We start from the raw sequence: 53,554 nt of genomic DNA on the forward strand, positions 1-53,554 counted from the left end.
GACCGGCCCGGCAAGCATCGGCGGTGCTGCCCGCGACAACAGCCTTGGCGGCGAGACCAGAGCCGCGGGCTCGATGGGTGGATCGACATTGTCCGGCAATTCGGGCGCCGGAAACGCCACCGTCTCTTCTTCCGCCAGGCCGAAGGGCCGATCAGTGTCTCGCGCCGGCGCCGCCTCGGCCAGCTTGCGCGCTTTGCCGGCCTTGGTCGCGGGAACGGATGCGATCGGCGCGCTTGGCCGCACCACCGAACTGGTGGTTTCATTCGACGGCTTCTGCATGTCGAGCGCGTCCATGCCCGATGTCGACGAACAGCCGGCAAGGCACAGCGATGCGATCACGAAACTGATGACGCCTGGTAACCGCATCTGGACCTGTACTCAAAACACAACAGACCGAGGGCGACGGCCCACGGACAACCAGCGCTAGTTATGAACGAGAAATTACCAATAAAGTTTGAATCAAGTTTTTACCATGACTGTGACCCGTTTCAGACACTCGCCAGCGACGGCCGGCCAAGCCTTGACAGCGCCATGATGTGGCTGTTGAGACGGGAGGCGGCTCTCGCGCCGGCATTTTCCGCTATTTGAAAAAGGCACCCGATGATTGTGTTGCAGCGGCTTCTCCCGATCCTCCTGCTCGCGGCGCTTTCCTGCGGAGGCGTGCCCTTGGCCGGGTCAGCGCATGCCGGCGGGCTGGTCGTCGTCCCCGCCGGCAATCGCTCCGAGACGCAACCGCCGATCCCGGATGCATCGGCGACGCGGACCCGCGCCTTCAAGACCACCTACGCGGAAAAATACGAGAAGATCGTCGCGCTCCTGAAGCGCGAGAAGAAATTGGTGGCGCGTATCAAGCAGGCGGCCGCGGCTTACGATATCGACCCCATCCATATCGTCGGCGCGCTGGTCGGCGAACACACCTACAACGTGACCGCCGTCGGCTCGGTCCAGACCTACTATGTGAAAGCGCTGTCCTATTCCGGCCTCGATTTCTCCTTCCGCTACAAGGGCGTGCCGGTGCAGAGCTTTGTCCAGCGGCCGGAGTTCGCGGCCTGCGCCGGGGCCCGGGACAGTGCCGCCCTGTGGAGCTGCCGCGACAGGGTCTGGGTCGACCATTTCCGCGGCAAGACGGTCGACGGCGTCACCTATGACGCGATGACCTTCCAGCAGGCATTTTTCCAGCCCTTCTTCGCCGGCCAGACATTCGGCCTCGGCCAGATCAGCCCGCTGACCGCGCTAGAGGTCACCGACCTGGTCAACAAGGTCAGCGGCTACGACAAGCTCACACCGGATCATCCGCAGGCCATCTATCGCGATGTCATGGATCCCGACCGCAGCATCGTTTACATCGCCGCGATCGTGCGTGACGCCATCGACGCCTACAAGGAACAGGGCTTCGACATATCGAGCAATCCAGGCATCACGGCCACGCTCTACAATGTCGGCCAGCCCCGGCAGCGGGCGGCGGATCTGCGCGCGGCGCTCACCAGCGGCAAGGGCCGCAAGCTGCCGGTCGAGAATTATTACGGCTGGCTCGTCAACGACAAGCTCGGCGAACTCAGGAGCCTGCTCGACAGCGGCAGCTGAAACATTTTTAACAGGAGCTTGCGTGCAGTCGTTCATCGACCAGAGCGTTTTTTTCATCGAGAACCATCAGGCGTGGGCCGGCCTCGTGGTCGGGCTGCTGGCTTTTGGCGAGTCGCTGGTGCTGGTCGGCATCCTGTTGCCGGGCACCACGGTGCTTATCATCGTCGGCGGCCTGGTCGGGGCCGGCATCGTCCAGCCTTTGCCCGTTCTCCTGGCGGCGATGATCGGGGCGGCGCTCGGCGACACCATCTCCTATCTCCTCGGCAGATGGCTGGGGCGCGGCGTCGTCCATAAATGGCCGCTCAACCGCTATCGCCGCGAGGTCGCCAGGGCGCGGCTGTTCTTCCATCGTTATGGTTTCGCGGCGGTTTTCATCGGCCGCTTCTTCGGCCCGGTCCGCGCAACGGTGCCGCTGGTCGCGGGCATGATGGGCATGCACCGGCGCCGCTTCCAGATCGCCAACATCCTGTCGGCGATCATCTGGGCTCCGGTCGTGCTGTCGCCAGGATGGCTGGTGGCCAAGGGCGCCGGCAGCATCCCCGAACTCGATGCGACCAGCCTGTTCGGGTTGGCGGCGATCGGCGTCGTTGTCCTGATCATCATGGCGGTGATTGCCCTCAAGCTGCGAAGCAGGCGAACCGTCTAAGCCTAGCCACGTTTCCTGAACACGCCGATCATCGGTCCCAGATTCCAGTAATCGTCGCTGCGGCCGATGGCAGGCGCGAACAGGCTCGAAATCGTGCCGTCGAGAAAAAGCGCATTGTCGCAGCCTAGCGCATCGCGAAACAGCCGGGCGAATGCATGGAAATTTACCGTGCCGTTCGAAATGGCAAAGACCGCGACACCATCCTTGCGCACCCCGACACCGTCGCGGGTCTTGCGCGAGGTGCCGTCGGACTGGAACTTCGGATGCAGCTGGCCGTCGATCACCAGCATCGGTCCCGATTGCGTCGCATATTCGGTGGACGGCCGCTTCCTGACGAAATCCCAAGTCGCGCGAACCGCGGCCTTGCCGCCGCTGATGTAGAAGATGCCGTTCGGTTGCAGCGAAAAATTGCCGCTCCCCGATCCCGTCTTCACACCGGCCATTTCCTGGCCACGCTCGACATAGAGACCAACCGGCCTGAGATCTGGGTGATACATGCCGGCGTTGATGGCAAACAGCATGGTGCGGCCGGCCGCGCGCTGGGCGTTGTCGAGATTGTGCAGCGATTGGAAGGGCTTGCCGGCCGGATCCTTCCAGAACAGTTCGATCGAATAGAGTTTCGGGTCCACCTCGCAGACCAGATAGCTGGTCGCCTCGAAGGCGAGATCGCGGCACGGCGGCGCAGACGCGAACCACTGGCCGAACACCATCGTCGTGGCGACGGCCTGCGGCAGCGCGGCCTTGACCAGGGCCACCAGCAGAGGCGCGGAATTGAGAAGTGTCAGAAAGTCCATGCGCCTGCGGATGCCAGATTCAATCAGCTTTCGTGGTTATCACCACTTGCTGGCACCATGGAAGACCGGCACGAAAGGATCGGGCCGAGGTTCATGCCCAGGGGCGCGGCGGAGCCGACCAGACTATTTGACAGCGCTGACCAGTTGTTCGTCGCCACCAAGGATGGAGACCCAGTGCCCTGTGTTGTCGCTCGCCTGCCGCTTCAGGTAGCGATAGCTCGTCTGGTTCCAGAGGCGGACCTTATCGGTCAGATTGTCGAGGATGAAGTCGCCCTTGTCGGTGCGCACCGTCAGCACGGCATGGCCTTCGCCATCGGGCTTGCGGACCACCGTCATCAACAGATTAGCTATGGCAATGCCCATGCCGTTGAGCTCACGCCGCTTTTCCAGCGCGTAGTCTTCGCAGTCGCCGAAGCCGTTGTCCGGATAGGCCCACCACTCGTCCTTGCCGTAATTGTCCATGTCGCTCATCGGCTTGACGCGCGCGTTGACGGAGAAATTGACGGCCGAGATATCGTGCAGCAGCTTGCTGGTCATCTGTTCCGGCACGCTGTCAGGCGAGCGGATCGAGCATTCGTCGAGATGGATCTTGCAAAAATCATAGTGGCCGATCGGCTGCGACGTCGATCCGCCGACAACCATGGAAGCAGGCGCGGCATGGGCCGAACCCACCGCCGCACAGAAAACTGTCAGGGCAAACGCCAGCCCCAGCCCCTTCGCCTTGCGGCGCCAACCCATCGAGGATGCCATGCGGCCCCACCCATCTGTTTTGTTAACAGAACGTTAAGGGCTGTTATATTCCGAAGTCAATGAACCCGGCCGATCACATCTTTGCGGATCGATGCATGCATCCGAGTGGTTGCCCGCGCGCAACACCGGTCCTGATTAAGCCAGCCACCCCATCGCCACGCTCAGCAGCAGGATGACGCCGAGCAGGCCGCGATAGATGACGAAGGGCCAGGCGGAAAAGCGCTCCAGCACACGCATCAGGCCCCATATGGCGAAGAAGGCGGAAATAGAGGCGACGACCAGTCCGGTCGCAAGAACCGACCAGCCATGGGCGTCAAGGTGAACCTTGTGCAGTTCCCATAACTCCTTGAGGCCTGCAAGCGCGACCGCCGGCAGGCCGAGCAGAAACGAGAAACGCGCCGCCTCTGCCCGCTTGAAGCCGAGCCCGAGCGCCGCGGTCAAGGTCGAGCCAGAGCGCGAGACGCCAGGGATTAGCGCGCCGATCTGGGCAACGCCGACAAGCAGCGCATCGGTGAGCGACGCTTCGCCGATGGTCCGCTTGTGGCGGGCGAAAATCTCGGCAAGCGCCAAAAGGATCGCCATGGCGATGCAGGACCAGCCGATCACGCTCAGGCTGCGCAGCGGAGAATTGCAGGCGTTGAGGATGCCCGACAGCGCGACGCCCGCGACAATGATCGGGATCGTCGCCAGCACGATCCAGGAAGCCAGCCTGAAACTCCGGTCGGCGAAATCGCGCCGCGTGAGCGCGTCGAGCGAGCCGAACAGGAGGTCCCTGACATCGCCCCAGAAATAGCTGATCACGGCGGCAAGAGCGGCAAGCTGCATGGCGGCGGAGAAGGCGGAACCCGGATCCTGCCAGCCGAGCACCGCCGGTACGATGCGCATATGGGCGGTCGACGAAATCGGCAGCAATTCGGTGATGCCCTGCACCAGGCCGAGGAAGGCGACCTTGGCAAATCCCAGGCCGACGAAGCCGGTGTCCACGCCCTGGGTGCAGATGTCAGCCATGTCGAGCCTTTCCGTCGGATAATCGTAAGGGGCAATCCCCGCCTCGCAATAGACTCGCGACACCTGAAAGCCAATTTACGGATTTGTAAGGCGTCTTTCCCGTTGACAAGTCGCGCCATAATATTATTACTCACTAATCTTACGCTGTAAGTCTGACGATGGAGGAGAGCATGCAGACCGCCCTGTCAGAATTGCAACTCCCACCTGAACCTCATCCGCCGGTCATCGCGATCGAGGATGTCTCGCGCGACCTCAGCCGTATTCTCGAGCGCGCCGAAGTGCAGGCCTGGCTCGACCTCTACGCCGCCGCGCCGGCCGATTTCGCCGCGCGGCAAGAACTTTCGCTGGCGAGACAGGGCGACCTTGCCTGGACCACCTGCACAACGATCCCGTTCATCCATTTCAACTGCGTGAAGAATTTCGGCGTCGACAGCGAGGCCAACGAAAGCCAGCTCGACGCGCTGCTGGCGCATTACCGCGCCGCCGGCATTTCGCGGCCTTGGTTCTATGTCAATCCGCACAGCGAACCATCACGCCTCAGATGCTGGCTCGAGGCGCGTGGCCTGCAGCGCCAGGGCGGCTGGGAGCGGATTTATCGGGGGGCGGAACCACTGCCACCCGAGCCGCTCTTCACGGTTGACGGCGTTTCGATCGAACGCGTGACGATGGCAACGGCAAGCGACTGGGCCGGTTTCATCGACAGAAGCTACCGGCTGCCAACCTCGCCCTGGCTGCTGGCTCTGGTCGGCCGGCCGGGCTGGCATCACTACATAGCGAAGCGAAATGGCGCGGTGGCTGCGGCGCGCTCGCTGTTCATCGGCGCCGACGGTGCTGCTTGGAGCGGCATCGACGCGCCGGTGCCCGGCATAATGACGCCGAGCTTCGACCTGGACGCCGTGCTTGGAGAAGCGCTGGTGCGCGACGGCATCGCGGCCGGCGCGAAATTGTTTGTCGCCGACATCGAGGCGCCGCACAGGGAGCGCGATGGACCGGCCTATCGCAACTATGCCCGCCTCGGCTTCAGGATTGCCTATTTCCGCAGCCATTACAGCTATTTGCCAGCCAGTTCAAACTGACCGCGCTAATTGCGCAGCCATTGCTGGAAACAGCTCCTGACCACCATATGCGCCGGTGGAACGACCGGCACGTCCGTGGATGCGTCATCGGCCGCCCGGCCGCGGGCCCGTTCGAGCAGGAGGCGTACCTGTTCGGGGCGCACACGGTCGCGCTCCATCACAAGCAGGACCATCGGATCGTTCAAAAGCTCGTCCAGGGTGCTGATGCTGTCGTTCATCCGTCGTCTCCTCGAATGCCGGCCCGCGCAGCGTAGATAGGACGACAAAGATGGCTCGCCAATGACGCTTTGCCGGCTATCGCGTGTCGATATGGATTAATTTTTTGTCATGGTGGGCGCTTGCTTCCGCTCTTGAAGGCGGAACGGAAGAACTAGGCCGGCGGAGCGCCCTCATGTTGCGGCAGGTCGTCGTCGAGCAGCACCCAAGGCTGCTTCGAGGCGGTGAAAATATGCATCTGCGGTCGGAACAGCGAAGGGTCGTCGAGCGAGCCCGTGGTGATGCCGATGATGCCGGCCGAGTCGCGCCGCGAAAACATCGTCGTGCCGCAGCTCGGGCAAAAACCGCGCTTGAGATCGGGCGAGGTGTTGACTGTTGCCAGCGGCCCCTCGACCGTCACATCGTCGATGCGAAACAGCACGCGCGCGTTGAAGGCGGCGCCAATCGCCTTCTGGCAAAGCCGGCAATGGCAGATGCGCTCGTTGATGGGAGCCGCCTCGGTGCTGTAACGCACCGCTCCGCACAGGCATCCGCCTTCATACCTTGCCATGGCCTTGATCCAAGATGGAGAGAATAGGCGTCAAGGTTAGTCGTCCAGCCGATAGGGTCAATTGAAATACCTTGATACGATGCCATCGATAACCGTGATGCGAGGCTCATCGTGACCCGAGACATCGAAACCATCGGCATTGCGGATCTGTTCGGGCCACCCTCGCCCGCCCGTGACCGCGCCGACGGCCGCATCATGGCCGCGGCCTCGGGAATAGGCTTCATGGCGGTCCGGGATTTTCCCGGCGACGCCTGGCTGACTCCGGACAGAAGGGCGCAATTGCTACGCATCTTCGCCCTCCCCGACATCGAGAAGCAGAAATTGCTGCGCTGGAATTTCGATAGCACCAGGAAGAACTTTTATCGCGGCTGGTTCCCCCTCCAGCCGGCAGCCGTGTCCTACAAGGAAGGCATCGACATGGGGCCGGACATTGCCGATGCGGCGCGAGTCTCGGTTGTCGACGATCCGCTGTGCGAGCCGACACCCTTGCCGGCCGAAGGCACCTTGCCCGGCTGGCGCACGGCCGCGGCGGATTACTATCGCGCGATGGAGAGGGTCGGAAACGCGCTTATGCGGTCGATAGCGCGCGGGCTTGGCCTGCCGGAAACGATCTTCGATCCGTTTCGAGCACGGCATCTCGACGTTGCGCCTGATCCGCTATCCCTTGCGCGACGCCACTGCCGGCATCGACACCGGCGGCCCGGAGTTCTCGGTGGTCCACAAGGGGGAAATACGCACGATCATCGGTCGCGAACATGCCGATTCCGGTTTCGTCACCTTGTTGGCCCAAGATGGCGTCGAAGGCTTGCAGGCAAAAAACCGCGCCGACGAGTGGATCGACGTGCCGCCGGCCAACGGCACGCTGGCGGTCAATTTCGGCCAGTTGCTGGAACGCTGGACCGGCGGGCGTGTCCGGGCGACGCGGCATCGGGTGATCGCGCCAAAGACAACTCGGTTTTCGATCCCGTTTTTCTATGAACCGCGCGTCGACGCCGAGATCGCGCCCTTGCCGCTAAGCGGCGCCGAGCCCTTCGAGCCATTTCTTTACGGCGACTATCTCTGGGAGTCGGCGACGAATTTCGTCGAGATGAGCGGCATCAAGAATCTCAGGCAGCCGCGCCGCGCCAAGGTTTCCTGAGCCGGGCGCGGCCGTCGTCAAGGCGGCCCGATTTCAAAGCGTCCTGGCAAGGTCTTCGAGCTGGTCGGTGCACTGGCCCCAGCCTGCGTGAAAACCCATCGCCTCGTGCTGTTCGCGGTCGGCGACACTCCAGTGCCGGACGCGCGCGATGTAGCGGGTCTTGCCATCGCCTTCATCCTCGAAGGTCAGCACGCCGGTCATGAACGGCTTTTCCGATGGCTCCCAAGCCTTTGTATAGGCATCGGTGAAGACGATCTTCTTGCCGGGAATGACGTCCAGGAACACGCCGGAGTTGGGGAATTCATTGCCGTCGGGGCCGGCCATGACGACAAGGCTCGAACCACCAGTGCGGACATCCATTTCGGCGCGCGGCGTCGTCCAAGGTTTCGGGGCGAACCACTGCGTCAAAAGCTTGGCGTCGGTCCAGCAGCGATAGACATTCTCGCGCGGCGCATCGATGATGCGGGCGACAACCAGTTCACGGTCATTGGCGGGGGCGATGTCGAGCTTGGTGGTCAAGGTGGTCTCCTCGGGTTTGATCTGACTTGCGCGCGCCAAGGACGAGCCGACAGACCGCAACCCGACATGGCCGGCGAAAAAAGATTCTGGAGATTGTGCCAGGAGGACGGCGAACCAGGTGGGCGTCAGTGGCGCTTGGCTTGCACCAGATAGGCGTCGATCTCGGTCTCGCCGAGCCACTTGGCCGCTTCCAGCCGGTGCAGGCCTTCAACAAGGATATGGCGCTTGCCATCGTGGCGGACCTGGATCGGTGTCTTCATGCCGTTCTCCAATATGTCCTCGGCGAGATGGCGGACGGTCTCGGGGTGTAATGTCTTCTTGCGCGCTGTCGGCACGTAGATGTCGTCGACCTTGACCTTTTGCACTCTGAGCATGCCTGTCCCCGTGGCGGAAACGCCGCCACCCCTGAGATAGTCGGTTTGGTTCGGAGGGCCAAGGGCACGGCTAACGAATGTCGGCCCCAAGGCCACTCGCTGTCCGAAGGCCATCGTCCAGGTCGGCCGGTTTGCCTCTCGCCGCGCGTTTCGATATGGCGTCTCGCCATCCTCAACGACGGTCACGGAGCAATCCCCATGAGTAAATCTCTCGTCACCTTTGTCGGCGTTGCTCATCCCTGGATGTGCGACGTGATGGGACACATGAATGTGCGCCACTACGCGGCGATGTTCGACGATGCCAGCTTCCAGCTTCTTGGCCACATCGCCGGGCAGGATAGCACCCAGGCCTCGGCAACGGGATGGGCCGATGTGCGCACCGAAATCGACTACCGGCACGAGACAAAAGCCGGCTCGCTTCTCACCATCCGCTCGCATGTGGTGAAGATCGGCCGCACCTCCGTCACCTTCGAACAGGTCATGTCGGGATCGCTCGACGGCATCGTCCATGCATCGAGCCGGACCACCAGCGTACACTTCGACCTTGCCGCGCGTGCCTCGGTGGCGCTGGACGAAGCGATGCGCGGCCGCGCGGCGACCTTCCTCGTCGAATAGGCCTGCGTCGATCAGCCGTTGTAGATGCGCTCGTCCAGCGGCGTCTCGGCGATCAGTGCCTGCAGCCCCGACAGTAGCGCCTTCTCGGCACGATTCATCGCCTTGTCGGGATTGGTGAGCAGGAAGATGTCGATGGCCGGCGGCGTGTCGTAGGGCGGCAGCCGCCACAGCGTGCCGTCGGCCACGTCGCGTCGCGCCACGTGTAGCGGCAGCGGACCGATGCCGAGCCCGGCGACGATCATGCGCCTGACTTCCTCCAGGCTCGAGGAGACACCGACGACGTCGGCGTTCAGCCGGGCTTCGCTGCGCAACAGGGCGACCGGCCGCAGCGCGTCCGAAATGTGGTCGGTCTGGAAGGATACAGAGGGCTCGCCGCGCAGATCGGCAAGCTTCAGCCCGGTCTTTCCGTAAAGCCTGTGCTGCGGGCCGCAGAAGAAGCCGAAGAACTCGCGATAGACCATCGCGTAGTCCAGCGCCGGATCGCGCTGGCTGACAAGGCAGATGCCGAAGGAGGCGCGCCGCTCCCGCACCTGCTTGGCCACTTCCGTGCTTGCCGCGACCGAGATGGTGATGCTGGCACGCGGATAGTTACGGTGAAACTCCGCCAGCGCCCGATCGAACAGCGGCGAGACGACATGGCTGGCCGTGGCGATCATGACATGGCCGGTGACATCGTCGCTGATGCCCCGCATCAAGAGTGGCAGTTGCGATATCGAGCCGAACACCTCGACGCTCTGCTCATAGATCAGCCGCCCGACCTCCGTGAGCTCGAAGCGAGTAGCGTCGCGGTCGACCAGCCGCCTGCCAACCCGATCCTCCAGCCGCCGCAAGGCGTTGCTGACGCTGGGTTGTTTGAGGTTCAGGCGCTCGGCGGCGCGGGTAATGCTCTTGACTTCCGCGATGACGACGAACGTACGCAGAAGGTTCCAGTCGAGATCCCAGACCAGACGTTCGGGGCGAGGCAAGGCCATTCCTAATATCTATGCTCCCTATTCCCATTATCTATTTGCGCAATGCTGATGCAAAGGCAATCATTGACATCAGGAGAGCGCCCCAACGCCTCCCAAGAACAAGCCTTCGCGCTCCATCCAGAGGACAGGAATTCAGATGAATAGGGTATTTTCCGGCATTGCAGTTGCCGCGCTGCTGCTTGCATCGGCCTTCACCGCCGTTCCGGCCAAGGCCGACGACCTCGAGAAGATCAAGGCGGCGGGCGAATTGAAGATTTCCATGAGTGGGCAGTATCCGCCCTTCAACTTCGTCAACGACCAGAACGAGGTCGTCGGCTTCGACGCCGATATCGGCAAAGCCATCGCTGAACGCATCGGCGTCAAGGGCACCATCATCACCACGGCCTGGGACGGCATCATCGCCGGCCTGCTCGCCAACAAATACGACACTGTCGTCGGCTCGATGACGATCACGCCCGAGCGAGAGAAAGTGGTCGATTTCGTCGGCCCCTACTACCATGCCGGCCGCGCGGTTTTCGTGAGCCAGGATTCCAAGTTGCAGAGCCTCGACGACCTCAAGGGCAAGACGCTTGGCGTGACGCTCGGCGAGACGCATGAGAAATGGGCGCGCGAACAGGGCGGCTGGGATATCCGCACCTATAAGGGCCTGCCGGAACTGCTGCTCGAACTGAAGGCCGGCCGCGTCGACGCCATCGTCGTCGACAACATTCCGGTCATGGTCGCCGTCAAGGAAACCGGTGAAAAGGTCCGCAAGCTCGACACGCCCAACATCGAGGGCGGCAGCGTCGCCATCGGCATCGCCATCCGCAAGGACAATCCGGAACTCAAGGCCGCCATGCAGAAGGCGCTGGACGGGATGTTGGCCGACGGCACCTACGAGAAGATCTCCAAGCAGTGGGTCGGCAGCGACATCCGCTGATCCTTGCCCGGCTCCAGGCGGTGAAACCACCTGGAGCCGATCGCCACTCCAGCCGAGTCATTCCATGGATTTCGCCTTGATGAGCCGTGTCTTCCCGTTCTTCGTGGAAGCCGCTTTGGTGACGCTGGAACTGACAGCGCTGGCCCTGGTTCTCGGGCTGGCGGCGGCAGCACTGGCCGCGGCCGCCAGGATGTCGAGGTCGGCGATCCCGCGCGCCATCGGTACGGCCTATGTCAGCCTGTTTCGCGGCACGCCCTGCCTGATACAACTCTTCGTGCTCTATTTCGGCGGTCCGCAGATCGGCATCAATCTGGATCCGTTCGCGGCCGGGGTCATCGGGCTTGGTCTCAATATCGGCGCCTATATGGCGGAATCGATCCGCGGCGCGGTGACGGCGGTTGACCGCGGTCAGACGGAAGCTGCCCGCACGATCGGCTTCAGCCGCTTCCAGACCTTGCGCAAGGTCGTGCTGCCGCAGGCCGCCCGGCTGATGATCCGCCCGCTCGGCGTCAACACGGTCGCGCTGTTGAAGGGTTCCGCACTGGTCTCCACCATCTCGGTCGTGGAACTGACCTATACCGCCCAGCGCTTCATCGGCTCGACCTACAAGCCGTTCGAGATCTTCGGCGTCGCGGCCCTGCTCTACATGGTCATGGTCTACGCCGTCGCCCGCATCGTCGACTTGCTCGACAAGCGCTTCGCCATCGTCTGAGAGGGGAGCACGATGCAAGGTTTGGATTTCACCATCATCGCCCCATACTGGGACCTTTTGCTGACGGGCGCCTGGTGGACCGCGCTGCTTACGGTCTCGGCCGGGGCGCTCAGCTTCATCTTCGGCATCCTGTTCGCCGTCATCGTGCTCTATGCGCCGGCGATCCTCGCCTACCCCGTTCGTGCCTTCATGTGGCTGTTCATGGGCACGCCGCTGCTGCTGCAGCTTTTCCTGATCTATTTCGGCCTTGTGCAGATCGGCATCGACATCCCCGCGCTTGCCGCCGGCATAATCGGGCTTGGCCTGCACTTCGCCGTCTACAATGCCGATGTCATCCGTGCCGGCATCGTGGCGGTCGATCCCGGTCAGACGGAAGGCGCGCGCAGCATCGGCTTCGGCAAGTGGCAGACGCTGCGCTACGTCGTGATACCGCAGGCCATCCGCAACACGGCGCCGCCGATCGGAAGCAATTTGATCGCACTGTTGAAGGAGTCCTCCATCGTCTCGGTCATCGGCATCGCCGAGCTTGTCCATTCGGCGCAACTGGCGATCAGCGAAACCTTCCGCCCGTTCGAGTTCTACATCGCGGCCGCCGCGCTCTATTACATCTTGAACCTTGTGCTCGAGGCGGCCTTGCATCGGTTTGAAAGACATGTGGAGGTTTCCCGATGAGCACGCAGCGGCCAATGGTCGAGGTTCGCGGCGCGCGCAAATCGTTCGGCGCGGTCGAGGTCCTCAGGGGTATCGACCTGTCGGTGGATCGGGGGCAGATCGTCGCGATTATCGGACCGAGCGGTTCAGGCAAGAGCACGCTGCTGCGCTCCATCAACCATCTCGAAACCTTGAACGGCGGCGAAGTGTGGCTGGACGGTGTGCAGGTCAACCAGAAACTGCACGGCCAGGCCTTCGAGCGGCACATCAACAAGGTGCGCCAGCACATGGGCATGGTGTTCCAGCACTTCAACCTGTTCCCGCACCTGACCGTGATCGAGAACATCACCATGGGGCCAGTGATCCTGAAGGGCATGGCAAAAGGCGAAGCCCGCGCCTTGGCGCATGGCCTCCTGTCCAAGGTCGGGCTGGCCGAAAAGATCGACGCCTATCCGTCGCGGCTTTCGGGCGGCCAGAAGCAGCGCGTGGCGATTGCGCGCGCGCTGGCCATGCAGCCCAAGGTGATGCTGTTCGACGAGGCAACCTCGGCCCTCGACCCGGAGTTGGTCGACGAGGTCAACGCGGTGATGAAACAGCTTGCCGCCGAACACATGACCATGCTCATCGTAACGCACGAGATGCGCTTTGCCGGCGAGGTGGCCGACAGGGTGCTGTTCATGGACGGCGGCGTGGTGGTCGAGGAAGGCCCGCCGGGCGAGATCTTTCGCGCTCCCCAGAAGGAACGCACCCGCACCTTCCTCAAGAAATATCTTTCCGCTTGAGTACGACGATGACCGGATTGCCCACGGAATTTCCCGATTTTGGACTGACGCCTGAGCAGCGCCGCCACGCGGTGCGCGGCCATTACTACGAATGGCCGGGCATGGATGGCGAGCGCGGCGAGATCTGGTGCTATAGCGACCGCTTCTCCTATCGTGCCGGCGAAACGGTGACACTGCATGTCAGCTCCACGGCTCCCTCCTTCGGCATGACCATCGTCCGCGACGGCGGCACCGAGACAAAGGTGTTCGACAAGTCGGGAATCGCGGCGCGCTGGCAGGACAGCCCGGACCAGTGCTCGGCGGAGGGCTGTGGCTGGGAAGCGTCCTTCGAATTTCGTGTCGGCGGCGACTGGCCGTCCGGCGCCTATCGGATAACGCTGAGTGCCGAGGGCCGAGACGGCAAGCCGATCCACAGCCACCACCTTTTCATCGTCTCCCCCCTGCCCGGCAAGAAGCCCGGCCGCGTGCTGCAAGTGGCGGCGACGGGTACCTGGCTCGCCTACAACACCTGGGGCGGCTCCAACCACTATCAGGGCATCACCGGGCCGGATCGCGACCAGTACTCGCCCATCGTGTCGACGCAGCGACCCTGGTGCCGTGGCTTCGTCGTGCTGCCGAAGGATGCGCCACGCGTGCCGCTGGAGGTCGCCGTGCCGCCGAAGACGGTGCCGCGCTACCCCCATATGGAATGGGCGCTTGCCACTGGCCATTCGAAGAAATACGCCTCGTCAGGCTGGGCAAGCTACGACAGCCACTTCTTCCGTTTTGCCGAACGGGCCGGCTATGAGGTTGACCTCGCCAGCCAGCACGATCTGCATTTCTCGCCCGATATTCTCGATGGCTATGACTGCGCCGTCTTCGTTGGCCATGACGAGTACTGGACCTGGGAAATGCGCGACGCGGTCGACAGTTACGTCGAACGCGGCGGCCATGCGGCGCGCTTTGCCGGTAATTTCATGTGGCAGACGCGGCTGGAGGACGAAGGCCGCCGGCAGGTCTGCTACAAATACCGCGCCCGCGCCGAAGACCCGGCCTATCGCGGCGGCGACGTCACCCGCGCCACCAATTCCTGGGAAGCGCCGGAAATCGGCCGGCCGGGTTCAGCAACCTTCGGGCTCGACGCGACACGCGGCCTCTATGCCGGCTGGGGCGGTTGCGCGCCGCGCGGCGTGCGCGGCTTTCCGGTCTATCGGCCCGAACACTGGGCGTTTGCCGGCACCGGCATCTATTATGGCGACCTTCTCGGCGCCGACAGCCATGTCTATGGCTACGAGGTCGACGGGCTCGATTTCGAGATCCGCGGCGGCCTGCCCTACCCTACCGCGACCAGCGGCGCGCCTGATGGACTGCAGGTTCTCGCCGTCGGCATGGCGTCCCAGGTCGAGGAGAGCGCCGACATCCCGATCGAGGACCAGTTCCTCACAGACGAGGATGGCCGTTTCAGCGCCGAGACGCTGTTTGGCGACAGGAGCGACGCCAACCTTGAAAAAGTCAAACGTGGCAACGGCATGATCGTCAACTTCCCGCGCGGCAAGGGCGAGGTCTTTCATGCCGGAAGCTGCGAATGGGTCGCCGGCCTGCTAAGACAAGACCCGATGGTCGAACGCGTCACCCAGAATGTCCTTGATCGCTACCTTGGAAAGTCCTGACATGTCGAAGTCCCAGACCGCCGCCCAAGCAACCGAGGCGCGCCGAGAATCGCATCTGTTCTACCTCTCCAGCCTGCGCCGGCCGCTCATCGACCGGGCCGAGGGCATCTACATGTGGACGCAGGACGGCCGCCGTTTCATAGACGGATCGAGCGGGCCGATGGTCGCCAATATCGGCCATTCCAACCGCAACGTCCTGGACGCCATGAAGCGGCAGATGGACCGTGCCACGTTCGCCTATCGCCTGCACTTCGAAAACGAGCCGGCGGAGGAACTGGCGCGCGAGCTTGCGGGCAAACTGCCGGAAGGCATGGACCGCATCTTTTTCGTCTCGGGCGGCTCGGAAGCGACGGAATCCTGCATCAAGCTGGCAAGGCAATGGGCGGTCGCAACCGGCCAGGCCAGCCGCTGGAAGGTGATCACGCGTTTTCCCTCCTATCACGGCGGCACGCTGGGTTCGCTCTCGATCACCGGCGACGATGCGCTGGCCGAAACCTTTGAGCCGATGATGCGGGTGATGCCGACCGTGCCCGCTCCAACAGCCTGGCGAGACCGCGACAATCTTTCGATGGAGCAACGCGGCGTCCGCTACGCCGACATGCTGGAGGACAAGATCCTTGCAGAAGGCCCGGAGAGTGTCGTCGCCTTCATCATGGAGCCGATCGGCGGCGCCGCCACCGCCGCTCTTGTGGCGCCCGACAGCTATTACGCACGCATCCGCGAAATCTGCGACCGCTACGGCATCCTGCTCATCCATGACGAAGTGATGAGCGGCGCCGGCCGCACCGGTAAATTCCTCGGCGGCGACCATTGGAACTGCAAGCCCGACATCGTCGCGCTGTCGAAGGGGCTGGGCTCCGGCTATGCGCCGCTCGGCGCGCTGGCGGCTCCGATGCGGCTGGTGCAGCCGCTGCTCGCTTCGGGCGGGTTCCAGCATGGCCACACCTATGCGGGCAATCCGTTGGCCTGCGCCGCCGGTCTTGCGGTGCTGGGCGAAATGGACCGCCTCGACCTGATCGCCAATGCCGCTGCCATGGGCGACGTGCTGATGGACGGGCTGAAGGCGCTGGCGAAACGCTTTCCGTTCATTGCCGACGTGCGCGGCAAGGGCCTGCTGACTGGAGCCGAGATGGTGGCCGATCCGGAGACATTGCGGCCGATCGACCAAGGCAAAAAAGCCACGCAGCGTCTGCTCGACCTCGCCTATGAGCGCGGGCTGATCATCTATGGCCGCAGGGTCAAGGGCGGCGTCGACGGCGACAATTTCATGGTTGCGCCGCCGATGATCGTCACCAGCGAGCAGGTCGGCGAGATCGTCTCCATCATCGGCGACTCGCTGGAGGTTCTGGCTTCCGAGCTCGACCTGCCGGTCGAAGGCCGGGGGTAAGGAAATGGCGCCGCGAAAAGTCATCATCACCTGCGCCGTCACCGGCTCGGTGCACACGCCGTCGATGTCGCCCTATCTGCCGGTAACGCCGGACCAGATCGCGGCCGACGCGATCGCGGCAGCGGAAGCCGGCGCCTCGATCCTGCATCTGCATGCCCGCGACCCCAAGGACGGACGGCCGACGGCCGATCCGGACGTGTTCATGCAGTTCCTGCCGCGCATCAAGCAGGCAACCGACGCGGTGATCAACATCACCACCGGCGGCTCCTCATTGATGACACTCGACCAGCGGCTGGAGGCCCCGCTCCGAGCCGAGCCCGAAATGTGCTCGCTCAACATGGGCTCGATGAATTTCGCGCTGTTCCCGATGCTCGACAAGCCACGGGCGTGGCGGCACGAGTGGGAGCCAAAGCTGCTCGAAGCCACCCGCGACACCATCTTCAAGAACACATTCGCCGACATGGAGGGCGTGCTTGAGAGGCTGGGCAAGGGCTGCGGCACGCGCTTCGAATTCGAGTGCTACGATGTCGGCCATCTCTATTCGCTGGCGCATTTCCGCGATCGGGGCCTGGTGTCGGGGCCGCTGTTCATCCAGTTCGTGCTGGGTATTCTGGGCGGTATCGGCGCCGACCCGGACAATCTCATCCATATGAAGCGGATCGCCGACAAGCTGTTCGGCGACAGCTACCAGTTCTCCGTGCTGGCCGCGGGTCGCAACCAGATGCCGCTCATCTCGATCGCCGCGGCAATGGGCGGCAATGTCCGAGTCGGGCTGGAGGACAGTCTCTATGATGGCCGCCAGCTGGCGAAATCCAATGCCGACCAGGTGCGCCGCATCCGTGGCATTCTCGACGGGCTGTCGCTGGAGGTTGCCACGTCGGCCGAGGCGCGCGACATGCTGGCGCTGAAAGGCGGCGACCGGGTGGCGTTTTGAGGCAAGGCCGTGACCAATCCAACCCACAGTGACGTCCTGATCCGTCCCGGACGGATCGAAGACGCCGAAACCATCCACGCCGCGCTTCTCAAACTCGGTACCCATATCGGCGCGCATCAGGAGATCACGTCCACATCAGATGATCTCCGCCGCTATGGCTTTGGCGAAAAGCCGGCTTTCTCGACCCTGATTGCCGAAGTTGGCGGCGAGTTCGCCGGTCTCTGCCTGCATTTCCCGATCTTCTCGACCTGGATGGGGCGGCCCGGCGTCTATGTGCAGGACCTCTATGTCGAGCACCGCTTTCGCGGCCGCAAGATCGGCGAACGGCTGCTGCGGCGCGTCGCCGCGGACTGCCGGAAAGAAGGCGGCGTCTATCTCAGGCTGTCGGTCGATACCGACAATGAAGGTGCCAAGGCCTTCTACGAGAAGCTTGGCATCGCCTGGTCGAGTTACGAACAAACGCAGAAGATCACCGGCGAAGCCTTTTTTGCCTTCGCCGACGCGCTGGAAAATGGGGGGCCGGAATGAAAGCTTTTTATGCCGAGGAGCAGAAGCGGCACGACCCCAAGGCCTTTCTGTCCAGCGGCGCGCCGCAGCCAAACCCGGAAAAGCCCGAGCGCGTCGAGAGATTGTTAGCCGGCGCAAAATCCGCCGGCTGCACGATCGAGCCACCGCGCAATCACGGACTTGGGCCGGTTGCCGCCGTACACACGCCCGAATATCTCGACTTCCTCGAACATATTTTCGAGCGCTGGCAACGAATCGACGGCGCGTCCGCCGAAGTGATCCCCAACATCCACCCGATCGCACGTAACGGCTCCTATCCGGCCTCGGCGGTTGGCCAGGCCGGCTACCACATGGCCGACACAGCCTGCCCGATCTCGGGCGAGACCTGGCAAAGCGCATTGTGGAGCGCCTGGAGCGCGGTCGAAGCCGCTGAAACGGTAATTGCTGGCGCGCCGGCGGCCTATGCGCTGTGCCGCCCGCCCGGCCATCATGCCTTTGCCGATGTCGCCGGGGGCTTCTGCTTCATCAACAATTCGGCAGTGGCGGCGCAGGTGCTGCGCAAGCAGGCAGCACGCGTGGCGATCCTCGATGTCGACCTGCACCACGGCAACGGCACGCAGGGCATCTTCTATGCGCGGCCCGATGTGCTCACCGTCTCGCTGCATGCCGATCCGGTGCGCTTCTACCCGTTCTTCTGGGGTCATGCCGACGAGCGCGGCGAAGGCGCGGGCCTCGGCTACAATTTCAACCTGCCGCTGCCGCGCAAATCCGCCGACGCGGCGTTTCTGGAAGCGCTGGCGGTGGCTTTCCAGCGTATCCGCGCCTTTTCACCGGATGCGCTGGTGGTGGCGCTTGGTCTCGACGCCTTCGAGGGCGACCCGTTCGGCGGGCTTTCGGTGACGACGCCCGGCTTCTCACGCATCGGCGAAGCGATCGCAAAGCTTGGCCTGCCGACGGTCATCGTCCAGGAAGGCGGTTATCTCTGCGACGCGCTTGGCGACAATCTCACCGCCTTCCTCACCGGCTTCGACGGCAAGGCGCGGTGACGGCTCAAGCTTGCGTCAGGAACGCTGCTGCCTGAGCATGGCGATGACCCGGTGGACGCTCTCCAGCGTCTCGTCGATCTCAGCCGCCGTGTTGTAGTGGGCGATGCCGATGCGCACGACGCCCTGTTCGGCTGGAATGCCGAGCTGGTGGACGATCTCCCAGGCGTAGTTGTGGCCCGACCACAGGAAGATGTTCTCGGCATTCATCTGCCGCACGATCGTCTCCGGTACGATGCCGTCGACGGTGAACGAAACCGTCGGCACACGATCGCCGAGCCGCTTCGGATCGGTGATGCCATGGATCGTCAGGCCCGAAATGCCGGACAGGCCATCGATCAGTCTTTGCGCCAGCGGGTTTTCATAGGCGATGGACACTTCGAACGCCTTGGCGATCTTTTGCCTGCGCGAACCAGTCTCGCCCACCGCCGCGCCCAGCCCGGCAAAATGATCGACCGCCGCAGTGAGGCCGGCCATCAACTCGATCTGCGGCGTGCCAAGCTCGAATCGCTCCGGCAGGCCGTTGGATGAACAGCGGCATTTGTAGGGTTTCAGGCCTTCGATGACGTCCAGCCTGCCCCACAATATACCCATATGCGGGCCGAAGAATTTGTAGGCCGAGCAGATCAGAAAATCGCAGCCGAGGTGCTGCACGTCGATCAGGCCATGCGGCGCGAACTGCACGGCGTCGACATAGACCAGGGCGCCGGCTTGTTTTGCGATCGCAGTCAGCGACCTGACCCGGTTGATCGAGCCGGTCAGGTTGCTGGCGTAGTTCAATGCGACCAGCCGTGTCTTGTCGGAGAGCAAACCAGCCAGGGCCGCCTCTTCGACCTGCCAGCTCTGTTCATCGAATGGCAGCCAGCGCACGACGAGGCCAAGGTCCTCGGCCAGTTGCAGCCAGGGCGAGACATTGCCCTCGTGATCCATGCGGGTGAGGATGATCTCGTCGCCGGGCTTCAGTGAGCGGCCGAGCGTGCGCGACATATGATAGGTCAGCGTCGTCATGTTGGCGCCGATGATGATTTCCTCGGGGCTCGCGGCGCCAAGGAAATCGGCCATCGCCTGATGCGCCTCGTCGACCACGGCCTGGGCGGCGACCGTCGTTTCGAAATAGCCGCCGAGATTGGCATTGGTCGTGAGCAGGCAGCGCGATACCGCATCGGCGACGGCCTGGGGTACCTGCGTGCCGGCCGGGTTGTCGAGATAGATGCGGCGGCGTCCCTTGTCGCTCAGGGAAAGAGCGGGGAACTTTCCACGCACGGCCTCTATCGGAAAATCCACCATCGTCTCCACCCTTTGTTATCCTCGATAATCCTGCCCTCTCCCGATCAGGGACAGGGATTGCCGACCCGCTGATGAACCGCATCCACCGTCTTCTGCATCTCTTCGGTCCAGACAACATCCACCGAAGACAATGCCATTTCGAGTTGTGAAAGGGTTGTCGCGCCAATGATATTCGACGTGACGAAAGGCCGGCTCGAGACATAGGCGTTGGCGAACAGGGCCGGCTCCAGGCCAAAGGAGCGCGCCAGCTCATTGTATTCGAGCAGCACCGCGGCGGCATTCGGCGTCTCGTAGCGCTGGCCGCGATTGAACAGCTGCGAGCGTGAGCCCTGCGGTCGGGCTCCATGGTCGTATTTGCCGGTCAAATAGCCTTGCGCCAGCGGCGAATAGGCAAGCAATGAGATATCCTCACGCTCGCAGACCTCGGCGAGGTTCACCTCGAAGGTGCGGTTGACGAGATTGTAGGCGTTCTGGATCGAGTCCACGCGCGGGCCGATCCCCCTGTCGGCCTCTGACAGGTAACGCATGACGCCCCAGGAACTTTCGTTCGACAGGCCGAAATGGCGGATCTTTCCTGCCTTCACCAATTCATCGAAGACGCCAAGCGTCTCGGCGATCGGCGTTTCGTTGGCCGGTGCGCCGTCGGCATCGGCGCGCCGCGCCACCGCCCCGACACGCGTCGGGTTGGCGCCCCAGGGGATGTCTCGTTCCGGCCAGTGGATCTGGTAGAGATCGAGATAGTCGGTGCCGAGCTTGGCCAGCGACTTGTCGATGGCGTCAAGAATATCGGCGCGCACCAGTTGCGACGGCCTGTCGCCGCGAAACCATTTATTGGCCGTGCGACCGACGACCTTGGAGGCCAGGATCACCTTGTCGCGGTTGCCCTTGGCCTTCATCCAGCTGCCGATGATCTTTTCCGTCCGCCCTTGCGTCTCCGCCTTGGGCGGGATCGGATAGAGCTCGGCGGTGTCGATGAAATTGACGCCGCGCGAAAAAGCCAAATCCATCTGGGCGTGGCCCTCGGCTTCGGTGTTCTGCTGGCCCCAGGTCATCGAACCAAGGCAGATCTGGGTAACAAGAAGATCGGTCCGACCGAGACGGCGTTTGTGCATGAAATTCTGCTCCGGAGGGAAAGCGTGCGCGGGAGGCTGCATCTATAGGGAAAGCGACGGCGCTCTCCAAGCCTCGCCAGGCCGACTTTTGCGTGAACCAGCGCTGGTTGACTAGCGGCGAGCGCCGGCCACGGCGCGGCGCTTGGCCTCGTCGATCAGCATGTTGGCCACCTGCATACGGATCATGGCGCGCTGGCGCAGATGCGGGGCCACGCGATCGGGATGGTTGCTGAAAGCAAAGCTGCGGCGCATGCGTCCGAAATCGGCAACGCCCTTGGGCTTGTCCAGCCCGAGTTCGGCCGCGATCGATTCAGGATCGATGGGCGGCAGTTTTTCCTCAGGCTTGGGTTCCTCGCCGCCCAGGGCCAGTTTGGCGTGGTCGAGCAAGGCGGCGAATTCGCTCGCCAGATCAGCGCCGGCCTCGCGATATTCGGCGGCGGATACTTTTATGCGGCCGGAATGGAGTTCATCGGCAACCGAGAGATAGTCGAATGGAATGGAAGGACGCGCACCAGCCTCATCGCCCTCGATGCCGTCGCCCTTGTCGGAGGCAACGAAGAGGTCGTCGAGCAGCGAAGCGAAATCGCGCCTGGCGCTGGTAGCGATGTCAGCCTCCCCTTGCCCGACTGTCAGGTTCAAGGAACATAGAACCGGCTCGTTAAAAATACATGCCACCGATCTTAATGAATTTAGCCATTCGAAGGATCGCACAAGGCGCTCAAACAAAAAGCCGGACTGCACTTTCATGCAGTCCGGGAATTCGCCAGGAGTGGCGAGGAAAAACTGGCCATGAGCCAGCGTCGAAGCCTACGGTTCATGCAGCCCCAAAGTTTCACTGGGCTGCAAAAAGTTTGATGAAAATCATCCGGACATAGCAGGCATGCAAATGCTGCACTGCACAATCGTCACGATTCACCTATATTGGCAGCCGTGGAGGACCAACCAGGAGCCTGAATCATGGGTTTCTTCACGGAAATGTTCGCCCGGCCGCGTCCACAGGAACATCTGAGATATCGCGCGGCGCTCGCGCTGCTTCATTCGATGAGCAATGCCGACCGCGCCGACATCGGCATAAAACCCGCCGATTTTCCGCGCATCGCCCGCGAGATGTCCATTCGCTAAGCAGCCTGCGAGATGTCCCGGATCGACCCGGGACATCTCGCAATTTTCATCCGCTCAACGCGATCCCAGGAATGTCGCCTTGCCCAGCGGCACGCCATTGTGGCGAAGGATGTCGTAAGCGGTGGTGAGGTGGAAGTAGAAGTTGGGCATGGCCACATGCAGCAGATACTGCATGCCGCCCAATGTCGTTTCGCGCCCGCCAAGCTTCAACTCGATCACCTTGTCGTCGGAACCGTTGATATCGGCGGCCGAGAACGTTGCCAGAAGCGCTAGCGTCTTGGCTATCCGCGCCTCGAGATCGGCAAAGCTTGCCTCATTGTCCTCGTATTTCGGCACCTCGCGGCCGGCAAGGCGCGACGGCGCCCCCTTGGCATGGTCGGTGGCAATCTGCACCTGCCGGGTCAGCGCGAACATGTCCGGCGCAAGCCGCGCCGTCAAAAACACCTGCGGGTCGATCTTGCGGTCAAGCGCGTTTTGTTCGGCAGCCGCCAGCACACTGGAAAGTGCTTTCAGCCTGGCTGAAAACACGGGCACGGATGCCTCATACATCGATATCGTCACGTCAACTCTCCTGTCCGGTCCGAGTGCCGGCGAAGGGACGTAGCGCCTGTGCGGACGATTCTTCAAGCGCCGCGGGCACCGCGTCACCACGCCGCCGCAATCACCGTGGTAGAATCTCCGTTATCGAGCGGAGATTCCCGATGAGACGCGTCCTTCTCGCAGCGACTTCCCTTCTCTCCCTTGCCATATCCGGCCAAACGGCGTTGGCCGCCGATGACGCCGTGCCCGAAGCGCCCTATGTCGACGACCGCTCGAGCGCCGAGGCGGTGATCCGCTCCCTCTACAGCGCCATCAGCCGGCACGAATTCGCCCGCGCCTGGGGTTACTACGGCGATACCAAGCCAGCCAAGGATTTCGACAGCTTCGTCAAAGGCTATGACGGCACCAACAAGGTGGAAGTCGCGACCGGTGCCATTTCGGACGAAGGTGCTGCAGGCAGCATCTTCTACAACGTCCCTGTCGCCATTCGTGCCACGGACAAGAGCGGCGGCGAGAAGGTCTTTGCCGGCTGCTACACGCTGCGCCAGGTGAATGCCCAGATCCAGGCGGCGCCGCCCTTTGATCCGATCCACATCGAAAAAGGCGCGTTGAAACCTTCGACCGCCGATTTCGAGAAAGCTGTGCCGCCAAGCTGCGGCGACGGTCCGCAGCCGCCCAAGAAGGACACGGCGCTGGAGCAGGCCAAGAAGGCTTTCCTGGCGACCTACGGCGACCAGTGCGACAAGGAGCTTCTGGCCAATGAGCCGGAGACTTTTTCGATCAAATACAAGGACAAGGATGCGCAACCCGCCGACCCCGACAAGGAAACACGCCTCTTCCATTTCTCCTGCTCGGCCGCAGCCTACAATGAAAACTCCGTCTACTACATGAGCGACGATGTATCAGGGGTCCGGCAGTTGCAGTTCACCGAGCCCGAGATGGACATTCGCTACGTGAACAATGACAGCGAAGGCAAGGTCGAATCCATGCACATCGTCGGCTTCCTGACGACAGGGTGGGCGACCAATTCCGATTATGACAAGAATGCCCACACGATCACGACGTTCAACAAATGGCGCGGCGTCGGTGATGCCTCTTCATCGGGCACTTATCTGTTCCGCAATGGCGATTTCTCGCTGGTCCAGTATGATGTCGACGCGTCCTATGACGGCGAGGAAAACCCGCAGACGGTTGTCGACTACAACACCGCGCCTTGAGCACCGGACGGCTTCAGGCCAGTCGATCAAGGCGCCTTCGACAGCATCCAATTGAGCGTTTCGCGCCAGTCGGCCATGCGGATTGGCGTGCCGTGGGTGCCGGTCTCGAAACGGACGAAGCGGGTTGGGTAGGTCTTCGATTTGGCCAGGATGGAGCGGAAGAACGCTTCCTGGTTCGCCACGGGAAAGACCACGTCATGGCTGCCTTGACCGAAGAAGACCGGCACGCGGCGTTTGAAGGCGGGGCTGGCAAAAAAGCTCTCGTCCCATAGCGATCCGAGCAGCAGCAAGCCATTTATGCGGCCGCCCGTGTCCTTGCGTCCGGCAAGCTTCCAGCACAGTGCACCACCCATTGAGCCGCAGGCGACGAAGATCTTCGCGCCAGGCGACTGTTCGGCATAGTGATCGATCAGAGCCGCGACCTGTGCGGCGCCCTTGTCGCCGAAATCGGGAAAATCCGGCGAGAGATAAAGACCGCCATTGCCGGCCATCAGGTTCTTGATGCGGTTGAAATTGCCGCCGAAGGTGAAGTCGTCGACCCCCTGCTTGCGGCTGCCGCCCTGCCCGTGGAGGTAGAGCACGATGATCGCAGCGCCTTGCGTCTTGCCAACGGCGACATGCCTGACATCGCCGGCATCGGTCTTCAACATCAGATCTTGCTGCACCTTGCGTACGCCGGCGTCGGTGTACTGCGGGTGCACGCGCTTTTCCGGCACCTCGTCACGCTGGTTGATGTCGCGCATCTCGCGATAGTCGATGACCGTATAGGCGCCGCCGTCGCCGCTGGATAATGTCGCCGGATAGGCGAAAAGATCATCCTTGAACGGTTTCAGTTCGAGAGCATGGGCGTAACCGACAGCGCAAAGAACAAACGCTGCGACCAGAAAGCCGTGGAATGGAGAGAGGGTACGAAAAGCCATAACGCAGGCATGCGTAATGGAACTCGGGTTTGTCAATCCTGCAGCACGCCGCCGGCGCCTTCGAGCGCTTCGCGGGTGTCGACATCGACAGACGCGCCCTCGCCGATCTCGACATCGATGACATCGAGCCCTTCGGCCTCGACCAGATGGCGAGCGCCGGTGTCGCCTTCGAGGTGGGCGATGGCCGGGAACAGCGAGCGCGGCAAAAGCACCGGATTGCCGCGCTTGCCCGCGTGCGAGGCGCGGACCACGGAATTGCCTCCGGCTCTACGGAAGGCATCGATCAACCGGTCGAGATCGTCCGATTCAACGCCAGGCATGTCGCCGAGAACGATCATCGCGGCGGCTGTGTCTTCGGGCAGATAGGCAATGCCGGCTTTCAGCGAGGTGGACAGGCCATCGGCGAAATCGGGATTGTCGGCGAAGGTGACGTCGAGGCCCGACAAGGCCGCGCGCACCCGTTCGCGCTGATGGCCGGTGACGACGATCGTGCCCGATACCTTCGAGTCAAGCGCGCGCTCGGCGGTGCGGCGCACCAGCGGCTTGCCATCGAACAGCGCCATCAGCTTGTTCGGTCCACCCATGCGGCTCGACCGGCCAGCGGCAAGAAGCACGGCGGCAACCTTGAGATGGGTCTTGGCCGGCAGGGGTTCGCGCGGCTGCGGCCGCGTCGGGATTTCCATCAACAGCCCGCCGACCCCCATGCCGGCGATGTCCTTCGCGGTGACGTCGAGGCCGGCAACCAGACGGTCAAGCACCCAGTCGAAGCCGTTTTCCTTGGGGCTGCGGGCGCAGCCGGGCGCGCCGATGACGCGCTTGCCGGCAAGGGTTCCCAGCACCAGAAGATTGCCGGGGTCGACAGGCATGCCGGCGCGGATGACAGTTCCACCGGCCATCTCGATCGCCGCCGGAACGACATCGGCGAAATCGCTCATGGCAGAAGCGCCGAAGATCACCACCATGTCGTTCTCGCGCGCCAGCAAGCGCGCGGCCTCCGCCACCGGCGCGATCTCATGCGGCGTGCGGCGCTCCGCCGTCAGCCTGCCGCCCGAACGCGCCAACCGTGCCTCGGTGACGCGCAGCGTCTTGTCGAGCACGCTGGGCTTGATGCCCGGCAGGACCGTCTGGATGACCCCGACGCGCACCGGCCGATAGGCATTGACGGCAAAGATCTCGCCGCCGGCGCAGATTTTAGCGACCGCATCGACCAACGCGGAGCTGACTGCGAATGGGATGATCTTCACCGTTGCGACCATCTGCCCTTTTTCGACCGGCGCATGCCGCGCCAGCGTCGCAAGGGTGATGGCGGGATCGACGGCGTTGATGGCGTCGATCATCTCGGCATCGACCGTGAAGATTCCCGATGCCCTGGCGTGGAGATTGACCCGGCCGGTAGCGGCCGGCCTGACATCGATGCCGCTGAAAGTCATGCTCTCGGCAATTTTCTGCGCCGCGGCGTCCTCCCCGAGATCATCGGAGGAAAGCACGGCAGCGACGACCTGCGAGATACCTGCCCGCTTGAGCAGGGATACGTCTTCGGCACTCAACCTGTGCGCCTTGCGAAACCGCTTTTCGCCAGCGGTGGTGGCGTGCGCCAAGACCGCGCCTTCGGCCTCTTCAATGGCAACCGGACCGAATTTCACGCCACGGCGCCCGCAGGGCGCCGCGCGTCCGCTTGGACGCCCAAAGGACGCTCTGCCGCTTTGAACCTACGCATCGTGCTTCTCCAAAATCGATGCCGATCCTTGGGCCGATGCTGAGGCATCGAGGCCGCGCGAGCGGAAGGCGTAGATGGTCTGCGCCAGCACCGCGACAGCAATCTCGGCGGGGCTGGCGGCACCGATGTCGAGCCCTATCGGCGCATGAATGCGGGCGATCTGGTCGGCGCTCGCGCCCAGCGCCAGCAGGCGTTCGACGCGCTTTGCGTGCGTCTTGCGGCTGCCAAGCGCACCAACATAGAAGCAGTTGGCGTCGAGCGCCGCCTTCAACGCGAAGTCGTCGATCTTCGGGTCATGAGTGACGGCGGCAAGCGCCGTGTAACTGTCGAGTGGCTGGCGCTTCAGGACATCCTCCGGCCACTCGGCATGCAAGGCGATGTCGGGAAAGCGGTCCGATGTGGCGAAGGCCGTGCGCGGATCGATGATCTCCAGGGGATAGCCGGCGATCCTGGCCATCGGCGCCAGCGCCTGGCTGATATGGACGGCACCGATCACCACCAGGCGTGGTTGGGGCAGATGCGCATTGAGAAAGAAGGTTCGTCCTTCCGCCTCCACGGAACCGGAATTGCCCGATCGAAATGCCCTGGCGATCGCGGCTCCAAGATCGCCCGCGACGTGGTCGCCCTCGCGCACGATCCGGTCGCGGCCATCGCCGAGATCGGTGACGAGGATCGCCGCGCGGCGGGCGCGGCGCTCGGCGTTGAGCGTTTTCAGCGCATAGGGATCCATTGGATCAGCCAAGCCTTTCCACATAAACCTTGATACGGCCACCGCAGGACAGGCCGACCTGCCAGGCAGTCTCGTCGGCGACACCGAACTCCAGCATCCTGGCCTTGCCGGAGCCGATGACGTCGATCGCTTCGGTCACCACGGCGCCCTCGACGCAGCCGCCGGAGACAGAACCGTGGAAATTGCCGTCAGCATCGATGACAAGGTGGCTGCCGACGGGGCGTGGCGCCGAACCCCAGGTCTCGACCACGGTCGCGATAGCGACATCCTTGCCGTCCTTCATCCAACCTTCCGCGATGATCAGTGGATCGCGAGCCTCATCGAGATAAAGACTGTCACTCATCGTTGCTTCTCTCAGGGTCTGTTTTTCCAAGGGCCGAGAAACATATGGCTATGCGGCGTGCCTCTCGCCAGCGTCACTCCATCGCCGCGGATCGACGGATTGCGCCGACGTCTTGTCGAGTGACGCGCAAAGGTCGGCGAGCGCGTCGAGATTGTGCACCGAGCGGAATTCGTCGACATGCGGCAGCATCGCCTTGACGCCGCGGGCGCGCGCCTGGAAACCATCAAAGCGCAGCAACGGATTCAACCAGATCAGCCGCCGGCAGGATTTGTGCAGCCGCTCCATCTCCTCCGAGAGGCCGGCGACATCGTCACGCTCCAGCCCGTCGGTTATCAGAAGCACGACCGCACCCTGTCCTAGCACGCGCCGCGACCATATCAGGTTGAACTCGGCCAGCGTGTCGCCGATGCGTGTGCCGCCGGACCAATCCTTGACCGCCATCGAACAGTCGGCAAGTGCGGCATCGGGATCGCGATGGCGCATCTGCCGGGTCAGGTTTGTCAGCCGCGTGCCGAAGACGAAGGTGTGCACCCGCCGGCGCTTTTCCGTCAGCGCGTGCAGGAAATGCAGGAAGATGCGCGTGTACTGGCTCATCGAGCCGGAAATGTCGGCCAGCACAACCAGCGGCGGATGAACTTCGCGTGCTGAACGGAATTTCGGCAGGATCAATTCGCCGCCGGTGCGCGCGGCTGAGCGCATCATGGCGCGCGGATCAATGCGGCGGCCATGCGCGTCGGCCTTGAAGCGCCTTGTCCGCACCATGTCGACGGGCAGCCGCAACTCGGCGATCGCCTTCCTGGCATCAGCCATCTCGGCTGCGTTCATCTGGGCGAAATCCTTGCCCCGCAGCACCTCGCTGCCGGAAAAGGTAAAGCGGGCATCGACCTCGATCTCTGGGACTTCCCGCGGTGGCTGGTTCTTCTGGTGGCCTTCGAACATCGCCTGACTGACACGGTTTTCGGCCGCGCGTGGCTTCTGCTTCTCGCTGACGTCAGGCGCCACAGGGGAAAACATCGCCAGCAATTTCTCGATCAGTTCGCGCGATTTCCAGAACAGCCGGAAGGCCTCGTCGAAGGTCGGGTGATCCTCATGCCTGGACACCAGCACGGCATGCAGGGTCCAATAGAAATCGTCGCGCGAGCCGATGCCGGCGGCCAGAACCGCCTCGATGGCATCCTTGACCGAGGCCGGCCCGACCCGCATGCCGGCCTTGCGCAAGGTGCGGGCGAAATAGACGATGTTGTCGGCGATGCGCCCATCCGCCGTCGCCTCCGTGGGGTCGGCCTCTTTGGGGTAAGCACCCGGCGTCGTCATCGCGCTACTCCGCCGCCGCGAGCTCGGCCTTGACCTCGTCGAGGATGCGCCGGCCCTCGCCCGAACCGATACGGGCAATGTCGTCCTGGTATTTCAACAGCACGCCGATCGTGTCGGATACGGTCTCCGGATCGAGCGCCACCTTGTCGAGTTCTGTCAGCGCGCCGGCCCAGTCTATGGTTTCCGCGACGCCCGGCACCTTGAACAGCTCGATCTGGCGCAGCTTCTGGATGAAGGAGACCACCTCCGCCGAAAGCCGCTGGTTGGCCCGAGGCACCTTGCGGCGCACGATCTCCAGTTCGCGCTCGGCATTGGGATAATCGACCCAGTGATAGAGGCAGCGCCGCTTCAAAGCGTCGTGAATCTCGCGGGTGCGGTTGGTGGTAATGATGACGATCGGCGGCTCTTCCGCCTTGATGGTGCCGAGTTCGGGCACGGTCACCTGGTAGTCGGAGAGGATTTCGAGCAGGAAAGCCTCGAAGGCTTCGTCGGTGCGGTCGAGTTCGTCGATCAGAAAGACAGGCGCGGCACCTGCCTTGCCGGTCAGCGCATCGAGCACCGGGCGGCGAATAAGGTATTTTTCGGAGAAAACGTTGCGCTCCATGGCGGAGCGGTCGACCTTGCCGGCCGCCTCCTCCATGCGGATCTCGATCATCTGTGCGGCGTAGTTCCACTCGTAGACGGCGGAGGAGACATCGAGCCCTTCATAGCACTGCAGCCGGATCAGCCGGCGGCCAAGCGCCTGCGCCAACACCTTGGCGATTTCGGTCTTGCCGACGCCGGCCTCGCCCTCCAGGAACAAGGGCCGGTTCATACGCAGCGACAGGAACAGCACGGTCGCCAGCGACCGGTCCGCCACATAGTCCGCTCCGGTCAGGAGATCGAGCGTCTCGTCGATCGTCCGCGGCACGGGGCGCGGTTTCAACTCGGTCATTCTTTCTCCGTGAACGCCGCCGCTCCGCTGTCCAGGATGTGATAGCCGCGGGCGTGGTAGATCAGCGGCCGCAAATTATCGCCCATGCGAAGGCCTGTCACCTTGCCAAAAAGCACACGATGGGTGGCCAGATCCTTGGTGTCGATCAATTCGCAGTCGAAGACCGCGAGCGCGCCCTTGAGCGTCGGCGCGCCGGTGGAAATCACATCCCATTCGCCGAGCGCGAAACGCTCCTCGACCGGCAGGCCGGTAATCCCGGAAAAGCCGATCGACAGCGGCTCCTGATGCGAAGCCAGCGTGTTCAAGGCAAACTTGCCGTTTTTCACGAACAGCTCATTCTTGGCATTTTCACGGTTGAGGCAGACCAGGATTGTCGGAGGGGTGTCCGACACGGAACAGGCGGCGATCACGGTGGTGCCGCGCTTGCCGGCAGGGCCGGCCGTCGTGACCACATGGACGTGACCGGCAAAATGGCTCATCGCGTCGCGATAGGCCTGCGGTCCAATGTCATTCTTCTTCAGCACAAGAACTTTTCCACAGCCAGAACCCCTACCGCTATATATGGCCAGACATGACATGCCACAAGCGAAGTGCTTGGCCCATATCCCTGAATTCGCGTGTTGCACCAAGGCCGGGCAGCCTTTAGGTCTTGGCGGTAATTGGCGCCCGCGCTGTCATCGCGGGTCTGGAGGAACTCTTCGGCAGGATGCGACCCGGGGCAACGATATCGGCCGCACTGGCCTGGCTGTTCCTGGCCGGCGGCGCCGGCGCACAGACGCTGACGATCGGCGTCGCCGCTCCCTTGTCGGGCCCATCGGCCATCCTCGGCAAACAGATCCAGGCCGGCGCCGGACTGGCGGCGCAGGCAAACGGCGTTGAACTCAGGACCGAGGACGATGCCTGCACCGCCGATGGCGGTGCAGCCGCGGCCAGGGTTTTTGCCGCGGCCAAGGTCAGTGTCGTGGTCGGCTTCCTTTGCACCGAAGCCATCGAGGCGGCGATGCCGATCCTCAAGGACGCTAACATTCCGGTCATCACCGTCGGCGTGCGAACCGAGAGCCTGACCGACCGCCGCGCCAAGACCGGCTGGCCGGTCTATCGCCTCGGACCGCGCGGCGACGACGAGCGCAACGCCGTCGCCTCCACCCTCACCCGCCTATGGCAGAACGAGCTGTTCGCCATCATCGACGACGGCACCATCTACGGGCGCGAGATGGCGGAGACATTTCGCGCGGCCGCCGAGCAAGCGGCGCTGAAACCGGTGTTCGTCGACACGTTCCGGCCGCAGCTCGACAACCAGATTGGGATGATCGGGCGATTGAAGAAGGCCGGCGCCACGCATGTCTTTGCCGGCGGCGACGGCGACGACATCGCCATTATGGGCCGCGACGCAGCGCAGCTGCAAGCCGGCATCGTCTTTGCCGGCGGCGAAAATCTGCGCACGCCGCCCTCGGACGTGCCCTATGCGACGGGCACGCTGATGATCGCGCCGCCGGAATGGGCCGATGTCGCCGACGCAAAGGTGCTGGAAAGCTTCTCCGCGCGGAAAATCGTGCCGGACGGCTACACGCTGCCGGCCTATGCAGCGGTGGAGATCGCCAAGGCCGCATCGTCCTTGTCCGGGAGCTCGGGCGGGGCCCTCGCCGACGCTCTGACCGGTCGTGATTTCACCACGGCGATCGGGCCAGTCCGCTTCGACGCCAAGGGCGACCTCAGCCAGAGCCTCTACCGCGTCTTCCGCTTCGACGGCACGCGCTTCGTGCCCTTGGAAGGCAACTGATGTTCCGCACCGGCCCGCGCAATCTTATCACCGACGTTGCCGGCCTGCGCGTCGGCAACGCTTCCGACGCAAGGTTGAAGTCCGGCGTGACGACGGTGCTTTGCGACGAACCGGGGGTGGCCGGTGTCCAGATCCTGGGCGGCGCGCCGGGCACGCGCGAGACGGACCTGCTCGAACCCCACAATTCGGTCGAGGCGATCCATGCGGTGGTGCTGTCGGGAGGTTCGGCTTTCGGCCTTGATGCGGCGTCCGGCGTGCAGGCGGCGCTGCGCGAGCGCGGTACCGGCTTCGAGGTCGGCGGCTTTCGCGTGCCGATCGTGCCGGCGGCGATCCTGTTCGACCTTAGCAATGGCGGCGACAAGGACTGGGGCCGCTACCCCCCTTACCGCGACCTCGGCTATGAGGCAGCGCAATCCGCCGCCACCGATTTCCAGCTCGGCACGGTGGGCGCCGGCACCGGTGCGCTGACCGCGGGGCTGAAGGGCGGCCTGGGTTCGGCCTCGATGCTGCTCGATAGCGGCGTCACCATCGGCGCGCTGGCCGCCGTCAATCCGACCGGATCGGTGACCGTCGGCCGCACCCGCCATTTCTGGGCAGCACCCTTCGAAATTCTCGATGAATTCGGCGGGCTCGGTTATCCCTCGCCGATGCCCGACGATGCGAAGCGGATTTTGCTGAAATACCGCGACAATCAGGCAGGCATGCAGATGGAAACCGGCGGCAACACCACCATTGCCGTCATTGCGACGGACGCGATCCTCACCAAGGCGGCGGCGAAGCGCCTGGCCATGTCGGCGCATGACGGCTTCGTGCGCGCCATCTGGCCGACACATACGCCGGCCGATGGCGATCTCGTGTTTGCACTGGCGACGGGAACGAGCGGCATCCGGCTCGAAGCCGATACGGCAATCGACCTCTATGCCGCGGCCGGCGCCACCATGGCACGCGCCATCAGCCGCGGCGTGTTTGCCGCGACGCCAGCCGACAACGATCTGTTCCCGGTATGGTCGCGCCGGAGCTGACGGCGTCGATCAGGTCGGATCGGACTTTTCTTCCTCGAACGTCACCGCGACATCGGAATTCGCCGACAGCCAGACCTTCTTGCCGTCGACCTCGGCAACCAGGGCCAGGGGAATGTAGTGATGATGGCCCTTGTGAGCACCCTCGCCGCTGTCGGCCTTGGTCAGTTTGATACGCTGGCCGTCAACCTTGTCGACGGTGCCGACATGCACGCCATCGGCGCCGACGACTTCCATATGCTCACGGATCTTGCTTGTGTCGGTCATGGTGGTTCTCCATTGGGACTGCCGACAATAACAAATGACAAGCCGTTTGGATGCATTGGCTTTCAACCCGCACGACGTTTTGATTCGGTCGTGCTAGGGATTGAACGATCGCGGCCGTCGGAGTGAAACCATGCGACTGCTTTTCCTGTTTGCCGTTTCCCTGGCCGTGCAGTTTGCGGCGTCGATCGTCGCCCAGGCCGGCGATGTCGCCGAGCTTGAAATCCTTGGCTTCACCAAGGACGGCGGCGTGTTCGCCTTCGAGGAATATGGCGTCCAAGACGGGTCGGGCTTTCCCTATGCCAACCGCTATTACATCGACACGAGCAATGACAGCTTTCTCAAGGGCACCCCAATCAGGGTCCGGCTTGACGACGAGAATGCCACGCTCGACACCGCCCGCCTCCAGGTCCGGCAAAAGGGCGAGGCCATTGTCAGTCAGACCGAGCTGAGCGCCAATCGCGGCATCACCGCCGGCTTCAACCCGGTGACCGAGCTTTCGGCGGATCCGCACCGCATGGTGGTAAATCCGCGGCCGATCTTCTCTCCGGTCGACCAGCCGCTCGAGTTCCGGCTGGACGAGATCGGCATGAACAATACCGAAGGCTGCCAGAGCCAGGGCGAGATCAATGGCTTCAGGCTGCTGCGCATCGAAGCGCAGGACGGCGGTACCACCAAATTGCTGCATGAAGACAAGTCGATCCCCAAGAGTCGGGGATGTCCGAACGGCTACCGCATCGGCGCGGTGCAGACATTCTCGATGGACAGCCTCAGCGCCTATGCGGTGCTGATCGCGGTGCGCCAATACGGCTTCGAGGGGCCGGACTATCGCTGGATCGCGGTGACCGGCCGCCTGTGACACCGCCTGTTCAACTCGCCACGTCCAACCGTGCCCTCGCCCGCTTTCGCCACGCGACACCAACGCCGCGCACGGCCCTTCTCGGTGCCCTCCTGTGGGCTGCCACAATGGGCGCCAGCGCGCTCGTCAATCTGTCGTTGCTGGATAGTTGGGTGACGCCGGACAAAATCCGCAAAGTGTCGCTGCTGTTCGCGGGCGGCGGCGCCCTGGCCTTTCCGGTTGGCCTGTTCGCGGCACGGCTGGTCTCGCTCGGAAGGGGCTGGGAGGTCGCCTTCGCGGCAGCAATGGTGTGCCTTGCGGTCGTGACGATCGGGCTGACCGCCGGGCTCTATGCCTTGCAGTACCGGTCCTACTATGCCGAATGGCATGCGCCCGTCTTCACTCTCACCTGGGGGCTTCAGTTCGCCTTCACAATGGCGGTGGCGCTCTACCAGTTCGTTGTGCTGGGCATCCGGCTCTATTTTCCGCTTGGGTTCATCGCCTTGTTTGCCGCCAGCCTCTGGTTTGCGCGGCAGCGGCGTTGAGCATTTCGTCCGCCTCTGTTAGGACGCGGGCTAACCCGGAGCGGTTCAGCGTTTGGTAGAACCGCCGACCCGCTCTACTCCTTCTTTTTCGCAATTCCGGACGGAAAACCGCTGCGAACGTTTCCTGGATTGCTCTAGATACATCAGGACTGACCGATGATCCCTCGCTATTCCCGGCCGGAAATGGTCGCCATCTGGTCGCCCGAAACCCGGTTTCGCATCTGGTTCGAAATCGAGGCTCATGCTTGCGATGCGTTGGCCGAACTCGGCGTCATTCCCAAGGAAGCGGCAAAAACCATCTGGGAGAAGGGCAATGCCGCGAAATTCGACGTGGAGAAGATCGACGAGATCGAGCGCGTCACCAAGCATGACGTGATCGCCTTCCTGACCCATCTTGCCGAATTCGTTGGACCGGACGCGCGTTTCATCCACCAGGGCATGACGTCTTCGGATGTGCTGGACACCTGCTTTGCCGTCCAGCTTACCCGCGCCAGCGACATTCTGCTCGCTGACATTGACGGCCTGCTTGCGGCCCTCAAGCGCCGTGCCTTCGAGCACAAGGATACCGTCACCATCGGCCGCAGCCACGGCATCCATGCCGAGCCGACAACCTTCGGCATCAAGCTGGCGCAGGCCTATGCCGAATTCTCGCGCTGCCGCGAGCGGCTGGTGCATGCGCGGGAAGATATCGCTACCTGCGCCATTTCCGGGGCGGTCGGCACCTTCGCCAACATCGAACCCTATGTCGAGGAGCATGTTGCGGCGAAGCTCGGGCTGAAGCCGGAACCGGTGTCGACGCAAGTGATCCCGCGCGACCGCCATGCCATGTTCTTTGCCACGCTCGGTGTCATCGCCTCATCGATGGAGCGGCTGGCAACCGAGATCCGACATCTGCAGCGTACCGAGGTGCTGGAAGCGGAAGAGTATTTTTCGCCGGGCCAGAAAGGCTCGTCGGCGATGCCGCACAAGCGCAATCCGGTACTGACGGAAAACCTCACCGGCCTTGCCCGCATGGTGCGCTCCATGGCGCTGCCGGCGATGGAGGACGTGGCGCTCTGGCATGAGCGCGACATCTCGCACTCGTCGGTCGAGCGCATGATCGGGCCGGACGCCACCGTGACGCTGGATTTCGCGCTGTCACGCCTGACCGGTGTCATCGAAAAGCTGGTCGTCTATCCCGAGAACATGCTGAAGAACATGAACAAGTTCCGCGGCCTGGTGCATTCGCAGCGCGTGATGCTGGCGCTGACGCAGGCCGGCCTGTCGCGCGAGGATTCCTACCGGCTGGTGCAACGCAACGCCATGAAGGTGTGGGAACAAGGCGCTGATTTTCTTGAGGAACTTTTGGCCGACAGGGAAGTCACCGCCGCGCTTCCCGAGGCGGAAATCCGCGAGAAATTCGATCTTGGCTATCACACCAAGCATGTCGACACGATCTTCAGGCGGGTGTTCGGGAAAGCTTGAGGCGAGCTTTCCTTCTCCCCGTCACCATGCAGGGAGAAGGTGCCGGCAGGCGGACGAGGGGCGGCGCCTACTTTGGCGACCGTCGCACCTACTGCCCTTTGACAATATCAAACCTCGGCGCTGCCCCTCATTGCCCTGCCGGGCATTTCTCCCCATATGGTGACGGGGAGAACGACGCTTTACCTAAGTCAAATCAGGCCTTTCCAGGCACAGTCCTGATCACCGTGCCCCAGGGATCCTCGCGGGTCGTTTCGCCGGTGACATTGTCCGAACGCATCTCGACCCAGGCAAGGCCCGAGCGGGCCGGGTCGCGGCGGCCGGCGCCGGCGCTTTGCCAGGCATTGGCGCCGATGTGGTGGTGGTAATGGCCTGACGACAGGAACACCGCCTGACCGCCATATTTGGCCACCGTGTCGAAGCCGAATTCCTGGTTCCACCAGGCTTCGGCCTCTTCCGGCCTGCCGACGCGCAGGTGGACATGGCCGACAATGCTGTTCTCCGGCGCACCTTGCCAGCCCGCATCGCCCGCTGGCACTTCGCCAACGACCGCAGGAATATTCAACCGCTCCGTCGCCATGGCGATCTTGTCACCATTCCATTTCCAGTCCTGCGGACGGCGGTCGGCATAGATTTCGATGCCGTTGCCTTCGGGATCGGTCAGGTACAGCGCTTCGCTGACCAGATGATCCGAAGCGCCCTCGATGGCGATCTTGTCTGATATGGCATGGTTGATCCAGCGGCCGAGATCGGCACGGCTGGGCAGCAGGAAGGCCGTGTGGAACAGGCCGGCGCTGCGCGGATCGTCCGGCTTGGCGGAAGCATCCGGCTCCAGCACCAGCAACGGTCGGTTGGCGGCGCCGAGCGTGATCGCGCCATCGGCACGGCTCAATTCCTGAAGGCCGACGACCCGGCGGTAATAGGCAGCGAGGCTTTCGGCATCGCGCGCCTTCAGCCCGACGCGGGCAACGCTCACAGGCGTGGTGGCGGCAAAGGGCAGTTCACTCATCATTGTCTCCGTTGCGGCAACGCTTGGTGAAACTCCCAAAGCCAGGAGCCCGGCGCCGCCGATCATTGTACGTCGTGTCAGTGCCAAAATCCCGGTCCTCCACGGCTGTTTTCTCTCAATCGACAGATCGTCGATCTCGATCGTTCACACAAGACAGCGAAAAGCGAACATGGTGTTCACCATTCCAGCTCAAGAGCTTGCCCGTCGATGGTTGCATGAGACAATCGCGCTCGCTATCTCAGCGCCATGAAAGTCAAAGACGCAGATATTTTGATCGTTCCGGGCTACACCAATTCCGGACCCGAGCATTGGCAGACCCGCTGGGAGTCGAAACTGTCGACGGCGCGCCGCGTCGAGCAGGCGGAGTGGTCGAAGCCGGTGCGCGAGGACTGGACGGCGAGCGTGGCCAAAGCGGTCAACGAGGCCGAGAGGCCTGTCGTCATCGTCGCGCATTCGCTGGGCGTGGCCGCGGCCGTGCAGGCCATACCGCAATTCGTGAAACCGGTCGCCGGGGCCTTCTTCGTGGCGCCGCCCGATGTCGCCAACCCCAAGCTCAAGCCGAAGCACCTGATGACCTTCGGTCCCTATCCGCGCGAGCCGCTGCCCTTCCCTTCGATCCTGATTGCCAGTCGCAACGATCCGTTCTGCGCCTTCGATGTCGCCGAGGACATTGCCGGCGCCTGGGGTTCGCTGTTCATCGATGCCGGCGAGACCGGCCATCTCAATGCGGATTCAGGCTTTGGCCCGTGGCCAGAGGGATCGATGACCTTCGCCAAGTTCCTGACCGACCTGAAGGCTTAGCGTCTCGGGCCGTACCCCGTCAGGCGTCGATGGACGCCTTGATGTCTTTCAGCAGGGTCTTTGCGCCCAGCGAAATCAGCGCATGCTCGGACCCCGTGGCGAGCAGACGATAGCCCATCGCCACGACACGGCCGGCAATTGCCGGTTCGACGACATAGATGGCGGCATGTTTTCCGGCCTTGCGGGTGCGTTCGGCAACCGACGCCACCGTCTCCATCATGCTCTCCAGCGTGGAATTGACCGTGGCGCCGTTGGTCCAGGCGATCGAGAAATCCGATGGCCCGAGGAAAATGCCGTCGATGCCCGGCGTGTCGAGAATGCCGTCGAGCGCGTCAAGCGCGGCGCGGGTCTCGACCATCGCAAACGCCATCGTGCGCTGGTTGGTGTCGCGCAGCCATTCGGCATAATCGCCCTTGCCATGGCGTGGAAAGGCATAGGTCGGACCCCATGAGCGCTCGCCGAGCGGCGGATACTTCATCGCCGCGGCGAACAGCTTTGCATCGGCCACCGAATTCACCATCGGCGCGATGACCGCCTCGGCGCCGAAATCGAGCGCCCGGCTGGCCATGTCGAAACGGCCGACGGGAATACGCACCAGTCCGGGCTTGCCGGTGGCGAGCACCGGCGCCAGACCGCGCAGCACGCTGTCTTCATGATGGCCGCCATGCTGCATATCGAGCGTGACGGCGTCGAAGCCCTGTTTGGCGAGGATCTCGACGGTCAGGGCATCCGGCACACCCGACCAGGCGGTGATCAGCGTTTCATCGGCGGCAAGGCGTGACTTCAGCGACATCTAATCTCTTTCCTCGTTGACGTCGCATCGGACCGAAAACCGGTTCGATTTCGGAAGCACGGTGCGACAACGCCATTAGCGTGAGAGCGACGTGCGTCCAACAGGACGCACGTCGCTCTCACGCAGTTCAGCCGGAAACCAAGGCAAAGGCAAAGAAAAACCGCCCGGCTTGGCCGGGCGGTCGATTGGTCCAGTCATTCTTCTTTGTCGCGGGTCCGGTCGCAAAACCGTGGGACATTCTTGCGGAACCTGCTCCGGCCCGGATCAGGTGTTTTTGATCTGCTCGATCGCCTGCGCCATCAGTTCGTCCATGGTGCGGCGGATCTGATGGTCCGACTGATCGACGCCGGCGGCATCGAAATCCTTGCGGATCTTGCGGAACACGTCGTGGTCGCCGGCTTCCTCGATATCGGAAACAACCACTTCCTTGGCGTAGGCGTCGGCGTCCGCACCCGACTTTCCGAGCTTTTCGGCGGCCCACAGGCCGAGCGCCTTGTTGCGGCGCGCCGAAGCCTTGAACCGAAGCTCCTCGTCGAATGCAAATTTGCGCTCGAAGCCCTCTTCGCGGTCTTTCATGCTGCTCATGGCGTCCCTCCGGTCAAATCCGATTCGTTGGCAAGGTGATATGTGTGTTGCCGAAGCACAAACCAAAAGGTCGCGAGCCGGTCAATACGCTTCGTCATATGCTGCGCTGCGGCATTTCAGTCCCGAAAGCGGTTGATTGGAAGGATTTGCCGATTGAGCAAACGATGTGATTGGGATAGACCCGGCATTGAACCCCGCCGTCGCCGCACTAATTTAGGCGGACGGACAGGAACTGGTCGCTTGCCGCCTGCCCGCAAATCCAGAGAAAAAATCAGATGAAAAATCGCCGCCGCATTTATGAAGGCAAGGCCAAAATCCTCTATGAGGGACCCGAACCCGGTACGCTGATCCAGTTCTTCAAGGACGATGCAACCGCGTTCAACAAGAAGAAGCACGAGGTCATCGACGGCAAGGGCGTGCTCAACAACCGGATTTCCGAGTACATTTTCAATCATTTGAACCGCATGGGCATTCCGACCCACTTCATCCGCCGGCTCAACATGCGCGAGCAACTGATCAAGGAAGTCGAGATCATCCCGCTCGAAGTGGTGGTGCGTAACGTCGCCGCCGGCTCGCTGTCGAAGCGCCTCGGCATCGAGGAAGGCACCGTTCTGCCGCGCTCGATCATCGAGTTCTACTACAAGGCCGACGCGCTCGACGATCCGATGGTGTCGGAAGAGCACATTACGGCGTTCGGCTGGGCCTCCCCGCAGGAGATCGACGATGTCATGGCGCTCGCCATCCGCGTCAACGATTTCCTCTCCGGCCTGTTCATGGGCGTCGGCATCCAGCTCGTCGATTTCAAGATCGAGTGCGGCCGCCTGTTCGAGGGCGACATGATGCGCATCGTCGTCGCCGATGAGATTTCGCCGGATTCCTGCCGCCTGTGGGATGTGGCGACGCAGGACAAGCTCGACAAGGACCGTTTCCGCCGCGACATGGGCGGCCTGGTCGAAGCCTACCAGGAAGTCGCCCGCCGCCTCGGCATCATGAACGAGAACGAGCCGCCACGCCCGACCGGCCCAGTGCTCGTCGCCTCGACCGACGGCCTCAAGGGTAAGCCGCACTAACCGAGAATTCGAACAGGAACCTGCCCAGTATGATCAAGGCTCGCATTACCGTCACTCTCAAGAACGGCGTCCTCGACCCGCAAGGCAAGGCGATCGAACACGCGCTGTCGGGGCTTGGCTTTGATGGCGTCGGCGCGGTGCGGCAGGGCAAGGTGTTCGACGTCGAACTGGCGGAAAGCGACAAGGCCAAGGCCGAAGCCGACCTGAAAGCCATGTGCGACAAGCTGCTGGCGAACACGGTGATCGAGAATTACGCGGTGGAGATCGCCTAACGTGAAATCAGCCGTTGTCCTCCTGCCTGGCCTCAATCGCGACCGCGACATGATCGCGGCGCTGACCAAGATTTCCGGCAAGGCGCCAGCCACCGTCTGGCAGACCGACACTGAAATCCCCGATGTCGACCTGATCGCCATTCCCGGCGGCTTTTCCTTCGGCGACTATCTGCGCTGTGGCGCCATCGCCGCGCGCATGCCGGTCATGCGGGCTGTCGCTGAAAAGGCGGCCAAGGGCGTGATGGTCATCGGCGTCTGCAACGGGTTTCAGATCCTGGTCGAGGCCGGCCTGCTGCCGGGTGCCTTGATGCGCAACAGTTCGCTGAAATTCGTTTGCCGGCAGGTAAAACTGCAGATCACCAACGCCAACACCATGTTCACTCGCCGCTATCAGCCGGGCCAGATCATCCGCTCGCCGGTGGCGCACCATGACGGCAACTATTTTGCCGACACAGAGACGCTCGCCCGCGTCGAAGGCGAAGGCCAGGTGGTGTTCCGCTATGCGGAAGGCACAAACCCCAACGGTTCGATCAACGACATTGCCGGCATCATCAACGACCAAGGCAATGTGCTCGGCCTGATGCCACATCCCGAAAACCTGATCGAAGCCGCCCATGGCGGCAGCGACGGCCGTGCACTCTTCGAAGGTGCGCTCGGTATCGCCGCTTGACGAGTTCAGCCGCGAATGCGGTAAAAATGACAAGGACATCAAGTCCATTGCTCTGGGGAGAGAGACGGTCATGAAACTCTATTCGCGGCCGTTGTCGCCCTACTCGTCGATCGTGCGCGCGCTGGCCTATATCAAGGACGTACCGCTCAAGATCATCGCGCCGCCGCCGGGTTTTCCGATCCCCGAGGAGTTTCGCGCCATCTCGCCGATGAACCGGATTCCGGTGCTGATCACCGGCTCGGGCGAAACCATTGTCGAATCGGTGGTCATCGCCGAATATCTCGAGGAACGGTTTCCGGAACCGGCGCTGCTGCCACCCGATTCCAAGGACCGCGCGCTGGTGCGCATGTTCGCCCGCATCACCGATCTCGACGTGCTGACGCCGACGATGAAGCTTTTCGAACTGCATTCCGTGCCGAAGCGCAACAATGCCGAGATCGACGCCCAATTCGCACGCCTGCACGACGGGTTGGCGGCGATCGAGGCGCGCATGGCGCAGGGCCCCTTCGCCCTCGGCAACGACATCAGCTTCGCCGATGCCTGGCTGACGCCGACCCGGTTCATCTTCAACAATTTCCGCGCCATGACGGGCCGCCAAGACCTGCTCGACGCCTATCCCAAATTCGATGCCTATGAGCAGATCGCGTCGCAGCATCCAGCCTTGTCGCGCGTATGGGGCGAGATGACCGACGGCCTGAAAATCTTTCTGTCCGAACTCGAGATGGGTGCCGCTTGATCAAGAGCAAGACGATCGTTCTCGTCGCCGCCGCAGGCCTTGTTCTGACATCGTGCCAATCGACCCCGAAAAGCACGCCTGTGCCCTCGGGCAAGAGTGCGTCACTGTTGGCCATGGAGCAGGTCGCAATCGCCGCCCACAAATGCTGGATCGCCAGCAAGGACCCGGCCTTCAGGCAATATCAGATGGCCAATGAGCTGAATTCCTTCAGCGGCACGCCGCGTTTCCTCTTGGTGCCGGCCAAGCACTATGGCGGAAAGCCATTGCTGGTCGTGCAGGCGCAAGGCAATTCGAGCCGCGTCGACGTGTTCGGACCGTTGATGAACGACCCGCTCGGCGCACGCATCGGTTCGGATATTGCGCGCTGGCAAGCCGGTAATCCGGCCTGCGCAGCGACCGCCTGACGATGGGCCGCTTCCTGCAGGTAGCGGGTCTGGCCATCGGTCTGGCCGGCCTTGTCCTGCAATTCTGCCTCACGATTCCAGCGTCGATGGAAGCCGGCCGCAGCCTGCTCGGCTCGATCGTGTTCTATTTCAGTTTCTTCACCATCCTGACCAACATCGGCGCGGTGCTGGTCCATACCTCGCTGCTGTCATCCAGCGGCTACGCGTGGCTACCCGCCTTCGCCGGCCCCCGGATGCGCGCTGGGGTCGCCGTGTCGATCGCCCTGGTCCTCATCGTCTACGCCACCGTTCTGGCGCGTCTGTGGCAGCCGCAGGGCCTGTTCCTGCTCTGCGATGTGCTGCTGCATTACGTGACGCCGGTTATCTTCGTGCTGTGGTGGCTGATATCAGGTGCCGACGGTAGAACGAGATGGAGCGACATTTCCTGGTGGGTACTCTATCCCATCGCCTACCTGGCCTATGCGCTGGCGAGGGCGCCGTTCGCCGGCGAGGTGCCCTACCCCTTCCTTGATGTTGCCAAGAACGGCGCAACCAGTGTCGCCATCGCTGCGCTGGCCATCACCGCGCTGTTTCTGGTGATATGCGTCGTTGCCGTTCTGGCCGATCGCGGCGTCGCGCGTCTCAGGACCAACAGCGTCCGGTAGGATCGGACCTATTCCCAGAAACGCCTGATACCTTCACGGTGGGCGTCGCAGCGCGAGATGCCGATATCCTTGAGCTGATCGTCGGTCATTTCCAGCAATGCCAGCCGGCTGCGCCGGCGTTCCAGCAAATGGTCTATCCATCGCGCCAGCGAACCGGCCACCCGCACCAGGCGGTTGACAAAGCCGCGACGACCCGACGGGCGGAGCGCCTGGCCTGCAAATGCTACTCTTGAAGGACGGATTGTCGCGATTGTATCCATTTTCTTTCTGCCAAAATTATTAATTGCACCCCCTTTTGGTGCGCGATTGATATGTATTGACTCAGATTTCGGTGCAATATAGAAAATTGTCACCATGACAAATTGGCTTCCAGATCTCACCGCCAGCACCGGACCGCTCTATCAACGCCTTGCGGACTCCATCGAAGCGGGCATCGACCAGGGCGTGATCGGTGCCGGAACAAAACTGCCGCCACAGCGCGACCTCGCCTACGACATCGGCGCCACCGTCGGCACGGTCGGCAGGGCCTACCAATTGCTGCGCGAGCGCGGGCTGGTGAGCGGCGAAGTGGGCCGTGGAACCTATGTGCTTGGCCAGCACGCCGACGGCGCGAAGCCGGAAGCGCCCGACGTCAGCGTGGAAGGCACCCGCACCGTCGATGCGCCGCAGGACAAGCTGCGTTTCGACAGCACGGCGGCACCCGATGTCGGCCAGGGCACCATTGTTGCCGATGTGCTGTCGCGCACCGCTCAGGATCATCCTCACGAGATTTCAAGCTATACGCGCGATTTTCCAACCCGCTGGTACGAAGCCGGCGCCCGCTGGCTGTCGCGCAACTCCTTGCGCCCAGCGGTCGACAGCATCGTTCCGACGCTCGGCACCCATGCCGCGGTGATGGCGGCGATCGCCGCACTCACCACGCCCGGCGACTACGTCGCCTTCGAACACCTCACCTATTCTCAGATTTCCCGCAGTGCCGGGTTGATCGGCCGGCGCACCGCGCTGGTGGCGTCGGACGACGAAGGTCTCGATCCCGAGGATTTCGAGCGCGTCTGCGCGCAAAAACATCCCAGGATGATCTTCCTGATGCCGACGGCCAAGAATCCGACACTGGTGACGCTGTCGGCGGCGCGCCGGGAGGCAATTGCGGGGATAGCGCGCGAATACAATGTTGTCCTGGTCGAGGATGACCTCTACGGCAACCTCACCGATGACCCGACACCGCTGCTTGCCGAATTCGCGCCCGAACGCACCATCGTCGCCAGCGGCCTGTCGAAATCGGTGGCGGCCGGCGTGCGCGGCGGCTGGCTCTCCTGCCCGCCCGCCTATCGCCACCGTATCCGTGTCGCCCACAAGATGATGACCGGCGGCATGCCCTTCCTGCTGGCGGAGGTGAATGCCCGCCTGGTGCTCTCTGGTCAGGCCGGCGAAATCCGCAAGCGCAGCATCGCTGAAATCAGCGCCCGCATCGCGATCGTGCGCGAGACGCTGGCCGGCTTCGCGTTCAAGTCACACGACAAGGTGCCCTTTGTCTGGCTGACTTTGCCCGATCCGTGGCTTTCCGGCACATTCAAGAATGCCTGCCTCGAACACGGCGTGCTGATCGACGACGAAGACGAGTTCAAGGCTGGCCGCTCCGAACAGGTCTTTCACGGCGTCCGCTTCGGCGTTTCGCAGCCGAGGCAGCGCGGCGATGTCGCCAACGGCGTTTCGGTCCTGCGTCGGCTTCTCGATGAGGGCCGTGCCGGCTACGACAGCTTCTCCTGAGAGCGCTGGGCCCGGATCAGCCTTCGGCCTTGAAGTTGCTGGCTTCCTCCTTGGCCTTGTCCTTGCCGTGCTTTTCGGCCAGTTCCTTGGCCTGCCCGGGTGAAACGTCGGTGGTCTCCGCGATACGCATGGCCTCCTTGTCCGAGAGGCGGTTGTCTTTCTTGCCTTGCCTGGTAGCCATGGTCCGATCTCCTGAATGGTCGGAGACGTAACGGCCGGGACATCATAGCGTTCCGCATTCGGCTTTGCCTTCCTCGTGCGGTCTCGCCCCGAAGATGGCCCGATGGGCGCCCGGAAAGACCCTGGTGCGGGCCTGCCCTGGTCTTCACCTTGTTGCTTTCTGTCTTTTTCCTCGGTCGACGGGTGTATCGGCCGCAAAGCTTGCGATAAGAGGAGACTCAAAATCCCCGCTTCCATGGACATTAATCGCCGCCCATGACCATTTCCAATTCCGTGCCGATCACCCCCGAGCTCATCGCCGCCCACGGGCTGAAGCCCGACGAGTATCAGCGCATCCTCGATCTCGTCGGACGCGAACCCAGCTTCACCGAACTCGGCATCTTCTCGGCGATGTGGAACGAGCACTGCTCCTACAAATCCTCGAAGAAGTGGCTGCGCACGCTGCCGACCACCGGGCCCCAGGTCATCCAGGGACCGGGCGAGAATGCCGGCGTCGTCGATATCGGCGATGGCGACTGCGTCGTCTTCAAGATGGAAAGCCACAACCACCCTTCCTTCATCGAGCCCTACCAGGGCGCGGCGACCGGCGTCGGCGGCATTCTGCGTGACGTCTTCACCATGGGCGCGCGGCCGATCGCGGCGATGAACGCGCTGCGCTTTGGCGCCCCCGACCACCCCAAGACCAGGCATCTCGTCGCCGGCGTGGTGTCGGGCGTCGGCGGCTACGGCAATTCCTTCGGCGTGCCGACGGTCGGCGGCGAGGTCAATTTCGATGCCCGCTACAACGGCAACATCCTGGTCAACGCCTTTGCCGCCGGTCTCGCCAAGACCAACGCCATCTTCCTCTCGGAAGCCAAGGGCGTCGGCCTGCCGGTCGTCTATCTCGGCGCCAAGACCGGCCGCGACGGCGTCGGCGGCGCCACCATGGCCTCGGCAGAGTTCGACGACAAGATCGACGAGAAGCGCCCGACCGTGCAGGTCGGCGATCCCTTCACCGAAAAATGCCTGCTGGAGGCCTGCCTCGAACTGATGGCCTCGGGTGCCGTCATCGCCATCCAGGACATGGGCGCGGCCGGCCTCACCTGTTCGGCGGTCGAGATGGGCGCCAAGGGCGACCTCGGCATCGAGCTCGACCTCGACAAGGTGCCGGTGCGCGAAGAGCGCATGAGCGCCTATGAGATGATGCTGTCGGAAAGCCAGGAGCGCATGCTGATGGTGCTGCGCCCCGAGAAGGAAAAGGAAGCCGAGGCGATCTTCCACAAATGGGGCCTCGACTTCGCCATCGTCGGCAAGACCACCGATGACCTGCGCTTCCGCGTCCTGCATCAAGGCGACCAGGTCGCCGACCTGCCGATCAAGGATCTCGGCGACAAGGCGCCGGAATATGACCGGCCATGGATCGAGCCGAAGAAGCCGGCGCCGCTTGCCGCCAATGACGTTCCGCAGGCCGATGTTGCGGACACGCTGCTGAAACTGCTCGGCGGCCCGGACCTGTCCTCGCGCCGCTGGGTGTGGGAGCAGTACGACACGCTGATCCAGGGCAATTCGCTGCAGCTCCCGGGCGGCGATGCCGGCGTGGTGCGGGTGGAAGGCCATGCGACCAAGGCGCTTGCCTTCTCGTCCGACGTGACGCCGCGCTATTGCGAGGCCGATCCCTATGAGGGCGGCAAGCAGGCGGTTGCCGAATGCTGGCGAAACCTGACCGCCACCGGCGCGGTGCCGCTGGCGGCCACCGACAACCTCAATTTCGGCAACCCGGAGCGGCCCGAGATCATGGGCCAGCTGGTCGGGGCGGTGAAGGGCATCGGCGATGCCTGTCGCGCGCTCGGCTTTCCGATCGTGTCCGGCAATGTCTCGCTCTACAACGAGACCAACGGCCAGGGTATCCTGCCGACACCGACCATTGGCGGCGTCGGCCTGATATCAGACTGGTCGAAGATGGTGCGGATCGGCTTTGCCGCGCAGGGCCAGATGATCCTGCTGGTCGGCGCCCCCGCCGCCTGGGGAACGCATCTTGGCCAGTCGGTCTATCTCAGAGACATCCATGGCCGCACGGACGGTCCGCCGCCGCCGGTCGACCTCGCTCATGAGAAGCGCGTCGGCGACCACGTGCGTTCGTTGATCGCGTCCGGCATCGTCACCGCGGCGCATGACGTTTCCGATGGCGGCATCGCCGTGGCGCTAGCCGAAATGGCGATGGCGTCCGGCATCGGCGCGACCGTTCCCGGCCTTGTCGGGACGGATCCGATCCCGGTCTGGTTCGGCGAGGACCAGGGCCGCTATCTCCTGACGCTGTCGATCGACCCGCATGGCGAGGAATGGGACGCCATCCGCAAGCAGCAGGGCGAACTCGGCATCTTCGCGCCGTGGATCGGCTCGACCGGCGGCGACGCGTTGAAGCTTGGCGATGGCAGGGCAATCCCTGTCAGCGACCTGACCGCCGTCCACGAAGGCTGGTTCCCGCGCTTCATGGACCAGGCCAGTTGAGCACACTGGCTGCCCGGGCGCTGCTCGCAGTCGTCTTCTGGCCGTCGCTGTTCTTCTTCTGGTTTCTCGGGCCGTTCGTCTTCTTCCTGCTGTCGACGACATCGAGCGAGGTTTGCACCAGGCTGGAAACGCGCGCCGAGTTCCTTGGCGCGGCCAATGGCACGCTTCCGATGCTGGCCCTGCAGACCCTCCTCTATGCGGTTCCGATCGCCTGCCTGGTGCTCTGGAGCCGGCTTTTGCCGGATCCGGCCCGGACGAGGCACATCGTCACCTGCATCAAGCTTTTCGCCGTCGCGGCAGTCCTCGGAGCCCTGTGGGAGTATGGCTCTTCGCTGGCCTGCGATGGTTACGGCCAACCGTTTTTCTCGCCCGCCTGGAAAATGACCAGCTATTTGCCGATCGCCAATCTGGCGGTCAACCTCCCCCTCTACGTGCTGGTCTTCAGCCTCGGCCGCGCCTTCTCGATGCGCGAAGACGACCCTGCGGCCGATGCGAACCGTCCGGACGAGAACGCGGCCTAGGTGACAATCGCGCCAGTGCCGGACGGAACGGCTTCAATCCCGGCCGGAAAGGCTTTAGGTTTACCCCGACTCTCATCGCACGGGCGCGTTGCCGCCCGCCCGAAACAGGAATTCTGCAATGGCAATGGACGCCCGCGACATAGAAAAACTGATCAAGGACGGCATACCGGATGCCCGCGTGACGATCCGCGACCTCGCCGGCGATGGCGACCACTACGCGGCGGAAGTCGTCGCCGAGAGCTTTCGCGGAAAAAGCCGCGTCCAGCAGCACCAGATGGTCTATGACGCGCTGAAGGGCAATATGGGCGGCGTGCTGCACGCGCTTGCCCTGCAGACCAGCGTCCCCGACTGAGGGCAGTTCCAGCCCATACCCGCTTGGCCCAATACCGCCCATCCTTTGCGCCATTTCGGCCATGGCGCGGCTAATGTCTTGTTTCGGGCAACCTATGGGTTTATTTGAAAGACATGCTTCGAGCCTGACTCCCACAGGCGTGAAAGGATGTTCCATGAGCGGTATCAACGACTACATCGACAATGAAGTGAAGGGCAACGACGTCGTCCTTTTCATGAAGGGCACGCCCGGTTTTCCGCAATGCGGTTTCTCCGGCCAGGTTGTCCAGATCCTCGACTATATCGGCGCCGACTACAAAGGCGTGAATGTCTTGGACTCGGCTGAACTGCGCCAAGGCATCAAGGACTACTCCAACTGGCCGACGATCCCGCAGCTCTACGTCAAGGGCGAATTCGTCGGCGGCTGCGATATTATCCGCGAGATGTTCCAGGCCGGCGAGTTGCAGACCTTCCTGGTCGAAAAGGGCGTGAGCGTCAAAGGCGCCGCCTGATTTCGGTTTCAGGTCCGTCGCAGCGACCGCGCTGAGTATCGGGTAGCCCCGCCTCGGCAATTTTTATGTCCCGATATCGGGACCAAGACGAGCCAATGCGCCGGCCCGCCGGCGCATTTTTGTTTTAGAGCGTTTCACCGTTTCATGGAAACGGCGAACCGCTCTAAATCTCTGTTTTGACGCAATTCCCAAGGGCAAGCGCTACGCGCTTGTCCCGGGAAAACCGCCCACACTTTTCCTGGAATTGCTCTAGAAGATCGGACTTGCCGTGGATCAGCAATCATCAGCGCCGCAATCGGCAAGCAAACTGCCTATTCCGCGCTGGGAGTTCATTGCGCTGTGCGCGGCGCTGATGGCGCTGAATTCCCTGGCCATCGACATCATGCTGCCGGCGCTGCAGCAGATCGGCGCCTCGCTCGGCGTCGAGAATGAAAACCACCGGCAATATGTGGTCACCGCCTACATTCTGGGTTTTGGTGGCGGCCAGCTGTTCTTCGGACCGATATCGGATCGTTTCGGCCGCCGCTCGCCGCTTGTCGCGGGTCTGATCATCTATGTGGCGGCAGCGGCCGCCGCGGCCATCGCGCCGAGCTTTGAAACGCTGCTGATATGTCGTGCCGTGCAAGGCATTGGCGCGGCCGCCACGCGCGTCATCGCGGTCTCGATCGTGCGCGATACATTCGACGGCCGGCGCATGGCCGAAGTCATGTCGCTGATCTTCATGGTGTTCATGGCGATACCGGTCATCGCGCCCGGCATCGGCCAGGTCATCATGCTGTTCGCGACCTGGCACTACATCTTCGTTACCATGGCCGTCGGCGCGCTGATCGTGTCGGCGTGGTCGCTGGTGCGGCTGCCTGAAACGCTGCACCCCGAATATCGCCGGTCCCTGACGTTCTCCTCCGTCGTCGGCGGATTCCGCATCGTGCTCACCAATCGCATCGCGCTCTGCTACGCCTTTGCCAGCACCTTCGTCTTCGCTGCCATGTTCGGCTTCATCGCCTCGGCACAGCAGATCTATGTCGACATCTTCCATGTCGGCGAGATGTTCCCGGTCATCTTCGCCGGGGTCGCGGGCGTGCTCGCCTTCTCCAATTTTCTGAATTCGCGCCTTGTCGGCCGTATCGGCATGCGCCGGCTGTCGCAAAGCGCGCTGCTTTTGTTTCTGGTCATCAGCCTGGTCTGGCTGGTCGTTTCGCTGGAAATCAAGATGCCGCTCTGGCTGTTCGTCACCTTCTTTGCCAGCGCCATGCTTCCCTTCGGCGCGCTCGGTGCCAATTTCAACGCCTTGGCCATGGAGCCGCTCGGCCAACTGGCCGGCACCGCGTCGTCCATCCTGGGTTTCATGCAGACGTTCCTCGGCGGCATTCTCGGCACGCTGATCGGCCAGGCGTTCAACGGCACGGTGACGCCGCTTGCCGCCGGCTTCTGCAGCGTCTCGGTCGCGGCGCTGCTGATGATCCTCATCGCCGAGCGCGGCAAGATGTTCCAGCCGCACAACCCACCCGTTTCAGGGCATATAACCGACCTGCACTAGATCTTGCCGTCCGCCGCAGGAGTTAAGCCTGCTCAGCCCACAGCTCGCGACGCAGTTCACGCCAGCTCTCCTTGTCGGGAGCGACCAGCAGGCCGCCGCCGACATGCGACGGCAGGTAAGGGCTGCCGTCGAAGCGCGCGGCATGGCCGCCGGCTTCGGCATGGATCAGCGCACCGGCGAGATGATCCCACGGCATCAGCTTGTTGTAGACGACGAAATGGCCGTGACCGCTGGCCAGCAAGCGGTATTCATGGGCGGCGCAGCGGTAGTTGAACTGCGACAGCGTCTTGGTCTGGTTGCAGGCCAGCCGCGTGCGGTCCGGCTCGGCCATGTATTGCCATGAGACCGCGCCGGTCATCTCCGAGATCGGCGCACTCGCGGCAACCCGCACCCGCTCGAGCGTGCCGTGGGCATGGCGGATATGGCTGCCGGCGCCCTTGGCGCCGATCAGCCAGTCCTTGCCGACCGGATCGTGGATGATGCCGGCGACTGTTTCGCCCTGGACCACGACGGCAAGCATGACACCAAACAGCGGCACCCCTGAGGCGAAATTGAAGGTGCCGTCAACCGGGTCTATGACGAAGGCCAGATCGGCATCACCCAGACCGTCGAGCAGCGCCGGGTCGTCGGAACAGGCTTCCTCGCCGACAACCATGGCCGAGGGATAACGCTGGCGCAGCCTGACGGTGATCAGCCGCTCGGCGTTGACGTCCGCTTCCGTCACCAGGTCGGCGGCGGAGGTCTTCTGTCTGATGTCGCCACCGCCCAGCCGGCGAAAGCGGGGCATGATTTCGGTGTCGGCCGCCTCGGCCAGCAGGCTGGCCAGCCAGTCGATCTCGTTGTCGTCAAATGTCATCGGAAGTGTCTTGTCCTGTGATGAGGGTTTGGTTCAGGGCGGCAAAATCGAACAGTTTCCTGTCGAGCAAATGTGACGGCCTGGTGTTGGACAGCGCACGGATCATCGTGTCCTTGCGGCCGGGCATGCGTTTTTCGATGTCATCCAGCATCGCCTTCATGGCGTTGCGCTGGAGGCCTTCCTGGCTGCCGCAAAGGTCGCAAGGGATAATCGGGAACCGCATCGCCGCGGCGAATTTTTCGAGATCGATCTCGGCGCTGTAGCTCAGCGGCCGCAGCACCATGACGTCGCCTTCGTCATTGAGCAGTTTTGGCGGCATGGCGGCGAGGCGGCCGCCATGGAACAGGTTCATGAAGAAGGTCTCTAGAATGTCCTCGCGGTGATGGCCGAGCACCAGCGCCGAACAGCCCTCTTCCCGCGCGACGCGGTAGAGATGGCCGCGCCGCAGCCGCGAGCAGAGCGAGCAATAGGTACTTCCCTGCGGCAGCTTGTCGGTGACGACCGAATAGGTGTCCTGGTACTCGATGCGGTGCGCAATGCCATTGGCGTTGAGGTAGTCCGGCAGGATGTGCTTGGGAAAGTTCGGCTGGCCCTGGTCGAGATTGCAGGCCAGCAAATCGACCGGCAGCAGCCCGCGCCATTTGAGATCGAGCAAGATAGCGAGCAGGCCGTAGGAATCCTTGCCGCCCGACAGCGCGACCAGCCAGCGCTGGCCCGGCTCCACCATCGAAAAATCCTCGATCGCCTGGCGAGTCAGCCGCAGCAGCCGCTTGCGCAATTTGTTGAACTCGACCGAGGATGGCACATCGGCGAACAGCGGGTGGGAGCCGCCTTCGGCAACAGGTTCAAGCGTCTCGATGTCTGGCAGCATATTCATGGCGCGGCGGCCCCGGAGATGTGACTTCCGCCCGGATTAGCGCATCGGCCGGAAAATCGAAACGGCAAAGCGGATGCGCCAAACAAAAAGGCCGCCTCGAGGGCGGCCTTTCCGATATCGCAGAAAAGCGTTCGCTTAGCGCGAATAGAATTCGACGACCAGGTTCGGCTCCATCTGGACCGCGAACGGAACGTCCGCAAGGCCGGGAATACGTGAGAAGGTCGCGACCATCTTATTGTGATCGGCTTCGATGTAGTCCGGAACGTCACGCTCGGCGAGGCCGACCGATTCCAGGACGATGACCAGCTGCTTCGACTTCTCGCGCACTTCGACGACGTCGCCCGGCTTGCAGCGGTACGAGCCGATGTTGACGCGCTTGCCGTTGACGTTGATGTGGCCGTGGTTGACGAACTGACGGGCAGCAAAAATGGTCGGCACGAACTTGGCGCGGTAGACGACCGCGTCGAGACGCGATTCGAGCAGGCCGATCAGGTTCTCCGAGGTGTCGCCCTTGCGGCGGTCGGCCTCTTCATAGACCTTGCGGAACTGCTTTTCCGAAACGTCGCCATAGTGACCCTTCAGCTTCTGCTTGGCGCGCAGCTGCAGGCCGAAGTCGGAAAGCTTGCCCTTGCGGCGCTGGCCATGCTGGCCCGGGCCGTATTCACGCTTGTTGACCGGGGACTTCGGGCGGCCCCAGATGTTTTCGCCGAGACGGCGGTCGATCTTGTATTTCGCGGATTCGCGCTTGCTCATCGCATTCCCTTTTCAAAACAACACACCCGGCACCTCATGGCCCGGGTGAAGGAAACGCGCCCTCCTCTGGCCTCCGTTTTCGAGACCTGACAGGGTTTTCCCACGCAACGCGGCGGAAAACCCACGGGACACGTCAGTTCAAACAAAACCAGAAACAACCAAGGCAACCGGTCTTGCGCATATAAAACAAACACCAGACATCGCTGCCCGGCGTTGGCGGCTGGTTAAACCGAGATTTAACCGGTGTCAAGCTTGTGAGTGGCGCGGCGCAACGCAACCCTATAGCGTTCCCGGCGTTATGCGATGCCGGATGTGGGCGGGAAGTTTGCGCCAACGGCACCAGGAAGGGATCTGGAGCTAGAGGAGTCCAATTAGCATGAAGAAGTTCTTCCTTACCCTGGCCGGTGCCGCGGTACTGGCCGGATCGATGGCGGTTGCGCCGGAACCGGCGATGGCGCGCCATTGGCAGGGCCACAAACAGGTCTGCCGCGTCATCGTCAAGAAGCGGGTGGTGTGGCGGCACGGCCATCGCAAGGTGATCGTACAGAAGGTGCGGCGTTGCCACCGCTGGTAAGGCGAACAGTCCAGCAATCTCCGAGGGCCAGCGAACTGTCGCTGGCCCTTTTCATTCAATGAGTGCGGAGCCCGGCTCTAAGCCCTCAGTCCTTGGATTTTTTCTCCGGCAGACCTTTGCGCTTCGTCTCGGCGAATTCCTCGAGTTGTTGTTCGCTCATCGATTCGTACATTTCGCGTGAGGCGCCTTTGAGTTCGCTCTTTTTGGT

The 53,554-nt window shown here is 62.9% G+C and carries 65 protein-coding genes (2 of these 65 cut by a window edge); 35 read left to right on the forward strand and 30 right to left on the reverse strand.

The features are described from left to right. A protein-coding gene (locus EB230_RS22100) for a GH25 family lysozyme (RefSeq protein ID WP_172373960.1) crosses the window boundary here: on the reverse strand, positions 1 to 366 show its 5' end (the start). 708 nt of this gene lie to the left of the window's left edge; the window shows 366 of its 1,074 coding nt (coding positions 1-366); it begins with the start codon at positions 364 to 366; the stop codon falls past the left edge of the window. Positions 367 to 600: 234 nt separating this feature from the next. Here EB230_RS22100 and EB230_RS22105 point away from each other — a divergent pair, with 234 nt between their 5' ends. Then, positions 601 to 1,584 (forward strand): DUF1402 family protein, encoded by a 984-nt coding sequence (locus EB230_RS22105; protein ID WP_172373961.1) that lies wholly within the window; start codon positions 601 to 603, stop codon positions 1,582 to 1,584. Positions 1,585 to 1,606: 22 nt separating this feature from the next. Further along, complete coding sequence (locus EB230_RS22110) at positions 1,607 to 2,230, forward strand: DedA family protein (RefSeq protein WP_056562099.1); 624 nt, start codon at positions 1,607 to 1,609, stop codon at positions 2,228 to 2,230. Between the two features lie 2 nt (positions 2,231 to 2,232). Here EB230_RS22110 and EB230_RS22115 read toward each other — a convergent pair whose 3' ends face one another. The 3 genes from EB230_RS22115 to EB230_RS22125 form a co-directional block, all read right to left on the reverse strand. Next, positions 2,233 to 3,024 (reverse strand): phosphodiester glycosidase family protein, encoded by a 792-nt coding sequence (locus tag EB230_RS22115; protein WP_172373962.1) that lies wholly within the window; start codon positions 3,022 to 3,024, stop codon positions 2,233 to 2,235. A 123-nt stretch (positions 3,025 to 3,147) separates the two neighbouring features. After that, positions 3,148 to 3,774, reverse strand: a complete 627-nt coding sequence (locus EB230_RS22120; RefSeq protein WP_056562105.1) for a transglutaminase-like cysteine peptidase — start codon at positions 3,772 to 3,774, stop codon at positions 3,148 to 3,150. A 135-nt stretch (positions 3,775 to 3,909) separates the two neighbouring features. Then, positions 3,910 to 4,782: an undecaprenyl-diphosphate phosphatase gene (locus EB230_RS22125; protein WP_172373963.1), complete on the reverse strand. Its 873-nt coding sequence runs from the start codon at positions 4,780 to 4,782 to the stop codon at positions 3,910 to 3,912. A gap of 170 nt (positions 4,783 to 4,952) precedes the next feature. Here EB230_RS22125 and EB230_RS22130 point away from each other — a divergent pair, with 170 nt between their 5' ends. Then, entirely contained in the window at positions 4,953 to 5,858 is a 906-nt protein-coding gene (locus EB230_RS22130; protein ID WP_172373964.1) for a hypothetical protein, read from the forward strand. Between the two features lie 5 nt (positions 5,859 to 5,863). Here the strand turns inward: EB230_RS22130 and EB230_RS22135 are convergent, their stop codons facing one another. Both EB230_RS22135 and EB230_RS22140 read right to left on the reverse strand, forming a co-directional pair. Beyond that, on the reverse strand, positions 5,864 to 6,076 hold the full coding sequence (locus EB230_RS22135; RefSeq protein ID WP_056562112.1) for a hypothetical protein: 213 nt from the start codon (positions 6,074 to 6,076) through the stop codon (positions 5,864 to 5,866). 152 nt (positions 6,077 to 6,228) lie between these two features. Continuing rightward, positions 6,229 to 6,624, reverse strand: coding sequence for a GFA family protein (locus tag EB230_RS22140; protein ID WP_056562115.1), 396 nt, complete (start codon positions 6,622 to 6,624; stop codon positions 6,229 to 6,231). A gap of 592 nt (positions 6,625 to 7,216) precedes the next feature. Between EB230_RS22140 and EB230_RS32725 the strand changes: the two genes are divergently transcribed. Then, complete coding sequence (locus tag EB230_RS32725) at positions 7,217 to 7,762, forward strand: 2OG-Fe(II) oxygenase family protein (RefSeq protein ID WP_246738837.1); 546 nt, start codon at positions 7,217 to 7,219, stop codon at positions 7,760 to 7,762. A 33-nt stretch (positions 7,763 to 7,795) separates the two neighbouring features. Here EB230_RS32725 and EB230_RS22150 read toward each other — a convergent pair whose 3' ends face one another. After that, on the reverse strand, positions 7,796 to 8,281 hold the full coding sequence (locus EB230_RS22150; RefSeq protein WP_056565385.1) for an SRPBCC family protein: 486 nt from the start codon (positions 8,279 to 8,281) through the stop codon (positions 7,796 to 7,798). Between the two features lie 125 nt (positions 8,282 to 8,406). Then, positions 8,407 to 8,655: a ParB N-terminal domain-containing protein gene (locus tag EB230_RS22155; RefSeq protein ID WP_008875526.1), complete on the reverse strand. Its 249-nt coding sequence runs from the start codon at positions 8,653 to 8,655 to the stop codon at positions 8,407 to 8,409. A 198-nt stretch (positions 8,656 to 8,853) separates the two neighbouring features. On the opposite strand from EB230_RS22155, the gene EB230_RS22160 reads away from it, so the two are divergent. Further along, entirely contained in the window at positions 8,854 to 9,270 is a 417-nt protein-coding gene (locus tag EB230_RS22160) for an acyl-CoA thioesterase (protein ID WP_172373965.1), read from the forward strand. Between the two features lie 11 nt (positions 9,271 to 9,281). Here EB230_RS22160 and EB230_RS22165 read toward each other — a convergent pair whose 3' ends face one another. After that, complete coding sequence (locus tag EB230_RS22165; RefSeq protein WP_056562122.1) at positions 9,282 to 10,241, reverse strand: LysR family transcriptional regulator; 960 nt, start codon at positions 10,239 to 10,241, stop codon at positions 9,282 to 9,284. Between the two features lie 136 nt (positions 10,242 to 10,377). Here EB230_RS22165 and EB230_RS22170 point away from each other — a divergent pair, with 136 nt between their 5' ends. From EB230_RS22170 to EB230_RS22210, 9 genes are all read left to right on the forward strand, one after another. Beyond that, positions 10,378 to 11,160: an ABC transporter substrate-binding protein gene (locus EB230_RS22170; protein WP_056562125.1), complete on the forward strand. Its 783-nt coding sequence runs from the start codon at positions 10,378 to 10,380 to the stop codon at positions 11,158 to 11,160. Between the two features lie 64 nt (positions 11,161 to 11,224). Continuing rightward, on the forward strand, positions 11,225 to 11,872 hold the full coding sequence (locus tag EB230_RS22175; RefSeq protein WP_056562128.1) for an amino acid ABC transporter permease: 648 nt from the start codon (positions 11,225 to 11,227) through the stop codon (positions 11,870 to 11,872). 12 nt (positions 11,873 to 11,884) lie between these two features. Next, complete coding sequence (locus tag EB230_RS22180) at positions 11,885 to 12,544, forward strand: amino acid ABC transporter permease (protein WP_056562131.1); 660 nt, start codon at positions 11,885 to 11,887, stop codon at positions 12,542 to 12,544. Further along, entirely contained in the window at positions 12,541 to 13,305 is a 765-nt protein-coding gene (locus EB230_RS22185) for an amino acid ABC transporter ATP-binding protein (protein ID WP_056562135.1), read from the forward strand. The genes EB230_RS22180 and EB230_RS22185 overlap by 4 nt, the downstream gene beginning before the upstream one ends. 8 nt (positions 13,306 to 13,313) lie before the next feature. Next, entirely contained in the window at positions 13,314 to 14,954 is a 1,641-nt protein-coding gene (locus EB230_RS22190; RefSeq protein WP_056562138.1) for a N,N-dimethylformamidase beta subunit family domain-containing protein, read from the forward strand. A 1-nt stretch (position 14,955) separates the two neighbouring features. Next, entirely contained in the window at positions 14,956 to 16,341 is a 1,386-nt protein-coding gene (locus EB230_RS22195) for an aspartate aminotransferase family protein (RefSeq protein ID WP_056562141.1), read from the forward strand. Positions 16,342 to 16,345: 4 nt separating this feature from the next. Beyond that, positions 16,346 to 17,275 carry a 3-keto-5-aminohexanoate cleavage protein gene (locus tag EB230_RS22200; protein ID WP_172373966.1) on the forward strand — a complete coding sequence of 310 codons (930 nt, stop codon included), beginning with the start codon at positions 16,346 to 16,348 and terminating at the stop codon, positions 17,273 to 17,275. A gap of 9 nt (positions 17,276 to 17,284) precedes the next feature. Then, positions 17,285 to 17,803 (forward strand): GNAT family N-acetyltransferase, encoded by a 519-nt coding sequence (locus EB230_RS22205; protein WP_172373967.1) that lies wholly within the window; start codon positions 17,285 to 17,287, stop codon positions 17,801 to 17,803. Further along, a complete protein-coding gene (locus EB230_RS22210; RefSeq protein ID WP_172373968.1) occupies positions 17,800 to 18,828 on the forward strand; it encodes a histone deacetylase family protein in 1,029 nt (342 codons plus the stop codon). Before EB230_RS22205 ends, EB230_RS22210 begins: the two co-directional genes overlap by 4 nt. A gap of 15 nt (positions 18,829 to 18,843) precedes the next feature. Here EB230_RS22210 and EB230_RS22215 read toward each other — a convergent pair whose 3' ends face one another. The 3 genes from EB230_RS22215 to EB230_RS22225 all read right to left on the reverse strand — a co-directional run bounded on the left by EB230_RS22215 (position 18,844) and on the right by EB230_RS22225 (position 21,797). After that, positions 18,844 to 20,112 carry a cysteine desulfurase-like protein gene (locus EB230_RS22215; protein ID WP_056562151.1) on the reverse strand — a complete coding sequence of 423 codons (1,269 nt, stop codon included), beginning with the start codon at positions 20,110 to 20,112 and terminating at the stop codon, positions 18,844 to 18,846. 44 nt (positions 20,113 to 20,156) lie between these two features. Then, on the reverse strand, positions 20,157 to 21,224 hold the full coding sequence (locus tag EB230_RS22220; protein ID WP_172373969.1) for an aldo/keto reductase: 1,068 nt from the start codon (positions 21,222 to 21,224) through the stop codon (positions 20,157 to 20,159). Between the two features lie 111 nt (positions 21,225 to 21,335). After that, on the reverse strand, positions 21,336 to 21,797 hold the full coding sequence (locus EB230_RS22225; RefSeq protein WP_081294796.1) for a hypothetical protein: 462 nt from the start codon (positions 21,795 to 21,797) through the stop codon (positions 21,336 to 21,338). 384 nt (positions 21,798 to 22,181) lie between these two features. On the opposite strand from EB230_RS22225, the gene EB230_RS22230 reads away from it, so the two are divergent. Next, on the forward strand, positions 22,182 to 22,346 hold the full coding sequence (locus tag EB230_RS22230; RefSeq protein ID WP_081294723.1) for a hypothetical protein: 165 nt from the start codon (positions 22,182 to 22,184) through the stop codon (positions 22,344 to 22,346). 54 nt (positions 22,347 to 22,400) lie between these two features. Here EB230_RS22230 and EB230_RS22235 read toward each other — a convergent pair whose 3' ends face one another. Next, on the reverse strand, positions 22,401 to 22,907 hold the full coding sequence (locus tag EB230_RS22235) for a DUF1993 family protein (RefSeq protein WP_056562156.1): 507 nt from the start codon (positions 22,905 to 22,907) through the stop codon (positions 22,401 to 22,403). Positions 22,908 to 23,047: 140 nt separating this feature from the next. On the opposite strand from EB230_RS22235, the gene EB230_RS22240 reads away from it, so the two are divergent. Beyond that, complete coding sequence (locus EB230_RS22240) at positions 23,048 to 24,103, forward strand: DUF1176 domain-containing protein (protein ID WP_056562159.1); 1,056 nt, start codon at positions 23,048 to 23,050, stop codon at positions 24,101 to 24,103. 26 nt (positions 24,104 to 24,129) lie between these two features. Here EB230_RS22240 and EB230_RS22245 read toward each other — a convergent pair whose 3' ends face one another. From EB230_RS22245 to EB230_RS22275, 7 genes are all read right to left on the reverse strand, one after another. Then, positions 24,130 to 25,023, reverse strand: coding sequence for an alpha/beta fold hydrolase (locus EB230_RS22245; protein ID WP_056562162.1), 894 nt, complete (start codon positions 25,021 to 25,023; stop codon positions 24,130 to 24,132). Between the two features lie 32 nt (positions 25,024 to 25,055). After that, positions 25,056 to 26,666 (reverse strand): molybdopterin-binding/glycosyltransferase family 2 protein, encoded by a 1,611-nt coding sequence (locus tag EB230_RS22250; protein WP_172373970.1) that lies wholly within the window; start codon positions 26,664 to 26,666, stop codon positions 25,056 to 25,058. A 66-nt stretch (positions 26,667 to 26,732) separates the two neighbouring features. Beyond that, positions 26,733 to 27,470 (reverse strand): XdhC family protein, encoded by a 738-nt coding sequence (locus EB230_RS22255; RefSeq protein ID WP_056562170.1) that lies wholly within the window; start codon positions 27,468 to 27,470, stop codon positions 26,733 to 26,735. A 4-nt stretch (positions 27,471 to 27,474) separates the two neighbouring features. Then, positions 27,475 to 27,813 (reverse strand): XdhC family protein, encoded by a 339-nt coding sequence (locus tag EB230_RS22260; protein ID WP_137930017.1) that lies wholly within the window; start codon positions 27,811 to 27,813, stop codon positions 27,475 to 27,477. A 48-nt stretch (positions 27,814 to 27,861) separates the two neighbouring features. Beyond that, positions 27,862 to 29,127, reverse strand: a complete 1,266-nt coding sequence (locus EB230_RS22265) for a VWA domain-containing protein (RefSeq protein WP_172373971.1) — start codon at positions 29,125 to 29,127, stop codon at positions 27,862 to 27,864. A gap of 4 nt (positions 29,128 to 29,131) precedes the next feature. After that, positions 29,132 to 30,061, reverse strand: a complete 930-nt coding sequence (locus tag EB230_RS22270; RefSeq protein ID WP_056562179.1) for a MoxR family ATPase — start codon at positions 30,059 to 30,061, stop codon at positions 29,132 to 29,134. Next, the gene (locus tag EB230_RS22275; protein ID WP_172373972.1) at positions 30,058 to 30,585 is read right to left on the reverse strand and encodes a flavin reductase; all 528 of its coding nucleotides are present in this window, start codon (positions 30,583 to 30,585) and stop codon (positions 30,058 to 30,060) included. Before EB230_RS22275 ends, EB230_RS22270 begins: the two co-directional genes overlap by 4 nt. Before the next feature lie 182 nt (positions 30,586 to 30,767). Between EB230_RS22275 and EB230_RS22280 the strand changes: the two genes are divergently transcribed. Both EB230_RS22280 and EB230_RS22285 read left to right on the forward strand, forming a co-directional pair. Continuing rightward, the gene (locus EB230_RS22280; protein WP_172373973.1) at positions 30,768 to 31,841 is read left to right on the forward strand and encodes a branched-chain amino acid ABC transporter substrate-binding protein; all 1,074 of its coding nucleotides are present in this window, start codon (positions 30,768 to 30,770) and stop codon (positions 31,839 to 31,841) included. Further along, on the forward strand, positions 31,841 to 32,863 hold the full coding sequence (locus tag EB230_RS22285) for a P1 family peptidase (RefSeq protein ID WP_056562185.1): 1,023 nt from the start codon (positions 31,841 to 31,843) through the stop codon (positions 32,861 to 32,863). The genes EB230_RS22280 and EB230_RS22285 overlap by 1 nt, the downstream gene beginning before the upstream one ends. Positions 32,864 to 32,872: 9 nt before the next feature. Here EB230_RS22285 and EB230_RS22290 read toward each other — a convergent pair whose 3' ends face one another. Then, a complete protein-coding gene (locus EB230_RS22290) occupies positions 32,873 to 33,127 on the reverse strand; it encodes a DUF2171 domain-containing protein (RefSeq protein ID WP_027051645.1) in 255 nt (84 codons plus the stop codon). Positions 33,128 to 33,257: 130 nt separating this feature from the next. On the opposite strand from EB230_RS22290, the gene EB230_RS22295 reads away from it, so the two are divergent. The 3 genes from EB230_RS22295 (at position 33,258) to purB (ending at position 35,971) form a co-directional block, all read left to right on the forward strand. Next, a complete protein-coding gene (locus EB230_RS22295) occupies positions 33,258 to 33,983 on the forward strand; it encodes a DUF2259 domain-containing protein (protein WP_056562188.1) in 726 nt (241 codons plus the stop codon). Positions 33,984 to 34,090: 107 nt separating this feature from the next. Beyond that, positions 34,091 to 34,507, forward strand: a complete 417-nt coding sequence (locus EB230_RS22300) for a hypothetical protein (protein ID WP_081294722.1) — start codon at positions 34,091 to 34,093, stop codon at positions 34,505 to 34,507. 156 nt (positions 34,508 to 34,663) lie between these two features. Continuing rightward, positions 34,664 to 35,971, forward strand: a complete 1,308-nt coding sequence (gene purB / locus EB230_RS22305) for an adenylosuccinate lyase (RefSeq protein ID WP_081294721.1) — start codon at positions 34,664 to 34,666, stop codon at positions 35,969 to 35,971. Between the two features lie 193 nt (positions 35,972 to 36,164). Here the strand turns inward: purB and EB230_RS22310 are convergent, their stop codons facing one another. After that, positions 36,165 to 36,977: a VOC family protein gene (locus tag EB230_RS22310; protein ID WP_056565395.1), complete on the reverse strand. Its 813-nt coding sequence runs from the start codon at positions 36,975 to 36,977 to the stop codon at positions 36,165 to 36,167. 246 nt (positions 36,978 to 37,223) lie between these two features. On the opposite strand from EB230_RS22310, the gene EB230_RS22315 reads away from it, so the two are divergent. Next, positions 37,224 to 37,778, forward strand: a complete 555-nt coding sequence (locus tag EB230_RS22315; protein ID WP_056562199.1) for an alpha/beta hydrolase — start codon at positions 37,224 to 37,226, stop codon at positions 37,776 to 37,778. 19 nt (positions 37,779 to 37,797) lie between these two features. On the opposite strand, the gene EB230_RS22320 is transcribed toward EB230_RS22315, so the two are convergent. Then, positions 37,798 to 38,571, reverse strand: a complete 774-nt coding sequence (locus tag EB230_RS22320; RefSeq protein WP_056562202.1) for an HpcH/HpaI aldolase/citrate lyase family protein — start codon at positions 38,569 to 38,571, stop codon at positions 37,798 to 37,800. 264 nt (positions 38,572 to 38,835) lie between these two features. Beyond that, positions 38,836 to 39,156 (reverse strand): DUF1476 domain-containing protein, encoded by a 321-nt coding sequence (locus tag EB230_RS22325; RefSeq protein WP_056562205.1) that lies wholly within the window; start codon positions 39,154 to 39,156, stop codon positions 38,836 to 38,838. A gap of 275 nt (positions 39,157 to 39,431) precedes the next feature. Here EB230_RS22325 and purC point away from each other — a divergent pair, with 275 nt between their 5' ends. The 6 genes from purC (at position 39,432) to EB230_RS22355 (ending at position 42,952) form a co-directional block, all read left to right on the forward strand. Continuing rightward, on the forward strand, positions 39,432 to 40,226 hold the full coding sequence (gene purC / locus EB230_RS22330) for a phosphoribosylaminoimidazolesuccinocarboxamide synthase (protein WP_013532127.1): 795 nt from the start codon (positions 39,432 to 39,434) through the stop codon (positions 40,224 to 40,226). Between the two features lie 29 nt (positions 40,227 to 40,255). Beyond that, positions 40,256 to 40,498, forward strand: a complete 243-nt coding sequence (purS, locus tag EB230_RS22335) for a phosphoribosylformylglycinamidine synthase subunit PurS (protein WP_027051636.1) — start codon at positions 40,256 to 40,258, stop codon at positions 40,496 to 40,498. A 1-nt stretch (position 40,499) separates the two neighbouring features. Then, positions 40,500 to 41,168, forward strand: a complete 669-nt coding sequence (gene purQ / locus EB230_RS22340; RefSeq protein ID WP_172373974.1) for a phosphoribosylformylglycinamidine synthase subunit PurQ — start codon at positions 40,500 to 40,502, stop codon at positions 41,166 to 41,168. Between the two features lie 70 nt (positions 41,169 to 41,238). After that, positions 41,239 to 41,904, forward strand: coding sequence for a glutathione S-transferase family protein (locus EB230_RS22345; protein ID WP_056565397.1), 666 nt, complete (start codon positions 41,239 to 41,241; stop codon positions 41,902 to 41,904). Further along, positions 41,901 to 42,308 (forward strand): hypothetical protein, encoded by a 408-nt coding sequence (locus EB230_RS22350; protein ID WP_056562211.1) that lies wholly within the window; start codon positions 41,901 to 41,903, stop codon positions 42,306 to 42,308. Before EB230_RS22345 ends, EB230_RS22350 begins: the two co-directional genes overlap by 4 nt. A gap of 2 nt (positions 42,309 to 42,310) precedes the next feature. After that, complete coding sequence (locus EB230_RS22355; protein ID WP_056562213.1) at positions 42,311 to 42,952, forward strand: Pr6Pr family membrane protein; 642 nt, start codon at positions 42,311 to 42,313, stop codon at positions 42,950 to 42,952. An 8-nt stretch (positions 42,953 to 42,960) separates the two neighbouring features. Here EB230_RS22355 and EB230_RS22360 read toward each other — a convergent pair whose 3' ends face one another. Next, positions 42,961 to 43,212, reverse strand: coding sequence for a DUF1127 domain-containing protein (locus EB230_RS22360; protein WP_056562216.1), 252 nt, complete (start codon positions 43,210 to 43,212; stop codon positions 42,961 to 42,963). Positions 43,213 to 43,306: 94 nt separating this feature from the next. Between EB230_RS22360 and EB230_RS22365 the strand changes: the two genes are divergently transcribed. Then, the gene (locus EB230_RS22365) at positions 43,307 to 44,719 is read left to right on the forward strand and encodes a PLP-dependent aminotransferase family protein (protein ID WP_056562220.1); all 1,413 of its coding nucleotides are present in this window, start codon (positions 43,307 to 43,309) and stop codon (positions 44,717 to 44,719) included. Between the two features lie 16 nt (positions 44,720 to 44,735). Here EB230_RS22365 and EB230_RS22370 read toward each other — a convergent pair whose 3' ends face one another. Then, positions 44,736 to 44,900, reverse strand: a complete 165-nt coding sequence (locus EB230_RS22370; protein WP_171883315.1) for a hypothetical protein — start codon at positions 44,898 to 44,900, stop codon at positions 44,736 to 44,738. Positions 44,901 to 45,154: 254 nt separating this feature from the next. Between EB230_RS22370 and purL the strand changes: the two genes are divergently transcribed. The 5 genes from purL to EB230_RS22395 all read left to right on the forward strand — a co-directional run bounded on the left by purL (position 45,155) and on the right by EB230_RS22395 (position 50,286). Then, positions 45,155 to 47,386 (forward strand): phosphoribosylformylglycinamidine synthase subunit PurL, encoded by a 2,232-nt coding sequence (gene purL, locus EB230_RS22375; protein WP_056562222.1) that lies wholly within the window; start codon positions 45,155 to 45,157, stop codon positions 47,384 to 47,386. Further along, positions 47,383 to 47,907, forward strand: a complete 525-nt coding sequence (locus EB230_RS22380; protein WP_056562225.1) for a hypothetical protein — start codon at positions 47,383 to 47,385, stop codon at positions 47,905 to 47,907. The genes purL and EB230_RS22380 overlap by 4 nt, the downstream gene beginning before the upstream one ends. A gap of 118 nt (positions 47,908 to 48,025) precedes the next feature. Continuing rightward, positions 48,026 to 48,259, forward strand: coding sequence for a BolA family transcriptional regulator (locus EB230_RS22385; RefSeq protein WP_056562227.1), 234 nt, complete (start codon positions 48,026 to 48,028; stop codon positions 48,257 to 48,259). Between the two features lie 154 nt (positions 48,260 to 48,413). Further along, positions 48,414 to 48,749, forward strand: coding sequence for a Grx4 family monothiol glutaredoxin (gene grxD, locus EB230_RS22390; RefSeq protein WP_013895877.1), 336 nt, complete (start codon positions 48,414 to 48,416; stop codon positions 48,747 to 48,749). Between the two features lie 268 nt (positions 48,750 to 49,017). Next, positions 49,018 to 50,286, forward strand: coding sequence for a multidrug effflux MFS transporter (locus EB230_RS22395; protein WP_081294720.1), 1,269 nt, complete (start codon positions 49,018 to 49,020; stop codon positions 50,284 to 50,286). Positions 50,287 to 50,308: 22 nt separating this feature from the next. On the opposite strand, the gene EB230_RS22400 is transcribed toward EB230_RS22395, so the two are convergent. The 3 genes from EB230_RS22400 to rpsD form a co-directional block, all read right to left on the reverse strand. Continuing rightward, positions 50,309 to 51,142 carry an inositol monophosphatase family protein gene (locus EB230_RS22400; RefSeq protein ID WP_056562230.1) on the reverse strand — a complete coding sequence of 278 codons (834 nt, stop codon included), beginning with the start codon at positions 51,140 to 51,142 and terminating at the stop codon, positions 50,309 to 50,311. After that, the gene (ttcA, locus tag EB230_RS22405; protein ID WP_056562233.1) at positions 51,132 to 52,019 is read right to left on the reverse strand and encodes a tRNA 2-thiocytidine(32) synthetase TtcA; all 888 of its coding nucleotides are present in this window, start codon (positions 52,017 to 52,019) and stop codon (positions 51,132 to 51,134) included. The genes EB230_RS22400 and ttcA overlap by 11 nt, the downstream gene beginning before the upstream one ends. A gap of 135 nt (positions 52,020 to 52,154) precedes the next feature. Continuing rightward, on the reverse strand, positions 52,155 to 52,772 hold the full coding sequence (gene rpsD, locus EB230_RS22410) for a 30S ribosomal protein S4 (RefSeq protein ID WP_056562236.1): 618 nt from the start codon (positions 52,770 to 52,772) through the stop codon (positions 52,155 to 52,157). A 376-nt stretch (positions 52,773 to 53,148) separates the two neighbouring features. On the opposite strand from rpsD, the gene EB230_RS22415 reads away from it, so the two are divergent. Beyond that, positions 53,149 to 53,346 (forward strand): hypothetical protein, encoded by a 198-nt coding sequence (locus tag EB230_RS22415; RefSeq protein ID WP_056562239.1) that lies wholly within the window; start codon positions 53,149 to 53,151, stop codon positions 53,344 to 53,346. 85 nt (positions 53,347 to 53,431) lie between these two features. Here the strand turns inward: EB230_RS22415 and EB230_RS22420 are convergent, their stop codons facing one another. After that, positions 53,432 to 53,554, reverse strand: the 3' portion of a protein-coding gene (locus tag EB230_RS22420) for a DUF3008 family protein (protein WP_056562242.1). 66 nt of this gene lie beyond the right edge of the window; only the last 123 of its 189 coding nucleotides appear in the window; its start codon lies beyond the right edge, outside the window; its stop codon occupies positions 53,432 to 53,434.

Origin of the sequence: Mesorhizobium sp. NZP2234, from assembly GCF_013170765.1 — a bacterium.
GTDB lineage: Bacteria > Pseudomonadota > Alphaproteobacteria > Rhizobiales > Rhizobiaceae > Mesorhizobium > Mesorhizobium loti_D.

Bases quoted from the DNA above. Each gene is read 5' to 3' on its own strand.
- EB230_RS22180 (WP_056562131.1), top strand. From the start codon at position 11,885: ATGCAAGGTTTGGATTTCACCATCATCGCCCCATACTGGGACCTTTTG.
- ttcA (WP_056562233.1), bottom strand. From the start codon at position 52,019: ATGAATATGCTGCCAGACATCGAGACGCTTGAACCTGTTGCCGAAGGC.
- EB230_RS22130 (WP_172373964.1), top strand. From the start codon at position 4,953: ATGCAGACCGCCCTGTCAGAATTGCAACTCCCACCTGAACCTCATCCG.
- EB230_RS22295 (WP_056562188.1), top strand. From the start codon at position 33,258: ATGCGACTGCTTTTCCTGTTTGCCGTTTCCCTGGCCGTGCAGTTTGCG.
- EB230_RS22345 (WP_056565397.1), top strand. From the start codon at position 41,239: ATGAAACTCTATTCGCGGCCGTTGTCGCCCTACTCGTCGATCGTGCGC.
- EB230_RS22385 (WP_056562227.1), top strand. From the start codon at position 48,026: ATGGCAATGGACGCCCGCGACATAGAAAAACTGATCAAGGACGGCATA.
- EB230_RS22200 (WP_172373966.1), top strand. From the start codon at position 16,346: ATGGCGCCGCGAAAAGTCATCATCACCTGCGCCGTCACCGGCTCGGTG.
- EB230_RS22120 (WP_056562105.1), bottom strand. From the start codon at position 3,774: ATGGCATCCTCGATGGGTTGGCGCCGCAAGGCGAAGGGGCTGGGGCTG.
- EB230_RS22240 (WP_056562159.1), top strand. From the start codon at position 23,048: ATGAGACGCGTCCTTCTCGCAGCGACTTCCCTTCTCTCCCTTGCCATA.
- EB230_RS22140 (WP_056562115.1), bottom strand. From the start codon at position 6,624: ATGGCAAGGTATGAAGGCGGATGCCTGTGCGGAGCGGTGCGTTACAGC.
- EB230_RS22270 (WP_056562179.1), bottom strand. From the start codon at position 30,061: ATGACCGAGTTGAAACCGCGCCCCGTGCCGCGGACGATCGACGAGACG.
- EB230_RS22125 (WP_172373963.1), bottom strand. From the start codon at position 4,782: ATGGCTGACATCTGCACCCAGGGCGTGGACACCGGCTTCGTCGGCCTG.
- EB230_RS22185 (WP_056562135.1), top strand. From the start codon at position 12,541: ATGAGCACGCAGCGGCCAATGGTCGAGGTTCGCGGCGCGCGCAAATCG.
- EB230_RS22355 (WP_056562213.1), top strand. From the start codon at position 42,311: ATGGGCCGCTTCCTGCAGGTAGCGGGTCTGGCCATCGGTCTGGCCGGC.
- EB230_RS22265 (WP_172373971.1), bottom strand. From the start codon at position 29,127: ATGACGACGCCGGGTGCTTACCCCAAAGAGGCCGACCCCACGGAGGCG.
- EB230_RS22155 (WP_008875526.1), bottom strand. From the start codon at position 8,655: ATGCTCAGAGTGCAAAAGGTCAAGGTCGACGACATCTACGTGCCGACA.
- EB230_RS22215 (WP_056562151.1), bottom strand. From the start codon at position 20,112: ATGGTGGATTTTCCGATAGAGGCCGTGCGTGGAAAGTTCCCCGCTCTT.
- EB230_RS22325 (WP_056562205.1), bottom strand. From the start codon at position 39,156: ATGAGCAGCATGAAAGACCGCGAAGAGGGCTTCGAGCGCAAATTTGCA.
- EB230_RS22400 (WP_056562230.1), bottom strand. From the start codon at position 51,142: ATGACATTTGACGACAACGAGATCGACTGGCTGGCCAGCCTGCTGGCC.
- EB230_RS22260 (WP_137930017.1), bottom strand. From the start codon at position 27,813: ATGAGTGACAGTCTTTATCTCGATGAGGCTCGCGATCCACTGATCATC.
- EB230_RS22300 (WP_081294722.1), top strand. From the start codon at position 34,091: ATGGGCGCCAGCGCGCTCGTCAATCTGTCGTTGCTGGATAGTTGGGTG.
- EB230_RS22365 (WP_056562220.1), top strand. From the start codon at position 43,307: ATGACAAATTGGCTTCCAGATCTCACCGCCAGCACCGGACCGCTCTAT.
- EB230_RS22175 (WP_056562128.1), top strand. From the start codon at position 11,225: ATGGATTTCGCCTTGATGAGCCGTGTCTTCCCGTTCTTCGTGGAAGCC.
- EB230_RS22285 (WP_056562185.1), top strand. From the start codon at position 31,841: ATGTTCCGCACCGGCCCGCGCAATCTTATCACCGACGTTGCCGGCCTG.
- EB230_RS22290 (WP_027051645.1), bottom strand. From the start codon at position 33,127: ATGACCGACACAAGCAAGATCCGTGAGCATATGGAAGTCGTCGGCGCC.
- EB230_RS22415 (WP_056562239.1), top strand. From the start codon at position 53,149: ATGAAGAAGTTCTTCCTTACCCTGGCCGGTGCCGCGGTACTGGCCGGA.
- EB230_RS22255 (WP_056562170.1), bottom strand. From the start codon at position 27,470: ATGGATCCCTATGCGCTGAAAACGCTCAACGCCGAGCGCCGCGCCCGC.
- EB230_RS22315 (WP_056562199.1), top strand. From the start codon at position 37,224: ATGAAAGTCAAAGACGCAGATATTTTGATCGTTCCGGGCTACACCAAT.
- EB230_RS22280 (WP_172373973.1), top strand. From the start codon at position 30,768: ATGCGACCCGGGGCAACGATATCGGCCGCACTGGCCTGGCTGTTCCTG.
- EB230_RS22320 (WP_056562202.1), bottom strand. From the start codon at position 38,571: ATGTCGCTGAAGTCACGCCTTGCCGCCGATGAAACGCTGATCACCGCC.
- EB230_RS22105 (WP_172373961.1), top strand. From the start codon at position 601: ATGATTGTGTTGCAGCGGCTTCTCCCGATCCTCCTGCTCGCGGCGCTT.
- purC (WP_013532127.1), top strand. From the start codon at position 39,432: ATGAAAAATCGCCGCCGCATTTATGAAGGCAAGGCCAAAATCCTCTAT.
- EB230_RS22190 (WP_056562138.1), top strand. From the start codon at position 13,314: ATGACCGGATTGCCCACGGAATTTCCCGATTTTGGACTGACGCCTGAG.
- rpsD (WP_056562236.1), bottom strand. From the start codon at position 52,772: ATGAGCAAGCGCGAATCCGCGAAATACAAGATCGACCGCCGTCTCGGC.
- EB230_RS22360 (WP_056562216.1), bottom strand. From the start codon at position 43,212: ATGGATACAATCGCGACAATCCGTCCTTCAAGAGTAGCATTTGCAGGC.
- EB230_RS22370 (WP_171883315.1), bottom strand. From the start codon at position 44,900: ATGGCTACCAGGCAAGGCAAGAAAGACAACCGCCTCTCGGACAAGGAG.
- EB230_RS22160 (WP_172373965.1), top strand. From the start codon at position 8,854: ATGAGTAAATCTCTCGTCACCTTTGTCGGCGTTGCTCATCCCTGGATG.
- EB230_RS22195 (WP_056562141.1), top strand. From the start codon at position 14,956: ATGTCGAAGTCCCAGACCGCCGCCCAAGCAACCGAGGCGCGCCGAGAA.
- EB230_RS22135 (WP_056562112.1), bottom strand. From the start codon at position 6,076: ATGAACGACAGCATCAGCACCCTGGACGAGCTTTTGAACGATCCGATG.
- EB230_RS22245 (WP_056562162.1), bottom strand. From the start codon at position 25,023: ATGGCTTTTCGTACCCTCTCTCCATTCCACGGCTTTCTGGTCGCAGCG.
- purS (WP_027051636.1), top strand. From the start codon at position 40,256: ATGATCAAGGCTCGCATTACCGTCACTCTCAAGAACGGCGTCCTCGAC.
- EB230_RS22165 (WP_056562122.1), bottom strand. From the start codon at position 10,241: ATGGCCTTGCCTCGCCCCGAACGTCTGGTCTGGGATCTCGACTGGAAC.
- grxD (WP_013895877.1), top strand. From the start codon at position 48,414: ATGAGCGGTATCAACGACTACATCGACAATGAAGTGAAGGGCAACGAC.
- EB230_RS22230 (WP_081294723.1), top strand. From the start codon at position 22,182: ATGGGTTTCTTCACGGAAATGTTCGCCCGGCCGCGTCCACAGGAACAT.
- EB230_RS22115 (WP_172373962.1), bottom strand. From the start codon at position 3,024: ATGGACTTTCTGACACTTCTCAATTCCGCGCCTCTGCTGGTGGCCCTG.
- EB230_RS22310 (WP_056565395.1), bottom strand. From the start codon at position 36,977: ATGAGTGAACTGCCCTTTGCCGCCACCACGCCTGTGAGCGTTGCCCGC.
- EB230_RS22220 (WP_172373969.1), bottom strand. From the start codon at position 21,224: ATGCACAAACGCCGTCTCGGTCGGACCGATCTTCTTGTTACCCAGATC.
- EB230_RS22170 (WP_056562125.1), top strand. From the start codon at position 10,378: ATGAATAGGGTATTTTCCGGCATTGCAGTTGCCGCGCTGCTGCTTGCA.
- purL (WP_056562222.1), top strand. From the start codon at position 45,155: ATGACCATTTCCAATTCCGTGCCGATCACCCCCGAGCTCATCGCCGCC.
- purB (WP_081294721.1), top strand. From the start codon at position 34,664: ATGATCCCTCGCTATTCCCGGCCGGAAATGGTCGCCATCTGGTCGCCC.
- EB230_RS22210 (WP_172373968.1), top strand. From the start codon at position 17,800: ATGAAAGCTTTTTATGCCGAGGAGCAGAAGCGGCACGACCCCAAGGCC.